The organism is Kordiimonas laminariae, from assembly GCF_023008165.1.
In the GTDB taxonomy this organism is placed as follows: Bacteria; Pseudomonadota; Alphaproteobacteria; order Sphingomonadales; family Kordiimonadaceae; genus Kordiimonas; species Kordiimonas laminariae.
On the sequence record NZ_JAKQZA010000005.1, the window covers coordinates 1 to 57671 of the forward strand.

The following is a 57671-nucleotide window of genomic DNA, read 5'->3' on the forward strand; positions in this document are numbered from 1 at the left end:
TTTTTCCCTGTTGCTTTGATCGCAGCATCAAGGCCGTGGCGATTAGATTTAACGCCACTCACACCATGATCTTTATAGATCGCTTCACAGCCAGCAGCAGTGAGTGCATCTAGTTGGAGATCAAGGCTTTGATCCTCGGTAGAAACGCGGGCATATCCTATCTTCATATATGAAGGATAGGGCTTTAGAGGATTGATTTAAAAGGGAAAAGAGACTCTTGATACGTGTAAGTCGTGCAAAAAGGCTCCATTATGCACGGGGGCTGAATTTGCACGCATCGACTCGATACATACGACTGTATGTTTAGCAAGTCGTTGGATTTCCTACCTACGTTTAAAAGCTGAATCTGTCAATTTATAGTTATGAAAAACGGGAGAAATGGAGGGTTTTAACTCGAAGGAATTATTCATCATGAAATATCTATTTATGATGTTCTTATTATTAGGGTTAGCCGCCTGTGATAGCTATCCCGAACCAATCACCCCAGACACATTAAAAGCAGCAATTGAAGAGAAGGAATTTGATTCAGATACGCCTGTCATTCAATTGGATGACGTTGAGGTTTTGGCATTTGACAATGAAGGTTCAGATGCGGAACCAGAATATAAAGTGCGGTTGAAGCTTCACGTCTCTACCATCGAAGGCATCGCCAAAACCATCTATGAAGTTAGTGACAGTAATCCGGCAAACTTACCCAAGCAGAATGTTATTGCGGTTCTTTACCCCAAAGGCACAAAGGGTGAGAAAGAAGCCGTCATGACGGTTAAGAAAAACAAAGATGGCTCTTGGTACTATGGCACCCATAGAGCGAAGATTAGTGACGCCCTGAAGCATTACTATGACCATAACGGCACACGTATTTCGTGGGATGGTTATAAGAATGCCCTGATCCTTGATACACCGGAAGAACTAGCCTTCCGCAAGAAGGCAGATGCGGCATATGCGAAGGCTGGAAAGAAGTTCGGGTTTTCAGGTGAAACCATTGAAGAAGTAGTCGCCGAGAAAAAACAAGAATACGGTCTATAACTAACCCCACAAATTCAGGCGGCTATAAAGCCGCCCTTTTTTCATCGTCCCCTGCTCTTTGATTTCGTTTTTTCTTTTGGGCTTCCAAGTTCTTTTGTTTGGGACAGTTTGTTAAGCTTGGCTTTAAGCTTTTCCAAAGCACGGTTTTCCCTAGCTCTTGTATCTGCCTTACCTGTTTCCTTATGCTTCTTATAATATTTGGAAACTTTAGCTGATTGCTCAGGGCCATTTTTCTCCTGCTGGAATAGCTGCGGATATGTAACGCGTTCGAGTTTTAATTGATCTTGTTCACGTCCAGCTTCTTTAGCTACCTCCATAGGCAAGCGATCAAAGTTATCTCGCATCCAAGGTGCATTGCTTGGTTGTGACGTAGTGATCTCATACGTAAGGCCAGATTTATCCGCCGCAGACCAGTGTAGAGGCGTCATCCCCTTTTCGTCCTGCTTCTCAAGCAAGCTTGGGTCTTTTTGCACAGAGGCATAGAGGCCAACGCCGTCACCATTCTTAATCAGATCAAATACAGCACCATCATGAGTCTGCCCTTTTGCGGCCTCTCGCTCTTTTTCCTTGGCTGGCAATTTATCGAAATACACCTTTAATGCTTCAAAGCGTTCTTGTGCCTGATCACTCATTGCTCAAGCTCCCGCATGGTGATCGCTTGGGTCATTACATCCCTTAAAATGATTAAGGTCTTTTGATCCTGCTTAATAGCAACGCCTCTTACCGGATGTTCAATATCAAGGGTAAAGTCATTTAGAGGTTTATGGCTACCTTCCTGAGAGATTGAGGCATATGCAAACTCCTTCCCTTCCTCGGTGGTTATATCAATCACCATGTCGCCGATTTTATGCTGACCTGAATTTGGGGCTGACTGAGCGCCCCCATAGCGAACGAAGGCAGCACCAAATATATCATCCTCGGCATACTGACCGGTGATGTCTTGATGACCGTATTTCTTATTCAGATATAAATGGAGGCACGCCCAAAACTCATAGCGTGGGTTGTAGAGCTTCTTGAGCATATTATCCATTGTCTGGTGACGCAGCTTTGACAGCCAGTCTTCTGACACACCTGTTTTCTCGATATAGCGTGCAACAAGTTTCATGTAGGTAGGAAGCTTAACGCCAGCGGCTTTCCAATCCTCAAGCATTAACTGTCTGATACGTTCCTGTTGTGCTGGGGAATAATGGCTATCAAGCCCATGCGCTGCCACATCAAATGCCATACTTATGTACCCCTAACAAAATCACTCAGTTTGTAAACTTCCGTAAACTTTACAGGACTTAACAGGCAGTCCTTAGACTTCTCCATAGTTCACATGACAAGTTTTCAATCAGCGAAAATACAATCGCAAGCAAAAAATATCTCTATTGAGATGTAATTTTTTTCAAGTGTGGGCGAATACATGCCCTCGCAAACTATAAAAAGAAAGTAGAAGACATGAATGAACATGCCCCAATCCCAGACCCACTACCCGCTGACTCTCCTGAACTCGAAAAGTATCGCCACCATCTGGACGAGTTTGATCTGACCGAAGAGCAAAAACAGGAATTGCTCGTCACACTCTGGCAGATCATGACCCAATTTGTTGACTTAGGTTTTGGCAGAGATGCAACCACTCTCGCCCTTAAAGCTATCTGTGGAGAAGACTTTGAACCAGCCCCATTAGATGACGAGTATGACTTATACTTGAAGGATAAATTAACAACAGAAAGCGAGGACAAATAATGCCCCAACAACCAGCTGTAATCTACTGCCGTGTGTCGAATGTAAAACAGACCACACGCGGCAATGGTCTTTCTTCTCAGGAAACGCGTTGTCGTGAATATGCGAAGTATAAAGGCCATAAAGTCGTTAAGGTATTTAACGACGACACGTCAGGTTCCCTGACTGCACGAACAGGTATGCAAGCCATGCTTAATTATCTGAGTGCCAATAGAAAAGGTAGTGGTCACATCGTTATCATTGACGATATCTCTCGTCTTGCTCGTGGCTTAGATGCTCACTTGCAGTTACGAGCTGATATTGCAAATGCAGGCGGTGTGCTTGAAAGCCCTTCTATTGAGTTTGGTGAAGACTCAGACTCTATTCTTGTAGAGAACCTTCTTGCCTCTGTATCGCAACACCAGCGACAGAAGAACGGCGAGCAAACCAAGAACCGTATGCGTGCGCGTGCGATGAATGGTTATTGGGTGTTTATGCCCCCAATAGGCTATCGCTATGAGAAAGTAGCGGGTCATGGCAAGTTGCTTGTAAGAGACGAACCTTACGCCACTATTCTAGCTGAAGCTTTGAATGGATTTGCATCAGGACGCTTTGAAACAAAAGCCGAAGCGAAGCGTTTCCTGGAAAAGCAACCTTATTTCAGTAAAGGGATCGCACGTCATCAACGGATATACGAGCTTCTTAATCGTCCTATCTATGCAGGCTATATTGAAATCCCTGATTGGGATGTCTCTTTGAGAAAGGGTCATCATGAGCCTCTGATTAAATTCCAAACATATCAAAAGATACAGGAACGCCTGAAGAAAGGTGCCAAAGCACCTGCAGTCGCGGATATCAGAGAAGACTTCCCTTTACGTGGTTTCATTACCTGTGGTGATTGCGGTCATCCTTTAACCGCTTGTTGGTCTAAAGGTAGAAATAAGAGCTACCCTTACTATCTTTGCTTTATTAAAGGCTGTGAAAGCTACCGAAAATCTATCCGTAAAGAGCTAATTGAGAAAGAGTTCGAAACGCTTTTAGGCAAGTTGCAGCCATCAGAATCTCTAGCGGCGCTCGCAGCAGATATGTTTCGTGATTTATGGGACATGTCAGTGTCAAAAGCCACGCAACTCAAGGCCTGTGTGAAGAGAGACTTGAATTCTATCGACAAACAAATCGATGAGTTGATGGACCTCCTCGCAGATTCGGATAGCAAAACTGTCGTCAAAGCATATGAACGTAAAATCCAAAGACTTGAAAATACCAAGTTTGAGTTGCGTGAACAGCTTGCAGATATGCACAAACCCAAGCATACCTTCGAGCAAATGTTCGAACACGCTATGACCTACCTCTCAAACCCGCAGAAAATATGGAATTCCCCCAAATTGGTGGACAAAAGAACGGTCCTAAGACTGACGTTTGCAGACAAATTAGCGTTCAAGCGCGGTGAAGGTTTTCGAACACCAGCGTACGCCTTGCCATTCAAGGCTTTGAGGGAGATTTGTGGGGAAAATTTTGAGATGGCGCACCCAAGAGGATTCGAACCTCTGGCCTCTGCCTTCGGAGGGCAGCGCTCTATCCAGCTGAGCTATGGGTGCGCATCAGTTGGTGGCGCGGACACTACACGGCAATGAAGCCACCTTCAAGTTTCTTTTCGCATGATATGCAATCCATACCTTTTAATGCTCAAAGGGAACATCGCCCGCAACCTGCTTCTTCTTCACGGCAAGCTCAAGGAAGCGTGAATCACCCCGCCAAATGCGAGAATTTTACCACCACAGCAGTTTATACGAATCACCCTTGTGGTTAAAAGGCCGTTAAAGCTTATAATATTATTGCGCAAAACTGAACAATATCCATTAAATGAATCGCTTATAATGGTTTATATCAGCAAAAAATTGCTTTCCTTATTTTGGTAACCTTTTGGTTACGAATTCCCCGTAAAACCGCCCGCAAATCCCCCAGGTTTTGATTGAAATTTATAGGAAACGTGATGACAAACCTTATTAAAGTACTAGTTCTGGCAACATTCTGCGCACTAGCAAGTACGACAGCTGTATTCGCTGTTGAAGATATGACAGCATGGAAGAAAGCTGTTGCGAAAAAAGTAGCTAAAAATCAGCGCTACCCACGTTCTGCTCTTGCTCGCGAAATTGAAGGTAAAGCAAAAATCCGCCTGACAGTTGCTGCTGACGGCGCAATTAAAGCGCATGAAGTAATCGAAGAAACTGGTGCTGCTGTTCTTGACCGCGAAATCCCGAAACTGGTTAAGCGCCTGAACCCACTGCCATCACTTCCTGCTGGCCAAGAAGAACTTTCTTTCGTTCTTCCACTAGACTGGCGTCTAGACTAATCCCCGCATTTTCCCCCAGAGAATGTGCAAAAAGCCCGGCTTCCTCCCTGCCGGGCTTTTCTTTTTCTGAAATCGAATGCTAGTTAGGCTACCCGGTCAGATACCGTTCGGCTGAAAGGGATAAGCGTGGTCTCATAACTGCCTTCAGCCAGTTCAGGATAATCCGGCGTATAGTGAAGGCCCCGGCTTTCCTTGCGCATCTGCGCTGAACGCACAATAAGATCAGCCACTGTCACCAAGTTCCTCAACTCAAGAAGATCAGCGGTTACCCTAAAGTTGCCGTAATATTCCTGAATTTCAGCAGCCAGAAGATCAACCCGGCGTTTAGCCCGGGCAAGGCGTTTATCTGTACGCACAATGCCCACATAATCCCACATAAAACGGCGCAGCTCTTTCCAGTTATGGCTTACCACTACTTCTTCGTCAGAATCCGTTACCTGGCTTTCATCCCACGGCCGCACAATGGCTGGTGCCTGAAGATCTGCCGCATTTTCAAGAATATCATCGGCGGCAGCATTTCCCATCACAAGGCATTCAAGCAGGCTGTTGGAAGCCATCCGGTTTGCCCCGTGAAGGCCTGTGTGTGCGCATTCACCAATGGCATAAAGCTGGCCCAAATCTGTGCGCGAATTCATATCAATATGAATACCACCGCAGGTATAGTGCGCAGCAGGCACCACCGGGATCAGGTCAGACGTGATGTCAATCCCAAGCGATTGACAGTAGCGGTAAATATTCGGGAAATGCGAGATCACGAAATCCGCATCCTTATGGGTGATATCAAGCCACACATTATCGACACCGGTGCGTTTCATTTCGCTATCGATAGCGCGGGCTACAATATCCCTTGGTGCTAGTTCAGCCCTCTCATCATACTTGGGCATAAAACGTTCACCGTCTTTCCCCCTAAGCACTGCACCCTCACCACGCATAGCCTCGGTAATCAGGAAGGTTTTTGCGTCTGGATGATAAAGGCACGTTGGGTGGAACTGGTTAAACTCCATGTTGGTTACGCGGCAGCCTGCACGCCACGCCATGGCAATACCGTCCCCTGTGCTGGCATCAGGATTACTGCTGTAGAGATACACCCTTGATGCACCGCCTGTGGCGAGAATAGTGGAGCGCGCAGAAAAGGTTTCCACGCCACCTGTTTTCAAATTAAGCACATAAAGCCCGTGGGCCTGGTCCGTGTAACCACCCTGCTTTTCCAAGTGACGGTTAGTGATCACATCCACCGCTACATGATATTCATAAATATCAATATTCGGGTGTGCTAGAACCTGCTCATTCAGGGTTTTCTGAACGGCTTTTCCGGTCGCATCTGCTGCATGGATAATCCGCCGGTGGCTATGCCCCCCTTCTCGAGTGAGGTGGTAATCATAGCCGTCTTCATGGGCTTGATTGGCACGGTCAAACTCCACGCCCAGATCAATAAGGCCTTCGATGGCCTCCCGGCCACGTTCCACCACAAAACGCACCGCCTCTTCATTACAGAGCCCGGCGCCCGCAACCAGCGTGTCATCAATATGGCTTTGGATACTGTCAGTAGCTTCAAGAACCGCGGCAATACCGCCCTGTGCCCAGCGGGTTGAACCACCTGACATGGGGCCCTTGGATAGCACAGCCACTTTCATATGCGGCGCAAGCTTAAGCGCTGCGGTCAAACCCGCCGCACCAGTGCCCGCGATCACAACATCATAGATGTGCTTCATGCCGCTTTGCCTTCTTTCTTGCTGGTAAGCTGAAGGAAAATATCTTCAAGGTCGGTCTCGTTAGTTGAGATATCATTGATCGTCAGCCCAGCTTTTTGAACTGCAGCCAGCACAGCACCAACGTTTGCATCGCTTTGGTTAATCTGAACAGCAAGTTCATGTTCACCGCGCAGATGGCTATTGAAATCAGCAAGTTCTATTGGGATTGCACCCAATGTTTCACCAACTTTGATCACCACTTCTTTCTCATCAATCCGCTTCAGAAGCTGCTCGGTTGATTCAGAACATACCACTTCACCGTGGTTGATGATGGCGATGGTATCACAAAGCTCTTCCGCTTCTTCAAGATAGTGAGTAGTCAGCACAATAGTTGTACCACGGGAGTGCAGTTCGCGTACATAATCCCAGAGCTGCTGCCTAAGTTCAATATCAACACCCGCTGTTGGTTCATCAAGCACCAGAACAGGCGGGTTATGTACAAGTGCCTTAGCAACCAAAAGGCGACGTTTCATACCGCCAGAAAGAGAGCGGGAATAAGCGTCTGCCTTATCATAAAGATGCACTGCCTTCAGCAGTTCCTCAGTGCGGCGGTCCTCGCTCGGTACGCCGTACATACCGGCTTGCACTTCAAGCATTTCACGCGGAGTAAAAAACGCATCAAACATCAATTCCTGCGGCACGATACCAATGTTCGCACGCGCATTTCGTGGGTTTTCATCAATATCAAAACCCCAGATTTTGGCATCACCCGCTGTTTTATTCACAAGGCCTGCAAGGATATTAATCGTGGTTGATTTACCGGCACCGTTCGGCCCCAACAGCCCAAACATGGACCCTTGCGGAATTTCAAGATCAATCCCTTTGAGCGCAACTTTATCTTCAGCACCGCCACGGCCTTTATAAACTTTCTTCAAGCCTTTGATTTCAATTGCATTTCCGCTCACACCAAAATCCTTTACAAACTTAACCCAGCAGCATGGTATAAAATTCACTGCCATATGCACCACACCGCTTGTACGCCGCAGTAGCTTTGATATATAGAATAGTTCCCGTCTAACCGAGTAAAAATCCTAGAGAGATTAAACCCATGACGCTTGAAGCACCAGAAACTAAAATTGTTGACACAAAAAAGGTAGCCTGCGATGGCGACGGCGGCGCCCTTGGTCATCCACGCGTTTATCTAACCATGGACGAAAACGGCCAGGTAGAATGCCCATATTGTGATCGCCGCTATATTTTGCAAGGCGGCCCTTCTGATAAGTAAACCACTTAGCAGAACTATCCACACATAATTATTTCAGGGGAAGCTGATGACTGCAGAGAGCGGCAAAGAGCATTTATATTTGATCGATGGCTCCGGCTATATTTTTCGCGCCTATCACGCCATGGCTTATGCTCGAAAGCCACTAACTCGCAGCGACGGTACCCCTGTGGGTGCGGTATACGGCTTTTCCAATATGATCATGAAACTGCTTCAGGATCTGGAAGATAACGAAAAGCCAACGCACCTCGCTGTGATTTTTGATGCGGCCCGCAAAACATTCCGTTCTGAAATTTACCCAGAATATAAAGCGCACCGCCCACCAGCACCTGAAGATCTGGTACCTCAGTTCCCGCTGATCCGCGAAGCAACTGAAGCCTTTGGCTTACCCGCTATTGAGATGGAAGGCTATGAGGCCGATGATCTGATCGCAACCTATGCCGCTGAAGCACGCGCAAAAGGCTGGCAGGTAACCATCGTAAGCTCAGACAAAGATTTGATGCAGCTTCTAGATGACCGCACCGATATGTTTGACACCATGAAAAGCAAGCGCACTGCCGCAGACGGTGTGGTTGAAAAATTCGGTGTTGGCCCGGAACGCGTTGTGGATGTGCAGTCGCTCGCGGGTGATAGCGTGGATAATGTACCAGGCGTGCCTGGTATCGGTATCAAAACCGCTGCGCTTCTCATTAACGAATACGGCGATCTGGATACACTTCTTGAACGCGCCGAAGAGATCAAACAGAAGAAACGCCGCGAAAACCTGATTGAATTCGCAGATATGGCGCGCGTCAGCCGCCAGCTTGTTACGCTTAAATCAGATGTGCCTGTGGAAAACAGCGTTGATGATTTTGGCCTTTCACAGCCTGAGCTGGACCCATTCCTGAAGTTTGTGGACGCACAGGATTTCCGCTCACTCCGTGTAAAAGCAATTGCCGCTTGGGGTGACGGCACAGAGGCCGACCCAATCGATGAAGAAGTAGAGACGGTTGAAAAAGACTATAGCTGCGTAACTGATATGGCCGAGCTTGAGAAATGGATCGAGCGCGCTTACGCGACTGGCGTTGTAGCTGTAGATACTGAAACTACAGGCCTTGATGCCGCTGAAGCTGATCTTGTGGGTATCTGCCTGTCTACGAAGCCAGGGCAAGCCTGTTATATCCCTGTGGGTCACGTAGGTGACAGCGATGATCTCCTAGCAGAACCACCACATCAACTGCCAAAAGCAGACGTAATTAAAGCACTTAAGCCGATGCTGGAAGACGCTTCTGTTCTGAAGGTTGGGCAAAACCTCAAGTATGATATGTCGATCCTCTCCCGTGTGGGCATTAATCTCCACCCAATGGATGACACCATGCTGATCAGCTACGCGCTGGATGCTGGCAAGCATAACCACGGTATGGACGAACTTTCAGGCATTCATCTGGATATTACCCCAATTCCGTTCAAGGAAATTGCAGGCACAGGCAAAAACCAGATTACTTTTGATAAAGTACCGCTGGACCGCGCAACGGATTATGCCGCTGAAGACGCTGATATCACACTTCGCCTGTATAAAATTCTGAAACCACGCCTATCGCCAGAGAAGGTGACAACGGTTTACGAAACCCTTGAACGCCCACTGGCTAAAGTACTGTCAGGTATGGAGCTTGAAGGCATCAAGGTAGACGTAGGTACGCTGAAAAAACTTTCCAATGATTTTGCTATGGGCATCGAGCGTCTGGATAAAGAAATTCAGGACATGGCAGGTCGCCCGTTTAACGTTGCATCACCGAAGCAGCTAGGTGAAATTCTCTTTGATGACCTTGGTCTGAAAGGCGGCAAAAAATCCGCGAAAACAGGCGCATGGCAAACTAATGTAGATGTGCTTGAAAAACTGGCAGCGGAAGGCCACGAACTACCTAAGAAGGTAATGGAGTTCCGCCAGTTCTCCAAGCTGAAGAGCACCTATACTGATGCACTCCAGCAGCAAGTAAACCCGCATACAGGCCGCGTGCACACCAGCTACCATATGGCGTCTACTACAACGGGCCGTTTGTCATCAAATGACCCGAACCTTCAGAATATTCCGATCCGTACGGAAGAAGGCCGTAAAATCCGCCGTGCCTTTGTGCCAGAAGAAGGTAACATTCTGATCGCGGCAGACTATAGCCAGATTGAACTGCGTATCCTTGCTCATATCGCTGAAATTGAAGCACTGCAGAAAGCGTTTGCAGAAGGCACTGATATTCACGCTATGACAGCAAGTGAAGTATTTGGTGTGCCTGTTGAAGGCATGGACCCGATTGTTCGCCGTCAGGCTAAAGCCATCAACTTCGGTATCATCTACGGTATTTCGGCTTTCGGCCTTGCTCGCCAATTAGATATTAGCCGCTCGGATGCTGCGAAATATATTGATGCCTATTTCGAAAAATTCCCGGGCATCCGCAAATATATGGATGATACGGTAGAGTTCGGTAAAGAGCACGGCTATGTGGAAACGCTATTTGGCCGCAAGTGCCACACACCATCCCTACAGGACAAAAACCCAATGAAGCGCGGCTTTGGAGAACGTGCAGCCATCAACGCCCCAATTCAGGGTACGGCCGCTGATGTGATCCGCCGGGCGATGATCCGCATGCCAGATGCACTTAAGGACGCTGGCCTAACGGATGTTCGCATGCTCCTTCAGGTGCATGATGAACTGGTGTTTGAAGCACCTGAAGGCAAAGTGGAAGCGGCGATCCCTGTTATCCGTGATGTGATGGAAAACGCCTGCAAACCAGTGCTTGATTTGAGCGTACCCCTAATTGTGGATTGCGGTACAGGCCATAACTGGGAAGAAGCGCACTAGCCCCAACCTTTATCACTGTGCGGGCAATCTCTTCGCTTGGTTGCCCCACACCTTCATAACTAGCTCTCCAGCTTCATTTTTGCTGAAAGAAAACTCCATACCCATTTGTGCGAAGAGATAGGTTTCCCCTTTTTCATGCCCTTCAATAAAGAACTGTGTTGGAGACAAGTTACCTGAGCTCTCGACAAGAAAGCCTTCACCTTCTGTGGTAACATTAAAACGTATCTCACGTCCTTGAAACTCAAAGGCATATGAACCTGTAAACCTAACTTTTTCTTCCTTGGTTGCTGGTCTCCAGTCTTTCACTTCAGATTGGTAAATGGGCCAATCATACGTGTTTGCCGCCGCACTCAGGATTTCCTCTATAATCTTCATGCCGTTATCACTGTTAGTCATCACAACAGCACCTTTACCTTCGAGAAGGGTAATCATATAAGCCCGGAAACCAACATTTGATCCACCGTGTTTGAAGCCGATGATCTCATCACCTTCCATCTCCAAACTGAAGCCCAAGCCGTACCCACCCTTGATATGTGTCAGCATTTCTTTGGCAGACTTCTGAGTTATCAAAGCCCCTTCCACACCATTCCATGCTTTCATCATTTCCAGCGAAAAAGCGGCGATATCATTGGGTGTTGTCCAGAGGCTGGCAGCCGCGCTTTCAGGGTGTACTACATACCCATCTTTAACAATCTCACCATTTGGCAAATGCCCGGATGCCAGCAATGCTTTCTTATTTTCAGGGACAATAAAATCAAAGAAGCTCTCATTCATGCCCGCAGGTTTTACCGTGAGTTTATTGACAATCTCAGGGAACCAAACACCTGCCCTGTCCTCAAGCGCGAGCTGCATTACGGTGTAACCACCACCAGAATAGCGCCAATTGGTACCCGGTTCGAAATCCACTATTACAGCGCCTGTATTTGCTGTTCCTGCCCCTGCTACAACATCCTTGGTGGATGGATATTCAGCCCCAAGCGGATACCCCGGGAAACCATGCACTGTCGTACCAGCCGTATGGCTTAGAAGGTGCTTTAATGTAACTGGCGTTTTCTCTGTTAACTTATTTTCCGGCAACTGCCAGCTTTTGAGGTAATCATTGATAGGTGTATCTAAGCGAAGTTCACCTTTATCCACCATCTGCATAACGGCAAAAGCGGAAACAGGTTTTGAGATAGAAGCTGCTTGAAAGAGTGTGTGCTCCGTGGCCTGTTTCCCTGATGCTGTATCACTCACGCCCCAAGCGTGAGACCAAGCGATTTTCCCATCATCAATGATGGCAACAGAAACAGCGGGTACACCGTGCACATGCATTCGCTCAAGCATATTAAATGTTTGTGTTCTACCCTTCAGTTGAAAGGTTGGTGCGAGAGCATTTTCAAATTTTTGAACCTCTTGTTCGTCCGCTACTGCTACTTCAGTAAAACCAAGTGCCAAAACTGATGCCAATATCTTAAACACAGTATCCCCCTGTTGTTTGCTTAGAGGACTATCTCAAGACCTTTAAGCTATGTATATGTGACATAGAGGTGCTGCGACAAAAAAACCGCTTCACAGGAAGCGGCTTTTCAAGAACTCAAAGAATTGGAAAACCCTTAGCCTTCAAAAACATTATAGAGCACAAAGAAGAGGCCAGCCGAGAGCATACCTGCCACTGGCACGGTAATTATCCATGCTGCTGCAATTGTCAGCATTTCACGGCGGCGCACAAGCTTGCGTTTTTCGCGCGCACGGCGTTCTTTCTTCGTTGGACGCCCTTTGGCATCGGAACCTTTATTAGTTAGATATTCGCGGAGGAAACCTACACCGAATACACCACCTACAGCGATGTGTGTAGATGATACCGGAAGCCCAAGCCAGCTTGCCGCAATCACAGTAATAGCGGCTGCCAGCGCTACACAGAAGGCGCGCATCTGGTTCAGTTTAGTGATTTTTTCACCAACCGTGCGGATCAACTTCGGACCAAAAAGCATCAGGCCAATAGAAATACCAATAGCACCGATAATCATCACCCACAGTGGAATAGAAACCTGATCCGTCCCTGAACTATCTGCTGCAACACTTACGATAGCTGCCAGCGGACCAACCGCGTTGGCCACATCATTCGCACCGTGTGCGAATGAAAGAAGCGCTGCAGAGAAAATAAGCGGAATTGTAAACAGGCTTGCTACTGATTTACGGCGATTTTCAAGCACCAAGGAACGGCGCGCAACCAGTGGTTTGGTTGCAAGCCATGTTGCAAAAGCCACAAGCGCTGTAATTGCCCACATGGACACAACATCAGGTTTCCAGACCTTAGCCAAACCTTTTGTAGCAAGATAAAGAGTGAAAGCTGCTGACATGATAGCAACAAGTACGGGCACCCACCGCCGAGAAGCCGCGAGCATATCATCCTGCCAAAGGATATTCCGCTTAATAAAATAGAGGAACCCAGCAGCGATAACACCGCCCAAGAGAGGTGAAATAACCCAGCTGGCTGCAATGGCTGCCAGCTTACCCCATGCCACGCTTGAAGCACCAGCAGCTGCAATACCAGCCCCTACTACACCGCCTACAATTGAATGAGTGGTAGATACAGGCGCGCCAACATATGTCGCGAGATTAAGCCACAATGCAGCCGCCAACAGTGCTGACATCATAGCCCAGATAAAAACCATCTGATCGCTGATACCTGAAGGATCAATGATACCTTTGCGGATTGTGGAAACCACATCACCACCCGCAAGAAGAGCACCAGAGGCTTCAAAAACAGCTGCAATGATAAGCGCACCCACCATTGTAAGCGCTTTGGAACCAACAGCCGGGCCAATATTATTGGCAACATCGTTAGCGCCGATATTCATCGCCATATAGCCGCCAATAACAGCAGCCACGATTACAAATACACTTGTGCCTTCAAGGCCATGTACTAAAGATGCATAGAGGAATACACCCAGCAAAAATAACATTGCAAAACCAAGGTTAGCGATTGGTCGCCCGTGTTCACTTACCCCAGTTTGGAAGCCCTGTACCTTTTTAAGGTCAGAATCAACCTTGTGATTATTCATCAATAAACCCTTAGATAAACCAAGCTTTGGTACTCAAAAACAAAACTGTAACAGGCTATAGCCCATGCTTTTCCCTATTGGGAATCTTTATTATGAAATTTTTATTACACAGAACTGATAGCTGATTTTACCCCAAGTGCAAGCGAATTTCGCATAAAAAAAAGGGCGACCAAACAGGCCGCCCTTCCGCAGATTTCTTAGAGTTTTTTAGAACTCGTAAGCCAGTGTTAGACCATAAGTTCTTGGTGCACTTGGATAACCATTGATCGTACCCGGCTGAATAACACCTGGGAACGCTGTGAAGAAATATTCATCATTGAATAGGTTACGACCCCAAATCTGAAGGCTTACACCATTTTCAAGAGTGATTCCCGCACTTGCATTGAAGGTATTAACTTCACGAGTGATTGTTGGGAAGCGATCACCAACAGGCTCATCACTTTCATAAAGCCAATCTGCACGTACATAACCGTACATTCCGTTATCGAATTCAAAGTTATATGTAGCAGATGTGCTTGCGCTGAATTCGTGAATACCTAGCGGACGTGTGCCTGATAGGTCTGTTGGACCATTCGGGCCAAGGCCACCTACGAAATCATCATATAGCGGATCTAGGTAAATACCTGAGAAACCAACAACAAAATCGTCTGTTAGGTAGTAAGAGAACTCAAGTTCAACACCTTTGGTAGACTGCTTACCAGCATTTACAAGGTTAAAGCCTGTACCAGTAAAGGCGTTCGACTGGAAACCTTTGATAGTCTGGTCGAAGAGCGCAAGGTTCAAGTGACCGCGCGCGAAACGTGCTTTCAGACCGAGTTCGTAAACCGTTGATTCCTCTGGGCCCGCAAAGCGTGTACCAAAGTTCTGGTTAACCTGAGTAAGACCAGCGGCTTCAAGTGCTGCCTGATCCCCAGGGAATGGACGACTATCACGTGACAAGTTCCAAGACGAAGCCTTAAAGCCTGTTGCAACACTTGCATACACATTCACAGCATCACTTACTTGATAAGCCACACGTGCTGTCCAGGTAAATTTATCATCGCTTGTTCTGCCGTCTTCCACAGAGTTCGGGAAGGCAACAAATTGCGGCTGGAATTGCAGCGCCTGTAGGCCTGTGATTGACTCGTTTACACCAGCCTGAATAGCTGCACTTGTGCCAGGAGCCGCAGCTTCAATAGCGGCAATATTCTCTGGTGTTGGTGCAAGGCCTGTCGCTCCCTGGAATGCCTGTCCGAAGAAGGCTTGAGGAATAAGACCATTGTTCACAGTGAACAGATCAATTGCAGAGAATGCATCCCCGTTCACAGTGCTACCCGTTACAGTCTTTTTATCTTTGGTGTAGTTCACACCACCTGTCAGAGTTACCCGGTCAGTAATATGATAATCAACTGTGGCAAAGATAGAGTATGCAGTGTTGTCCTGCGTGAAAGTTTCACGCGTTGTAGTATCTGCATTAAAGAACGAACCTGGCGTTGAACCGGAAAGTGCTTCCAGTGTTGCAAGCGTACCCGGCGCACCAGTTAGAAGGTCTACGTAGGCGCGTGTGTCTGTACCATACTCAAGCCCTTGAATCTGTGTGATATCTTCCTGGAAGAAGAAACCACCAACCATCCAGTCGAGTACATTATCACCTGTAGATGTCAGGCGAATTTCTTGAGTGAATGTATCGATATCAGCGTCATTGTTCGCGCTATCAATAATATTCGCACCCGTATAATCCGCCTCAGCATCGTTAAAGCTCTTGTTCGAGCGGTAAGCTGTGATGGATGTTAGAGTGAAGGTGTCAAAGTCAACATCACCCTGAAGGGAGATTCCGCCATCTTTCACTTCGTTAATAGAAGGCTGGTTGAACGGCGCTGTATATGAGAATGGATCTGTATCATCATTCAGAGCACCGCCAAGCGCTTGAACAGCTGCAGCTGTCGGGCCATTTTGAATAGTGGTAACTGTACAGCAGCTCTCGTCAATCTTGCTGTAATCAGCAATCAAACGGAAGCTTACATTTTCACTTGGCTCAAAGAGTACCTGGCCACGAATATTCCAACGATCACGGTCGTTTAGATCATCAATGCCGTCTACAAGGCTTTCTGTGTATCCATCGCGCTTGTTAATACCGCCTGACAGGCTAACAGCAACGGTATCAGACAACCCGCCCGTGATATAACCACGTGCAACAACCTGATCATAATTACCATACTGAAGCTCTACACGACCTTCTGTTTCGTATGATGGAGCCGCAGAAACTACGCTGATTACACCCGCAGAAGCGTTTTTACCAAAGAGTGTACTTTGCGGACCACTTAGTACCTCAACACGCTCAAGACGTGGAAGGTCACCAATTTGGGCCGCTGAACGAGAACGGTAAACACCGTCAATGAACACACCTACTGATGGTTCGATACCAGCGTTGTTCGCACCATTACCAAAACCACGAATTACGAAGTTTGTCGATGCTGAGTTTTGAAGCGTTGTAACACGCAATGAAGGTACAACGGTTTGTAGATCATTGATATCTAAAAGACGTGCTTTTTCAAAGGTTTCTGCTGTTGTTACAGAAACTGCAATCGGTGTTTCCTGTAGCGTTTGAGTACGCTTGGATGATGTTACAAGAATTTCTTCGAGCTCAAATTCGTCATCTTGTGCAACGACTGCTGTAGTGGTGGCCATACTCGCGCACAACGCGACAGATGCCAAAAGGCGGGAACGCGTCCCTTGCCCGCGTGATAGTTTCATGAAGTCCTCCCATATATATCCCTAGTCTCGAAAACCCGACATCCTCATATGCTCTGGCAACACGTATCAAGGTTCAAAACTTTCAAAGACCTAAGTAAAATGATCATATGGCAAATGGCTCAGGTCAAGGGGATTCTTTAGCCAAACTGCTGTTTTTTCAAAGAAAAATAGAAATTAGTGCTCAAAAAGACAAAGGGCGACCGAGGTCGCCCTTTTGATTCCGTAACGTAAAGTAGCAACATTAGAATGTTGTGCTAATTTTCGCATAAACCGAACGTTGACGTGGATCATGTGTACGGCTTTCGAAGCCACCATTTGTTGCCACGCGAGGTACATCTTTATCAAACACGTTCCGAGCACCAATCTGGAGCGATGTTCCATCAAGGTTTTCGAAAATACCGCCAAGGTTCAAGCTATATTGAACATCTACAGTTGTGTAGCTTGGGATATCACCATTCTCTACCCCACCAATAACCTGATCATCATCTAGACCAGAGATATGACGAACATAGAAACGCGCATCATGGGTATCGTTGGTAAACGCGATACCTGTGTTAAAGCGTGTTTTTGGTGTTGGGCTACCGAAGTTAGAGAAGTTCCGGTTACCTACGCCATCAATGTTACCAGCTTGTGGATCAGTGATATCATAGCTGAACAAGTATGTACCGTCGAAGAATGGCTGAATAACGCCGTCACCAACTTCTATATCATACTTTACAGATACATCGAGGCCATCTGTTTTAACGCTTGATGCATTCACATAATCTACAAATACCATCAGGATCGGACCGCCATCAAAGGCACGAACCACACGGTCACCTGTTGGATCAGCATTCACTACAGACTGGAAGTTTTCCTGAATGATCACATCAGAGAAATCGTAGTTGAAATAATCGATATCAACACTCAAACCATCAATTGGCTGCCAAGAAAGACCGAAGTTCCATGCCTTACTTTGCTCCGGATCAAGAGCACGACCACCTTGAGGATCTGTACCACGAACCGCCGCAAAGAATGTTCCACCGGTAAGTGGATCACTGATCTGGTTAAGGCTCGTAGCCTGGCCTTGAATCTGGAATTGGCTAGGCGCACGGAAACTTGTGGAATAACTACCACGAAGTGTCAGGCTATCTGTTGGACGTGCAAGTAAGGATACTTTTGGATCAAATGTTGATCCAATATTCCCACCATAATCCTCAAAACGAGCTGCAACAGATAGGTCAATCTTATCAGTGATTGGCGCTAAAGCCTCTGCAAAGAATGCATAAATGCTACGGCTGTCTTCAAAATCTGGTGCGCCGATAACAAACGCAAACGCATCAGCATTTGCAAGCGGATCTAGATCACGACCAAAAGTTTCATCACGGTACTGGAAACCAACCGCAAGGCCAATATCACCCGCAGGAAGCGAACCCACTGTACCTGAAAGAACAGCATCAATTGTCCATAGCTCTGAATTACTCTCAATAGTTTGAGTAGCAATCAGATGATCAAGCAGTGCTGGATCATTAGGCGATGTAGTAAATGATGTCGCAAACGGGTTAAAGTATTGACAGTTACCTTCACCAGGTGTGCCAGTTGCAGCATCACAGTTCGGGCCTCCAAGACCTTGCAGAGCAAGACGAACACGATCAGTTACAGTATCTTCTGTATTGTTCGTATGATCGTTCTTGGCATAGGTTGCTGCAAGGTTATAGCTCCAGTTATCATTAATTGGGCCATCAATTGCACCGCTCACACGGTATGTTTCAGATGTAAAGCTGCTTGGCGATACATCACCACCTACACCGCTCACACGTCCAAAGAATGTAACCTGTTCACCAAATACGTTGTTTGGGTGATCCGCAGGCACCTGAGCAGCACCTAACTGAAGGAATGGGAACGATGGTGAGTTACCGCGGCTTGCTTCATTGTCTGCATAAGCAACTTCAGCACGGAATGTATGCCCACCTTCAAATTCGTGTTTCACCACACCGTACAGTTGAATACGCTCTTCTTCAGGCACGAGCGTGAAGAAATCACCGAAATCAAAACGACATGTACCCGGCTGAAGACCATTAGGTAGAGTTGTAGCTGCCGCAGGAATACCACCTACTTCGCCACAACCTGTTGGGTCGATAATTGGTGCCCTAGCAAGAGCAGCCAACTGGGCAGCCAACGTTGCGTTGCCGGCAGCTGCAGCTGCAGCAGATTGCTGTGCCAGGCCGGCAGCAACAGACGGCACAAAGAACGAGCCCGGGTTACCCAGCGCTGAGCTATCATCCTCAGGGCGGCTCAGACGGCGCTCTGCAGTCGTTAGCTCTGTACGGTCAAGATAGCTAGCGGCAATCATGAAGTTCGTGTTACCTGAACTCCAACCAAATTTACCTTCAACCTGAAGATCGCTCTGACTTCCTTCACCTGTCAGTGTTGCACCGCGTGCACTTAGTGAAAGACCTTCAAAGTTATCATCCGTGATAAAGTTAACAACGCCAGCAACAGCATCTGTACCATAAATCGCAGCGGCACCGTCTTTCACGATCTCAATACGCTGCACAGCAATCTGCGGCACAAGTGAACTTGTATCCACAAATGTTACACCGTCATTCGTAAGCGCGCCTGTGTTAACCTGACGGCGACCATTCAAAAGAACAAGTGTAGACGCCACACCAAGACCGCGCAGGTTAAAGTTTGACGTACCCGTGGTGTTATTCTGCGTAAACGCATCTGGATTGTTCTGAGAACCAGCGTTGATTGTTAGCGTCTGAACAAGATCCGCTACTGTACTAGCGCCGATGTTATTCAAATTATCTGCGCCGATCACCGCGATTGGTGATGGGCTATTGAACTGTGATTTACCTTTTAAATAAGTACCGGTAACAACAACTTCTTCGATTTCATAGGACTCATCGTCTTGAGCCACTACTTGGCTAGTTGCAAGCATGCTCAGACAGCCTGCCGCCAAGGCGGTAGCATTCCTAAAGCGAGTAAGAAGCATATATCCCCTCCTGATTAGACTAATATTTATTATTCCTTCCCAACCATTAATGGTTAGTTCGATCGCCCCTTTGGTCAAGGGCTTGAACCACTATTTTTTGTAGTCAGGGCAGTTTGTTATTTGTTTGTAGCTGTATTTATTTACTTATTGGGCTCAATAAGAGCCTGTTTAAGATAGACCTTCACAACATCTTTCCCCACGCGGTAATCTGCATAAGGAGTTAAAGATCGCTGAACCAGATCAGGATCAATCGGACGATTGATATCAAATCGAACACGAGAAAGTTCTGATAAAACCAGATTAAAATCGGCACGAATCTGCGGCACACGCTGTTTCACATACTCAATTTTTGAAGCATCCTGCACTTCAAGAACAGCCTGCACAGTCACCTTACCGATAAGCCTACCTTTTTTCTGCATAGTGAAGGTAAAAGGCATGAGTTCAACCTTGTGCTTACCTTCTTCCGGCGCATCCTGCACAGTCAACGCAAAAAGAGCTGGCGAAAATTCCGCAGCCAGCAAAAGGATCATCACTATTGAAGCAAATCTCAACATAGGTTTCTTTCAAAATCATCTGTCAGATCAATAGCATGACCCAACTACAACCAAATAGGAAGTGATAAATTATCTTATTTTGCGACAACTGTTGCATTTAGAGACATAATTTTGATGCATTTTTCAACAAAATGATACAATTTTAATAATGTAGGCATCTCGATTTATCTAACTATTTGTTTTTAAACAATTTATTTAAAAACAAATTCTGGCACACCGCTTGAATATGTTTAGATACCTCTCGAGCAGGGGTGCGGGAATGGGTAATTTATTTACTCGACCCCCAATCGTGCACCTATTCCCGCGTACCCCGCTCAAGCAGAAAAAAGCCCGCTCAAAGAGCGGGCTTTTTCATTTATGAGGCCATCAACCTATTTAGCAATAAGTCGTGCCTCACCCAATTTGCACCTATTCAGACGCAAATTTTATAAGGCTGATTTCTTTACAAAGTGTTACTAAGCGAACAAACTTAGAGAAGATCCTGCAGGGGAACCTGCCTGCAAACGAGCAAGACCAGACTGTAAATTAGCCAGCTGATTCTGAGTTGCCTGGGATACCGTACCCCCGCTAGCACCAGGCCTATTCAACAAATCTCGGAACTGGTTGAATTCAAGGGACCGGAACGCGCGCTGGGTTGTGCCGATTGCACTATCAAGCAAATTCAAAACATAATTCGCTGTCGCTCTGTCTCGGATATGCAGCGCACCTTCAAGGCCCAAACCAAAAACACCACCCAGATCTGTCTCAGGATCAAACGGACGATCATCATCGTCATTCAGATCGAAAATTTCATCCCGCGGCAGCAAGCGTCCTGGTTCCAATCCTAAATGGCCAAGCAAGTCCTCACCTTCAGCGCCAGCGATCAAATCAACAGATACACCGTCACTCAACGCTTCAATCTGCAAGCGATCCCCTTCAAGGCTGGAGCTTACATTCACTTCAACCTGACCAAAACCAGCGATCCGAATTTTGCGGGCAATATCATCTAGTGTATCACCCTCATCCAAATCAATTTCCCGGCGCCGACCGCCATCAAAGGAAATAAAGAAGTGATCGCCTTCCGTGGCTGATGTCTGAGTTTCAATATCCAGAGTTTCATCGATACTGATGTCACCAACAGGCAAACCCAGCGTTTCAAGTACGCTATCGCCCTGTGCGGTAAATGCTAAGCCACCTACGTTAGTACGCGCCAAGCCCTCACCAAACTGTTCAATATCACTTACTGTTCCTGAAGCACCATCCAACCTTGCTACAAAAGCATCTGTTGCCCCACGGTCATCCTCACCCGCAAATTCTGCATTTGTAGAACCAGCTACATAAACATTACCATTATTTACCACCACATCGGCGATGGTATCTGTGCCTGTCGTTGAAAGGTAAGTAGTAAAGTTAGCAGATAAATTCGTACTACCACTTAGTGTAGCACCGCTTACAAAACCATCAAAACCGGTAGATTGCGCGCCATTGACCGTTGCGGCCCCAGATGCATTCAAACTACCACCATTTGTAGTGCCTGCCAGATAAACTTCACCGTTGGTATTATCGATCGTCAAGCTCTCGATAGAGCCGCCCAAACCAAGGTTACCAAAATTCACACTATCTGTTTGACTGGAAAGGTTGCTGCCATCAATCCGGTACACAACCGCGTTCGCGCCCTCTTCCACCGCCAGCACCACATTATCGTTTGCATCCACAGCGATGCCCTTCACAACATCGTTGCCTGATGTACCAAAAACATGGCTATCCTGAAGCGCGCCCGTGGTGCCGTTTAGTTTCAACACCAACGCATCTTCGCCACCTGCGAATGTTGATCCAACACCAATTGGCGACCGCGTAAATCCACCTACAAAAATATCGCCATTAGAATCAACAGCAACGGTTTGGCCACTTGTTTCAGCAAATGTATCAAGCTGATACCGGAAAACTTCATCACCATTTTCATTGAACTTGGCAACAAAGGCATCACCTTCTTCGCTATCAATTACATCGCCTTGCGCAAGTTCACCATTTGTCTGACCAGTGATAATGACATTATCATTGGCATCAACAGTAATATCAAAAACATCAGCGCTGTCTGCTGCACCAAGAAGGCGGGAGAATAGCTCGCTCCCTTCGCTATCAAAGCGGGTAAGATAAACATCCTGAGTGCCTGATGTATTAATCTGGTGTCCAAACGACCCTTGAGTTGTGCCTACAACAAAAATACCGCCATCGCTTGTTGTTGCAACTCGATTACCAAACGTGTTGGCATTTTCAACAAACTCGCTGTCTACATTCGTGATAGACGCAGAGTTATCTGAAGTGTTGTCATCATCATTTGACGTACTATTAGTGGTAACATCAGCAAGCGCATCAGCCCTGAATTGATCACGCAGTGCGGCGATATCTTCATCCACATCATCCTCTTCTGCATCAGCTGTAAGCTCGTTAAGCTCAGTTGCAGCTAAGTCAATACCAGCAAATGTGAAAGAATCATCTCTAACAAGAGTGCCCGACAAACCATTCACTTGGGTGACCCGGGCAGTTGTCGCAAAGCTGTCATCAATTTGAGAAACTGAGGATGCAACATACAATGTAGGCTCTGCACTGGCAGCTGACAGAGTTACCGCTTCCGTAATCGTACCATCTACCTGAAGCCCGAAGCGACCATTTGAATCTTCACTTACACTAAAGCGGGTTTGGTGCTTGATAAACTCTTCGCCCTCATCGTTCGTATCTGTAAGTGCTTCAATTTGCGTATTGATATGAGCCGCGATATTCTCAAGTGTCAGATCACCAGAGATGCCAGACAAATCAACAGTGATATTATCCGTTTCACCAGCTTTACTGATAGTAACTGTAAAGACCTCGGTACCAGTTAGCCCGGATACAACGTCCGTACGGTTTCCAACAACACCAGAACCCTCGGTTACAGTACCATTCCTACCTGTACGGATTGCCGTTTCCACATCATCGGTTTTTTCACCAAGGAATAAATCCAACCTATCAGTCTGTGTCTCCAGAAGATAATTCTGAACTTCAGCAAACCCTTGCTGGAACTGCTCATCAATACGTTCCAGAGATGCTTCACTTGTACGGTCATCCGCCGCAAATTCAGCAAGCGTTCTAAGATCTGTAAGCGCCTGGAACAAAACAAACGTTGCCTGTCGATCGATATCATTCTCTACTGATTCGATAAACCTAGAATCTGTATCAATAAATGTTGTCTTCGCCCGTACCTCGCGCACCCTTTCATTCAAGGTGGTGTCTTCAGTTTCTTCTGCACCACCGAAGCCAGGCGGCAGGATAAAGGCGTCCTCTGATGTGCCGCGATTAAAAGCCGCACGATCAGCTGGAGATAAGTTTTGAAGACCAAGACGAGTAAGGTCAGCGTTGAAGGATGCCTGAAGAAGAGACTCACTAACACCAATTACAGGCGTAGAAAATGTGCTCTGTGCGCCACCAGCGCCGAACAATGAGCCAAAACTCGCATTTCCAAACAGTGCCATCTATCAGCTTCTCTCAGTCAACATATCCACTCAAAACCCGGAAATAAATTCCTAGTCGGCAAACTTTACCGCCCTTCATTCGCAAACCATCGAAAACGACTCGCTTTTAAAGGCAAAAATTGCCGCTCAATTGCATTCGAGCATTAAATTCACTACATCAGTTGCAAGGTCCGTGCTAATTAAGGCCAATTGACAGTAAAGGATAAAAAATCATGACAGCAATCTTCTGGCTGATTAACACAGTGCTTGATCTATATGCATTATGCTTGCTGGTCTATGTGATCATAAGCTGGCTCGTAGCCTTCAACATTATTAACAGCTACCAACCTCTGGTACAGACCATTAATGGCTTCTTGGGCCGACTAATTGAGCCTGCTGTTCGACATATTCGAAGATACGTTCCGCCATTCAACGGGTTGGACCTATCAGTTATTATACTGTTTTTAGGTATCCGTTTCGTTCAGATTTTGATCAACACCTCAATCGCACCAATGTTCTATTAACCTGTGCCGTTACAGCTCAAAGCTGAAGGCGTTGTTCTTCATATCAAACTTACACCTAAGGCATCAAAAGATGCCTTAATCCGTCTTGAAAATGATGCAGACGGCAAGCGCTACATCAAAGCATCTGTCACCGCTGTCCCTGAAAAAGGGAAAGCCAATGCGTCACTCGTAAGGCTGCTATCGAAAAAACTCGGGTTGCCCAAAACCTCTATAAGCCTTATAGCGGGGGACCAAGCCCGGCAAAAGACGGTTTTGATTACAGGCGACGGTGACGCCCTTAAAAATATAATCACCGAAAAACTTATGGTGCTGGGCCTGAAAATTTAAACACCACTACTCTTATGCCCGGAGCTGAACGCCCATGACCGCCCACCTGATAGACGGAAAAGCCTTTTCCGCAAAAGTGCGATCAAATGTTGCTGAAGATGTCAGCAAACTCAAAGATAATCATAACATTAAACCTGGCCTTGCCGTTGTTATTGTTGGGAATGACCCTGCAAGCGAGATTTATGTAAAAAACAAAGTGAAACAAACAGCTGAAGTTGGGATGAACAGCTTTCACTTTGAAATGCCAGAAGAAACCAGTCAGGAAGAACTGGTGGCAAAAGTAAAAGAACTAAACGCCGATCCTGCTGTAAACGGTATTCTTGTGCAGCTGCCCCTTCCAAAGCACATGGATGAAGCTGCCATCATTGAAACCATCGCACCTGAAAAAGATGTGGATGGTTTCCATGTTGTAAACTCAGGCCTTCTGGCAACTGGCGGCAAAGGCATGGTGCCTTGCACACCACTTGGCTGCATTTTGATGCTGAAAGATACACTTGGTGATCTTTCCGGCAAAAAGGCTATTGTTGTTGGCCGCTCAAACATCGTTGGAAAGCCAATGGCCCAGCTCCTTCTCAATGAAAGCTGCACTGTTACCATTGCACACAGCCGCACAAAAAACCTCGAAGATGAAGTTCGAGCTGCGGATATTGTGGTAGCTGCAGTTGGTAGAGCGGAAATGGTAAAAGGCAACTGGATCAAAGAAGGCGCCACAGTCATTGACGTAGGTATCAACCGTATCCCTGCACCAGAGCGCGGCGAAGGCAAAACCCGTGTTGTAGGAGATGTTGAGTTCGCATCCGCCGCTGAACGAGCGCATGCTATCACCCCTGTACCGGGTGGTGTTGGCCCAATGACAATCGCCTGCCTTCTTAAGAATACGGTAACTGCTACTTGCTATCAAAACGGGATTGAAATTTAGCCAGCCGTAACGGTATGGTGCCAAACGAAAGTTAACCCTAAAGGAAACATGATATGTATGAAGCGTTTATAGCAGCCTTCATCGCCCTGTTTGTGATTATTGATCCTATCGGTATTGCCCCGGTTTTTGCGGGGCTTACCCAAGGTACGCCTAAATCACATAAACGTAGCATGGCCATTAAGGGCTCAATCGTTGGCACCTTGATTCTGGTTTTCTTTGCCCTTGTTGGTGAAGCTTTTCTTGGCGCGCTAGGCATTTCAATGGATGCACTCCGTGTTGCGGGTGGTGTGATGCTCTTTATCATCGCGATTGAGATGGTTTTTGAAAAACGTACCGAACGTAAACAGGATGCCGCTGAACGGATTGATGAGCACTTTGAAGATATTTCCGTATTCCCTATCGGCCTACCACTTCTAGCTGGTCCGGGCTCTATCGCTACCATTATGCTTCTTATTGCCAATCATAATGGTGATTACGTGGGGCAAGCAGGTGTTCTCGCAGCTCTTGGTCTTGTGATGCTGATTACGCTTTTGACCTTCCTTGTGGCAGGCAAGGTTATGGATTTCCTTGGCCCAACCGTGAATGCCGTTCTTACCCGTCTATTAGGTGTTATTCTGGCGGCACTAGCATTCCAGTATATTCTGGATGGGCTTAAAGCCACCTTCCTGGGTGGTTAAGGTTAAGTAACAATCATGGTAGCGGCGTTGACACAAGCGCCGCTATCAACCACCCTGCTCCAAATCCTTTCAGGGAGGAACAGGGATGAAAAAATTATTTGTATCAGCTGCAGCCTTTGCTGTACTCGCAGCTTGCAGCGACACCGCCGAAACCCCAACACCATATGAAATCAATGAAGCTGAGCTAGCGAGCCACATCAAGACGCTGGCATCCGATGAATTCGGCGGCCGTGCTCCAGCAACCAAGGGCGAAGAGCTAACGGTTGCTTACCTTACTAAAGAATTCAAAGAAGCGGGCCTTTCGCCTGCGAACGGCGGCAAATACACACAAGATGTACCCCTTATTTCCGTTGAAACGTTAGGTGCACCAAGCTTCACCATCAGCGGTGAAAACGGCACAGAAACATTCGCCTACCGGGATGATATGGTTGTATGGACCCGCCGTGCACAAACGGAAACCTCACTTGCCGACAGTGAATTGGTATTTGTAGGCTACGGCATCAATGCACCTGAACGTGGCTGGAATGATTATGAAGGCATTGATGTAACGGGCAAAACCGTTGTGATGATGATCAACGACCCAGGCTTTGCCACTCAGAATGATGCGCTCTTTAATGGTAATGCCATGACCTATTATGGTCGCTGGGACTATAAGTTTGATGAAGCTGCCCGCCAAGGCGCTGCTGGCGCCATTATGATCCACGAAACCAAGCCTGCGGCTTACCCGTGGAACACAGTTGATGCCAGCTGGACAGGCCCTCAGTTTGATACCATCCGCCCTGATGGCGGCGCGAGCCTTAGCCAGGCAGAAAGCTGGATTACAACTGATGCTGCTGACCGCCTGTTCAAGCTTGCAGAGCTCGATCGTGCTGCCCTTCAAAAAGCTGCTGAAACACCAGGCTTCAAAGCTGTGCCAATGAATTTGAAAGCCGCTACAAGCTTCGAAAGCAAGGTAGGGAATGTAAATTCCCAGAACGTCGCCGGTGTTGTTAAAGGCTCCAAATATCCAGATGAATATTTCATCTATATGGCTCACTGGGATCATATTGGTACTGATCCATCCATCGAAGGCGACGGCATTTATAATGGTGCACTTGATAACGCCACTGGCACTGGTGGCCTTATTGAACTCGCGCGCGCTTTCGCGAGCGGCGAACAGCCTGAGCGCTCGGTAATGTTCATTGCTGTAACCGCAGAGGAACAAGGCCTTCTCGGTTCCGCTTACTATGCTGCCAATCCGCTCGTGCCGCTCGCAGATACCGTTGGTGGTATCAATATGGATGGCCTTAATAATTTTGGACCAACCAATGACGTAACAGTAACGGGGTACGGTAATAGTGAGCTTGATAACTATCTGCGCCAAATTGCAGAAACACAGGGTCGCGTTTTAGCGCCTGATGCTTACCCTGAAAAAGGTGGCTTCTACCGCTCTGATCATTTTGAGCTTTCTAAAGAAGGCGTGCCGATGCTCTACCCGAACTCGGGCAATGACCATAAAGAAAAAGGCAAAAAATATGTGGCCGAAATCCGCAAGGAGTATCTCCGTGTTGGCTACCATAAACCGGGCGATGAATATAGCGATGACTGGGACCTGTCTGGCGCCGTGGAAGACCTAAAGCTTTATGAGCTAACTGGCCGATTGATCCTGAATTCACGTGATTGGCCGAAATGGTCTGAAGGCAGCGAGTTCAAAGCCAAGCGAGACGCTCAGCGTAAAGGCAAATAAAGAATCTCAAGGCGGGAGTTCAGGCTCTCGCCTTTTTTCCTACTTTGTGGTTGAAGATCAAACCACACTTCCCAAATAAATGCTGTCGGCGTGTTAATCATACGAGTGGTAGAGACTTATGATGAAACACACCTTTTTGCGTTTATACCTATTTATCCCCTTGGTAATTTTACCCTATTCAACACCTGCCTTTTCGTCAGATACAGGAATTTGCATGATGCCATCCCCAAAAGAAATTGTTCGGGATTTTGTTCTCAATATCAGGTCAGGCAAGAAACTGGAAACTGTCCATCACTATATGGCCCCGAAGGTACTCGCCCATCAGATTTGGGCAGAAGGCGGTGCAACAGTGGAACGCACTCCAGCACAGTACCGGGAACATATTGAAGAATTCCAGCAGGCGTTTGGAGACTTCACCGTCACTATCGAAGATATTATTGCAGATGAAGACCGGGTTTATGTTCGCTGGCGCCAGGATGGCTTCCACAAAGAAGCCCATTCAGGTGAAGCCGTGACTGGCAAGCCTCTTACCGAAGTAACAAGCACCGTATACAGAATTGAAGGCGGGAAAATTGTGGAATACTGGCTACAGACAGACCGTAAAGGCATGGAAGTTCAGGTAACCGCTACTGCTGAATAACAACTTCAGTCATTCTTGATAACAACATCTATATCAAAGCTGCTGCTATATTCTGCTTGGTAGCGCAGGAAAGCTGGCAGCCAGATATCATCAAACACTTCCACAGGACGCGGATCACCTACTTCCTCTTTGCGCTTTACAAAACGCGCTCGGGCGGTGGTGGGGGAAGTATCAATTTCAAACCGCAGATCAAACAAATGGTTTAGCTGCGGTTTGAAGAGGAAAACACCTTCTACGATTACGAGCCCATTGCTTTTCGCTTCTGCTATCACTGCAGCAACTGCCTCATACTCTATGCTTTCTCGGTAGTAAGTTTCGAAGTGCTTTTCTGTAAAAACGCCTCGCATGTAAGTATCATAAATTCGTTTCTGAACTACGCGATTGTTGAAGTCATCGATATGAAGAAGTAAGGGATCAAGCCCTTCTGCTTTAAGGCTTTCAAGCAGCTCTTTCGCAAAAGTAGTTTTTCCTGCACCATCTAACCCACTAATGCCCACAGCGGTATGCTTGCCCAGTGATTTAATCAGCTTATTGTACCGGTCGATTTTCATCAAACTGGCACCATTCCCTGCTCTCTCAAGAAAGCAAGGATAAGGAAAATGGTAAGGAAAGAACAAGCGGTAGAAATCAAAACAGCGGTCGCCGCACGACGGGCTCCCACCTGCTGCTGCGCACCAAAACTATAGACAATCATCCCTGTAGGCATAGCGGCCATAATAGTCGCCACCGCCACCATGATATCAGGCATCTCCAGCACAAAATTGGTGATAGAGAACACCGCAAGCGGTAGCATAACCAGTTTGAACACCACAGCCGCGACCGAGTGGAGCATGTCCCCCGCAATCTTCACACGGGAAAGCGCAAGCCCACCTGCAAACAACCCAACAGGCGCTGCGGACTGGGCAGGAAGCTCAAACAAACGCTCAAGCCAATAAGGAAACGGCAACCCAAGAGCTGACCACAGAAGGCTGAAAAAGAGCGAAAGAATAATAGGGTTTTGCCTAATGCTTGCAAACGTACGCTGCATCATACCAGCGCCCCCGGCCATATTCTTTGCACGTTCCACAAGGATAGTTGTCACTGGAATAAGAGTGAAGCTGTGAAAGCTCATCAGCATCAGGAGAAAGCGCAAGCCTTCTTCACCGTAGGCACCTTCCACAATGGGAATACCAATAAAGCCCACATTCCCGAACACCGTTGCAAAAGCAAAAACACCCTGTTCAGCGAGTGTTAGTTTAAACATCCAGCGCGAGAGATATACCGCAGCTATATAGATGGCATAAACGGAAAGATAATAGCTACCGATATAGGTAATTTGCTCAAGCCCCGGCAACTCGCGTGGTGCAATAGCGCTGAACAGAAGCGCCGGAATCGCAATGTTCCACACGTAAGCGATTAATACTGTGGAAGATCCTTCAGGGAAAAGCTTGGTGCGCCCAAAACCATAGCCAAGCACCATAAGTAAAAATACTGGTGCGACAATGGTGATGATTTCAAGCACGTGCGCTTTCCCCTTTCGACTTGTTAGCTAGTCCTAACGCTGAGACTTTCAATCGTAACTTGGTGGTTCCTGAATGTTACCACGCTGCTTGAGAAGCTGTAGACGAAGAGCGTTCAGCTTGATAAAGCCTTCCGCATCGCGCTGGTCATACACACTGTCTTCCTCAAAGGTTACATGCTCCATAGAATAGAGGCTGTATGGGCTCTTACGGCCAACTACATGCACACCACCCTTGAAGAGCATAAGACGCACAGTACCCGCGACAAATTCCTGAGATTTATCAATAAGCGCCTGCATCATCTCCCGCTCTGGTGAGAACCAGAAGCCGTTATAGAGAAGCTTTGCATACTTCGGCATGATTTCATCCTTCAGATGCATCGCGCCGCTATCAAGCGTGATTTGCTCGATACCCCGGTGTGCGGCAAGCAGAATTGTACCACCCGGTGTTTCGTAGATACCGCGAGATTTCATACCCACAAAACGGTTCTCAAGAAGATCAAGACGACCAATACCGTGCTTTTTACCAAGCTCATTCAGCTTGGTTAGAAGTTCAGCTGGTGAAAGCGCCACACCATTAATGGCAACTGGATCACCTTTTTCAAACTCCACTTCGATATACTCTGGCTCATCCGGCGCTGTTACCGGATTATCTGTACGGACGTAGACATACTCTTCCGCAGCCGTCCATGGGTCTTCAAGCGCCTTTCCTTCTGATGATGTGTGCAGAAGGTTCGCGTCCACACTGAATGGACTTTCACCACGCTTATCTTTTGGCACTGGGATTTGGTGCTTTTCAGCAAAATCAATAAGCGCAGTACGGCTGTTCAGCTCCCACTCACGCCAAGGTGCAATCACCTTGATGTTTGGGTTAAGTGCATAATAGCCAAGCTCAAACCGAACCTGATCGTTTCCTTTGCCTGTTGCGCCGTGGCAAACTGCATCCGCACCTACTTCTTTGGCAATTTCAATCTGCCGTTTGGAAATAAGCGGGCGAGCAATTGATGTACCGAGAAGATACTGGCCTTCATAAACCGTGTTTGCACGGAACATCGGGAATACATAATCACGCACAAATTCTTCGCGCAGGTCTTCAATGAAGATATCTTTGATGCCGAGCATTTCCGCTTTTCGTCGTGCGGGCTCAAGCTCTTCACCCTGGCCTAAATCAGCGGTAAACGTAACAACTTCACAGCCGTATGTTACCTGTAGCCATTTAAGGATGATGCTTGTGTCCAAACCGCCTGAGTAGGCGAGCACAACTTTTTTAATTTGCTCCGACATTTAATTAACTCCAAGAAATGATGACATAATGTCAATGAATGCGCGGAGTATAGGCACAGGATCGCTCGCGTCAAACAAGAGCTTTTATAAAGTTTCAATTAGCTTTAGTTTTCTAAAACAATATTTGCTCAAAAAACCTCTTGCCCCTCACGCAGCGTCAGCAATTAACCACACCAATAGTGGAAAGAAAGGATAATTGATGGTTTCCATTGGAGATGTGGCTAAACAATCTGGCGTAACAGTCAGAGCACTCAGACATTATGAAGATAAAGGGCTTTTAGCGCCTCAGAGATCCGAGTCTGGACAGCGAGTGTACCGTTACAGAGATATTTTGAGACTGCAACAAATCCAGCTGTTAAAGCGAACTGGTTTTTCGCTTGAACAAATCGCTGGTCTACTGCGGTCACAAGAAATCCCTGCCACTGACCTGCTCCGTATGCAGAAAACTGTTCTGGAAGAAAAACAAAAAGAAATAACCATTTCGCTTCAGGCTGTTGAAGATACGCTTACGCAACTTGAAGCCAGAGAAACATCCGACCTTTCCACGCTTTGTAATATGATCAAACTTGGAGAGAACGCCATGAGCGAAGAGAAATGGCAAAAAGTGTGGGATAAATTCTATTCCCCGGAGGACAATGTAAAATGGGCAAAGGCAAAAGCCGCTATCCCTGATGATGTCATAACGGCTAACGAACGGGCTTGGCCGGACCTTTTGGCCCGTACTGAAAAACTTGTAGGCACCGACCCTGCAAGCCCAGAAGCACAAGCCATTGTCAAAGAATGGAATGCCATGACACAGGCGATTTATGACGTAGACCCAAGCCTGATGGGAAAAGCAGCCCAAATGTATGACAATATGGACGATTGGCCCAAGGATGGTCCTGAAAAACCATTTTCAAACGAGGTATGGGCATTTGTAAAAGCTGCTGAAAAAGCCGCTCAATCCTGAGTAGCCGATTTCAGTTTCTGCCCATGATCTACTGTGAGTGGACTGAGGTAATGCTTACCAGTAAGGCCTCTCTTCCGCATCGCAATACCTGTAAGACACTCTCGCAGAATGCGGTCAGAGTTTTGCGCGGTGGTATAGCCCGGATCTGCAACTGGGTTTACCTCTACAAGCTCGAACCCAACAACCTGTTTTTCAGCGCATAACCTACGAACAATCGGAAAAGCTTCCCGGGTGGTAAGGCCGCCCGGTTCTGGCGTACCAGTACCCGGCATATAGGCTGGATCAAGAACATCTACATCAAAGGAAATAAATATGTACTCGGGACCTTCAAGCGCTTCTTCAAGCACTCTATCCATCACGGCTTTCCAGCCTTTTTCTTCCACTTCTGCCATGGTGTGATACCGAAGGCCGTGTTCACGCATCCATTCAAACCCTTCTTTGCCGGGCCAATAACCACGCAAACCCACCTGAATGAAATTTTCACCAGGTACAATTTCTTCACTGAACAGACGGTGTACCGGTTGGCCGTGGCTAAGAAGGTGTGAACCTGTTGGCTGAGCATCAAAGTGCGCATCAAAATGCACCACACCTACTTTACCAGCACCGTATACATCCACCACACCAGCTACATCTGGGTACATTAAAGAATGGTCGCCACCTACGATGATTGGAATTGTGCCAGCGGCCGCCACCTCCCGCACCATTTCGCGAATATGGCCAACGCTGCGTTCTGTGCTCAAACCATCAACGGCAATATCGCCGTAATCTACAACAGTAAGTTCGTTAAAAGGAGAAACCATCGTGTGCATATGCTCGGGCACATCCGGGCCATTACCCTTGTAAATAGCGCCAGTTCGCACGGCCCTTGGGCCATACGCAGCGCCCCTGATACCAGATCCCATATCAAGCGGAGCCCCCATAATAGCGACCTCCACATCACCTGCCACCAAATCCTGCGGTGTGATAGCAACCGGCAGGTTAAAGAAAGTTGGAATACCTGATTTAGGACCGGAGTACATATAGCGGCTGAGATCAATTGGCCCGGGCTCTCGGGCTCCTCTTAACGCCGCAGGTTTGCGTACTTTCCAGCTGTTGAAACCACTATATGTTGGATCAAGCGGTACTGTCGCACTATCTGTTTCAGGATTAAATTTCGAAAGTTCATGCACTTTTACCATCGCAGCTACATAAGCCGCGATAGCTTCCGCATCCTTCTTTTCAAGACGGGTAAAAAGGATATCGTGCCGGCCCGCAAACCCAAGTGCTTTAGTGCTGCGGAGAAATTCTACATGTTCTACAGGCAAATGCGCGACCTTGGCAGCCAAACTTTCGGGCAAATCCACAAGTTCTTTTTCTTTGTCCTCAGCAAGCACCGCAGTACTTGCAAGCAACAAGGCAGCAACAGATACATGTCTCAATAGAGCAGAAAACACAAACACCTCCCCATAGGTGCGGACGGCATGGCACTCAAAACAGAAAGCCTGACCGCAGATAATTCTGTGATCAGGCTATTCAGTTCTTAAAGTTTTGTCACTCAACAAAAGAGGGTTAAGTTAACCCTGTAGATGAATGAGCTGCGCTCTGTGGCTTCGCTGCCTCATTAGCGGCAGCCTGTTCGCGGAGCATTTCAGCTTTTGATTTCTTTTCAGATGCCGATTTAAGCTGACCACAAGCTGCCATAATATCCCGGCCGCGTGGTGTACGGATAGGAGCAGAAATGCCGCTTTCAAACACGATGTTTGAAAAACGCTCGATCTGCTTCCAGTCACTACATTCATACTCTGTACCCGGCCATGGGTTGAACGGGATGAGGTTTACTTTCGCAGGGAGCTTATATTTCCGCATCAGTCGCACAAGTTCACGTGCATCTTCATCGCTGTCGTTCACGCCTTTAAGCATTGCATATTCAAACGTGATACGGCGCGCATTATGGGCACCCGGATAGTTGGCACATGCTGAAAGCACTGCATCCAGGTTATACTTTTTGTTAATCGGCATAATATCTGTGCGCACGTCATCACGAACAGCATGCAGAGACACAGCCAGGTTCACACCAATTTCTTCACCGCAGCGTTCCATATGCGGCACAACACCTGATGTAGAAAGCGTAATACGGCGACGAGAAAGCTGGATACCTTCTTCATCCATGATGATTTCAAGCGATTTCTTCACATTATCAAAGTTGTAAAGTGGCTCGCCCATGCCCATCATTACAATATTTGTAACCATGCGGCCTTCAGTTGGGTTTTCCCATTCACCGAGATCATCACGGGCAATCATCATCTGCGCCACGATTTCGCCCGCTGTCAGGTTCCGCACAAGGCGCATAGTGCCTGTATGACAGAACTTACAGTTCAGCGTACAGCCCACTTGTGATGAAACACAAAGTGTGCCGCGGCCTTCTTCTGGAATATATACCGCTTCGGCCTCATTGCCGTCTGCAAAACGGATAAGATACTTGCGTGTGCCGTCATTCGAATATTGCGCTTCCACAATTTCAGGACGCTCAATCACAAACCCAGTTTTCAGAAGAGCACGCATATCTTTTGAAATAGTGGTCATCACATCAAAATCGGTTGCGCCGCGGTGATAAACCCAGTGCCAAAGCTGGGTTGTACGCATACGGAGCTGCTTTTCCGGCACGCCAAAATCACGAAGAGCATCCTTAAGCTCATCACGGCTCAGGCCTAAGAGGTTGATTTTTCCGTCTGTGAAATCTGCGCCAATGCGCGGCTGAACAATCGGCTCATGGCCGTTTGGTGTAACTTGCATTTTGTTTTCCCTGCCTTTTGCAGCTCTGTTCAAGGGATAGCTGCTCCAGGTCGCTTCGGGCTTGCGGGCGTTTCACCCACAAGCGGTTAATTTTGGCGCCTTCCTATGCCTTGGCGCTCTAAAAGTAAAGGAAAAAGCCTATTTAGCCTTATCACCTTTGAATGTAGGTGCTTTCCCAAACACCCCAAAGAGAGGATGCAGCCACCCAAGTGGTCTGATGATTAATTCATACAGAAGCACACATCCGCCACTTGTAATCACAAGAAGTGACAGAAATTCCATTGTTGCACCAAGGGCAAAGCCAGAAAGCCAAACGCCCGCCACCACAATAATGGTTTGGTGAAGGATATAATAAGGGAACACCGCTTTGGTGAAATAAGAAAGCGCGCTGCTTGGTTTATTGAGATAATCCTGGGCAGCACCAAAGATCACCATAATGACCGCCCAAGCATATACCACACGGCCGATTCGAGCGACCTGAAGCGGGATTTCCTGCGTTTCAATAAAGCTCCAGTTATTCCATGTAAGCGTAAGCACTGCTCCTAAAACAACAACGGCGATTGCTGCCTTTCTCCATCCGGTTTTCAAGAGCATCCAGAACTGCTCATTTTTCGCCAGGAGAATACCAATCAGGAAGTAAGTGCCGTACCGCGCATGCGCACCCCAGTCTCCAAACAGATTATGTTTTTCCGGGTAGTACATATCCACAGTAAAGCGGTAGAGAACAAAAATAAGAGCCGGGAGTATAAATATACGGCCACCGCCAAACCAGCGCGAGAACCACGGCTTTTCCAGCTGCCCTGAAAGCCATGTAATAGGTCGGAACACCCCCCCTGCGAGCGCGCAATAAATCAGTAAGTAAGCCACATACCAAAGATGGTTCCATGTGGGAATATGCACGCTGAAATCATCAGTACCAATCAGGTAGGTGATATAGAAGTCCCAAAACCCGGGCTGTATTTCCCCTGACGCAAGAAGCTCATAGTAAGATTGCGGGGCCACGATCACATGCATACCGAAGAAAAGCGGGATAAAGAGCTTGGCAAACCGAACGAAACCCGCCTTCCAAAGGGTTGCTTGTTTATCGTAGTAATAGCGAATCGCGATTCCTGAAATAAAGAACAACAAAGAAAGCCGCCATGGGTTCAAAAGCCGCATGGCTGGCTCAGAAAACTCACCAGCGTAAGGGCTTTTTACGTGCCAGCCCCACGTTACATAATACATGCCTATATGATAAAATATCAGGAGGCCGAATGCGATTACCCGCACCCAATCAAGATCATATCGTCTCGTGTTCATTTTTCGTATCTATCCTCATATGCCGTGAACAAAAACATGAGGAGTGTATGAACCGGTCCCCTAAATAACTCAGCTCCCGTGACATCAAGAACATGGCCTGTGGGATAAACGGTAAAACAGATAAAATCGGTTGGGCTAAAAGGTTTCACCCTTGGGATAAGCGGTAAAGGCATTGTTTTACATAGAGTTGCAGGCTGCGTCCGATTCACATAACATGCCCCCATGGAACAGAGAGAAAACAATCCAAGCTTCAAAGAACAATTGCAACGTGACTGGCAAGCATTTGCGGTAATCGCTGCTATTATCTCGGTTTTCATATGGATGAATACAGGGTCTTTGATCACAGAAACCGAACGTAGTGGCGCGGGAACCCATTGGGGCAAGCACCTTATTGGCGAAGCATCCAGCGGGATGGTTTCGATTATTCTATCTGTTTTTGCTGTTCGGGTTTTTCAGCTTTACCCTTTTAACCGTGATCAATTTCTAAGGTCCGCGTCCATCTATCTGGGCATGGCAATCGCCTTTTCTTTTTTACATGTAAGTATGATGGTAGGACTGAGGAAGGTTTTCTGGTTGATTCTTTTCGAGTCGAACTATCAATTTTTCGGTGATGTGATGAGGGATAGCTTCTACGAGTTCCGCAAAGACGCTGTCACTTTCTCTATGTTCTATCTGGTTTATAGTTTTTTCAGACAGTCAGCAGAGAAAAAAGAAGCACCCAGCATCACCCTTAAATGCGGCAGTACAACGGTACATCTAAAGCCGCAAGAATTTCTGTTCGCTAAAAGTGCAGGGAATTATGCTGAACTGGAAACATCCCATAGCCAACAACTGGTCAGGGCAACACTCAAGGAACTAGAAGAAGAACTACAAAAGGCTGGCTGTGATGCGGTTCGTATTCACAGATCATACATTGTGAACAGACAGGCCATATCAGAAACCAGCCCTATTGCTGGTGGTGATATAGCGCTCAAACTAAAAAGCGGTCACCAGCTACGCGCCAGTCGCCGCTATAAATCTTCTTTATCCGCAACTGCTTAGCGGCAAGCCTGTGTGATTGCATTATAAGCGGCGGTAAACCCGGAAAGGCTATAATTATCCGTGGTGTTTGTGCCGCGTTGGCTGGTTGCTTTCACCACCAGGCGGTTCCCGCGCTTCATGGAAGCCACGGCACCTCTGTCATCCTTCGGGTCATAGGCCCATGCACTGTTACCTTCCGTAAAGAAGCTAAGCCCGCGACGACCATCAACACTGAAGGAAGCATCACTACCCTGACGTACAGGATAACCAAACACCAAGTTTACTTCATCCTTCACACCGTATTCCGGGCGGTGAGAAACCATGATGTATATTTCACCGCGGCGAACATTCCTTTTACTGGCTCGGGATGATTTAGGTGTACTTATCATATGGCAAGTGCGCTTGGCGCCAGTACCGTATACAAAGGCTTCCCAATCCCTGAAAGAACCAAGGTGCCTGCGGCTATCTTGCGAAAATGATGGTGTTGAAAATGCAAAGGCAGCGATAAGTGCACTGCTGATTAAAGCCCCAAATTTCATCAATCCAACCTATATATTTTTAACAACTATACGTCTTGCTTTAACTTGCGCTCTGCCCGTCTGGACCGTACGCCGCCATGCACATGCTCTGGCTTTGGTTCCGGTTTTCGCCCTGTCATAAGTGGTCTATCAGGGTAGCCGCCAAGAACTCTATGCCTATCATACATAACGATTGCACCAGCAGTAGCAACATTAAGTGAGAATTTTGTCGGGATTTTGATCAAGCTGTTGCAGCGCGCCTTCATTTCTTCACTAAGGGAAGAGCGTTCACCACCAAGCACATAAACCGCCTGAGTAGGGTGTTTAAAGCTCGGCAAATCAACCGCGTCATCATCAATTTCAACACCTACAAGCTGGCAGCCTTGCGGAATTTCTACCTCAGCCACAGATTCGTAATTGAAGAATGGGATGTTGTTCGCAGTTTTACTGGTATCTACATAATCCTTGGTTACATACTCACCAGTATGAGCAACAATTTTTGGGTTCACAGCAAACGCGAAAGACGCGCCAAAAGCATGCGCTGTGCGGATAAGGTTCCCCATATTGCCGCGCTTTGATGCATTATCGATCCCGATCCCAAAATAACCACGCATTCTATGCTTCTCTCTTCACTTGCGCTCCTTTGCGCGCATCCGGGTGAAGCGCTGCAACAAGGCACGTTAAAACAATGATGGCAGAAGCTATAATCAGGGACGCTTCAAGATTCCACTCAAAAGCTAGGCCCATCACCATATTTGCAATCGGCAACAGCCCCACCGCCATAAACATAAAGATACTCATCACCCGGCCCAACAGTTTCTCTGGTGTACGTTTCTGGAGCCATGTGGTGAAATGCACCCACACCCAACTGTCTCCAGCGCCCGCGAGGAAAAATACAAACATGGCCCACTGATAAGGTTCATAAAGCACGACAAGCGCAAGCGTTGAGCCTGACATGATGAAGATAAGGAACATAGCGCGGAGCAAATTCTCAGGCTTTGGCCCCCTCATCATCCCACCAACCATGGAACCAATGAAAGCCCCGCCGCCGTAGGCCGCGATCTGAAGCCCATAAACATAGCTCCATTCTACAAAGCGTTCCTTGGCAAGGGCGGGAAGCCCAACAAATATTGGTGCCTGAAAGAAGAACTGCAACACAGCAATACCGATAAAACCAAGCCGCACAGCTGGTTGGTTCCATACCCAAACGAGCGCTTCTTTCACTTCCTGCAGCATGGATGTTTTTTCTTCACCGTCCGCTTCATCCTTCTTGCGTGTTTTCACAAAAAGAAGCGTGCAGAAAGAAACAGCAAATGTAAGGCCATCTATAAAGAAAGCACGAGCAAAACCCATCCGGTTATCATCATATCCTGCAACAAAACCGTCGCCTGAATGACTCATGGTATTAATTTCACCAGCGATAATAATACCGCCGATCACAGGCCCGAACACCACCGCCAGATACATACCCATCTGAACCAGTGCATTACCCCCCTGAAGTTCATCAGGCTTAACAAGGCTTGGCAGGATAGACGTGGTCGCTGGATAAAAGAAGGCATCGGCAATACCAAAGGCAAGTGCTACAGCAAATACCAGTTCAATAGATGCCAGATCAGCATAAATCAGCCATGCCAGGAACATGATGAAGATAAAGCGCAAAACATTGGTTACCAGCATCACAGCACGTGGGCTGTAACGGTCCACCACCGCGCCACCAAACAATAACAGAATCGCGCGCGGAAGCCCCTGTACGGCAAGCACCGCACCTACAAGCGCTGGGCTATCTGTCATGGCAAGCACCAACATCGGGAAAGCAAGCACGCTGATATGATCCCCCACCACGGAGATAAATTCCCCGAACCAGAAGGTCATGAAATTGCGGTCTTTGAAGAGCTGTTTCATAAATTTATGCCTGTAATCCCAATAAGTGCCGTGCTAGAGCTTGCTCATATAGTATTTTTACGAGGTTGATGGCTCATATGTCCGATAACACTGCAACAACAGAAACATCAGAAGCAAAACAAAGCTCCTGGGTCAAGCTTCTGGTGGAGTTCGGGCCCTTGATGGTGTTCTTCATCAGCTACAAATATGGTAAAAATATCATAGATCTGCTCACGGGTTTTGGTTTTGATATTGAACCGAGCGACACGAATTCACTGTTTGTTGCTACAGCGGTTTTCATGCTCTCCATGACGGCAGCCATGCTGTTTGGCTACTTTAAAATGGGCCATATCAGCGCTATGCAAAAGTTCACCTTCGTGATTGTTATGGTGATGGGTGGGCTGACCCTCTATCTACAGAATGAAATCTTTGTAAAAATGAAACCCAGCCTGATTTACGGTGTCTTCTCCATAATCTTACTGTTTGGTTTATGGCGAGATAAGCTTTACCTGAAAGCTGTGATGCAGATGGCCTTTGAGCTGGAGGATCATGTATGGCGCAAACTTACAAAGGCCTATATTCTGTTTTTCATCAGTTTAATTGTGGCTAACGAATTGATCTGGCGCAACTTCGATAATGATACATGGGTGAATTTCAAAACCTTTGGCCTTACCGGCGCGCTCTTCATCTTTATTATTGGCCAGAGCCTGTTCCTCGTGAAATATCTGCCTCAGGATGAAGAATAGGCCTAAATCCAGCCTATCTAGTTTTTAGCTATGTGCTCAAGCTCACGTTTCGCAATGCTCAGAACCGTTTCTCTTGAATGACCAATTTTAATGTAGGTTCTCAGCCCCATATAGATGGCAACTATTCTATCTGCTTCTTCTCTGGCGTGTTCGGCAGAAATTTCTCTTACGGAAGCCCGTAGAACATCGGCAATAGCGTTACCAAGATTCCCGAAAGAATTTCTCACAAAATCAGCAACTTCCTCGTCCCTTGATGCATGCTCGATAGCGGCATCACATAACAAACACCCGCGATACGCAGCCGTGAAGTTTTTTTCTGCGGTCACATAATCAAGAAGTGCACCAAGGCTTTCAGAGAAAGAGGTGTGTTTTGTCACTGCCGCTATGGCTTCACCCATATGTACTTCTGAATAGTGCTGCAGAACCGCCATATACAGACGGTGCTTATTCTCAAACGTATTATAGAGACTGCCACGTTTAATACCGGTTGCATTCTCTAAGTCATCTGTAGACGTGCCGTCATAGCCATTCTCCCAAAACACATACATAGCTTTTGAAAGAATATCTTCTTTATTAAACGCCAGTGGTCTACCCATTTTTACCGTGCACTCAGTTTATTGATGAAGAGAGGCCACTATCAGATTTTACCTTCCGAAGTGCAACCTTGATAATTATTGAACCTTCATACCAAAATATATATAGTGCCTCTTGAAGCAGGAAATAACCACTGTGGAAAAGGCCGTCCATACAGCCATCTTTCCGCTGTTAAACCGATGTAAAATTTAAAGTCTGCTGCACAAAAGCCCTTGCAGCACCGAAAGGTACCTAGAATGACAAACCTCGAGAAAAAAACTGTAAAAACATGGTTCAATATGAAAGCTTTCGTTCTTGCAGGACTAAGCTTGTGTGCGGTAACAATAGGTGCTGCCGCTTATGTGGGACACGGAGATAACTCTGAAACTTATATAGGCGAAGCAACATACGAAAAGCTTATCTCTGCCAAGGGTGATATCCGGGTTCCTAAGAACTTCCGTACAGATTATGTGATGCTCGGCAGTTGGTCTGTAGCGGGAGACGCTGATACGGGCGGCGAGGTTGGGCTACATATCGTTTACTCAACCCGTGAAGCCGTTGACGCATACAGGAAAACTGGCGAGTTCCCGGACGGTACTATCATTGTAAAAGAATTATTCAGTGGGCACACCGAATTCCTGACAACAGGCGAAGCAACACGCGCTGATAAATTGGCCGGTTATTTTGTGATGATTAAAGACGGAAAAGGCCGTTTTGCTGAAAACCCACTATGGGGCGAAGGTTGGGGCTGGGCATTCTTTGGTGCCGATAACACTGAAAAAACACAGTCCACAAACTATCAGGAAGACTGCATGGCTTGCCACGAGCCAGCAAGAAAAACTGATTTTATCTATACAGACGCTTATCCCGTTTTAAAGAAATAACAGTTATTCTATGCTCTGCCTTTAGGGCATCCGGTCTCTAGAGGCAGTTCTACAAATAACAGCTCTATCCCGCATAGTAAGTGTGCATATTTACTGGGCGGTATTTTATCCAGTTTTCTCTGCTTCTAGTTTTAACACCTACCTACCCAAACCATTATGGTGTCAATATATAGTTGAACTTTAAAACCTTTAGCCTTACTAGTGCCTTTTTTATTCGTATTATTACAATAGGTTTACCAGCAGCGAAGAGCTGCCGCAGCATAACCGATAGAACTAAATCCATTGAACGGGGGTCAAAATGGATCAAAAAACCGACGTTGTCGTCGTTGCTTTCTGCGATGAGTTACGCCTACTAAAACTGCAAGCACGTTCTTTTGCAAAATATGCCTCAGGTGAAAGCATTGGCAATATCTATATTATTTTGCATGACAACAAAGTGCAGGAATTTACACGCTATTTCAAAAAACACATATTGCCTGAGTATGGACATCTCAGGGGTAAGATAAGACTAACCCCCTATACGAGTGTTTTAGGACATCGTCTTGACACACCGAATTGGTGGACACAACAATCCATTAAAATTCTCGCATCTTCACTTGTCGAAACAGCACACTATCTAATACTGGATTGTAAAAACCATTTAATCCGCCCTCTGGAACGCTCAAAGCTCTACACAGCCGACAATAAGATGTTGATGCCACTAGGGCATTATCATAAAGATTTTGATGATAAGCTTCAAAACGCCTTCAAATATTTTGGTGGTGAAGGCACCCCTGTTTTAGACAAGGCATTACCTACGATTACGCCATTTCTGATTAAGAAAAACATCGCCCAAAATATTATCAATCATATAGAAACCAAAGAGAAAAAACCTTTCCACGAGGTCTTTATTGAACAGAAATTCACTGAGTTTTTTCTATATTTTGGCTATCTACTTGCCCGGTATGGATCAATAGATGCGTTTTATGCTGAATCTGGTCTCATCGTTCTAGCATACTTCGATGATTGCCTTCATGATACCGACAAAGTGGATAGTTTTGACACATATATCAATATGGAAACGGTTTATTCTCTGGGCGTTCACCGGAAGATTGTTGATCAAGCTGATTCTCGTTTAAAAGGCCGTATTGCTCATCATTGGAAAACATATGGCTTGGTATCAAATGAAGAGGAAGCGGATTATTTTAGTTCAATGTACTCAAGTGCGGAAAACCCCAATAGGCTTGGATTTCTATCAAGCATCAAAGAATTTATAGCTAGAGTTTAAGCTTTTTCCCAACCTTCCGGGTTGGTGAACGGTGCAAAGTTTTCTTGTCCCTGTACTTCACGGAAATGCTTCAAAACCCAGTGCACACTGGGGAATGCCAGTTCCTCCCACGGGATTTCATCCCATGTAAACAGCGCCACGTCTTCACTTTCCATGCCCGGCTCAAACTCTGGCGAAGGTAGAGCTGCCCGGTACATCATATGTACCTGGCTGATACGGGTAACCGAATAAACAGCCAGCAAATCTTGCGGCACTATCTTGGCCCTTGCTTCTTCCCAGGCTTCACGTACAGCGCCGTCTATTGGCCTCTCGCCCATTTCAAGGAACCCGGCGGGGATGGTCCACTTACCTTTTTGCGGGTAGATAGCCCGCTTACACAAAAGGAATTTATCCTCAAACGTTACCACTGCCCCCGCAATAATCTTCGGGTTTTCATAAGCGATAAAACCACAATCCTTGCAAACCATGCGCTCATGATCATCTCCATCAGGGATGGTTCTGTGAAAGGTATCCATTTTATTGTGTGGGTCTGTCATCCCTATAACTTGGGGCTAGTATTGCCCTTCGTCCAGCAGAAACTTAAAGCCATCCATTAGCACGTGCTATCCGCGCCGCTTCAATCCGGTTTGATGCTTCCAGTTTCTGTGTCGCTGTAGAGAGATAATTCCGCACAGTACCCGGTGCGATATCTAGTATGCGAGCGATTTCCTTGCTGGATTTGCCGTCTTCAGCAAGCTTCAGCGCATGGCTTTCCCGGGTCGTAAGCGGGTTCGGTGTCCCCCAAATAGTATCCATCAATTCAGGTGAAATAACCTTGCCGCCCATGTTAATTTTACGAACAGCGTCCGCAAGCTTAGCGGATGGTGCATCTTTGAGAAGATACCCTTTCACACCCAAATCCATAGCGCGGCGCATATACCCCGCGCGCCCAAAGGTGGTTACAATAAGCACGCCAATATTCATACCTCGCTCTTTGATCTCTGCCGCGAGATCAAGACCGGTTTTCCCAGGCATTTCAATATCAGAAATCAGAATATCCGGCTTATGTTCCAGAAGCATCTCTATGGCTTCATTGCCGTCTTTAGCTTGACCGACAATTTCAAAATCATGCTCAAGTGAAAGTAGCGCCGCAAGTGCACCCAGAATTAAATCCTGATCTTCTGCAATAACAATACGGATCATGATAAACGTACCTCAGCAAGCGGTATAGCCGCTTCAATTCGGGTTCCTTCTTCCGACATAATATTCAAATAACCGCCAAGTGCTTCAATCCGCTCTCGCATACCTTTAAGCCCGTTTCCTTCTTTCTTAATCTTGCCGCAACCATCATCTTCTATGCTCAACAGAAGGTCATCACCTTGCCCGGTAATCTTAACCGTACATCTTTCAGCACCAGCATGACGCACGATATTAGTCACCGCCTCGCGAATAACCATGGCAACTGCATTTTCCAGAGAGCTTGGTAACTCAATCTGTTCATTCACAAAGTTAAGGCTGATATCAGCAGCACTCAGCGCCTGCCGGGCGGCCGCAATTTCTGACACAAGCGTATGGCTTTTCATCCCGGTAATGGTCGCTCTAACATCCGCAAGGGCTTTTCTTGCTGTGCTGTGGATATCTTCAATTTCTGATTTTGCGCGAACAGGATCGTGGTCAACAAGCTTGCCCGCAAGCTCAGACTTAACAGAGATAAGCGAGAGTGTGTGCCCGAGCACATCATGCATATCGCGGGCTATGCGTTCTCGTTCCACCTGCACGGCCATGGCCCGCACTTCTTCCTGGCTAGCTTTTAAGGCCTCGTTTTTCGCGCGGAACTGTGTGCCTGCAATACAGGCTCCACCTGTCATAGACATAAAGAAGACCGCAGGGCCAATAAAAGGAATACCATATCCCATAAACATGCCGTATCCCGCAGTGATCACCACAATAACCACCAATGTCCAGATAGCGAGCCGCCTATCTTCAATATAGCCCGCCATCGCAGCGGCATAGACAGCAAACACATTAGAAGTCAGCATAACGGGAGAGCCAATAACCGTAAGGATAATAAGAGACGCAATAAAGGGCAGAACATCCGCACCTTTTTTCCTCGTACCTACAAGATAAATCACCAGAAACGCCGGGATAAGAAACGCCGTATATATAAGCTCGGTTGAGGTCGGTGCCCTGAATACCCATGGAAAGAAATAGATGAAGAGATATCCCAGCCACGGATATGGGCTATCAAACCAGCTCTTCTTTTCTGTATCAGTGCAATTTGCCACGATAATATATCCCTAATGTTCCCAATAGTTTGGCAGCAACACTCTGCTGTGTCACTGCCAAAATACTTATCCTTTGCGGTCGCTATCCATATGCCGCCACGCGCTAAAGGCAAATGCACCAAAGAGAATACCAAAAGATAGGATAATACCGACATGAGCAATCACATTCAGCTGGCTTTCAACACCAACAATTTCCAGTGCCAAAGCGCCTAAATGATAACTGGGTAGCGCAATCGCAATCTTGGAGAAAATTGCTGGGAACACTGGTAGCGGCACCCACAAACCACCGAAGATAGACATCAAGAAAAACACCAGATTGGTAATACCAGCTGCCGCCTGTGTTTTACCGCGCAAGCCAATAGCAAGCCCCATAAAAGCAAATGGGATTGTTGTCAGGATATTAAGACCAATCAGGCTTAACCACTGAACTGGTTCAAGACTTACTCCACCCACAGTGATAGCAATAATAAACAAGCCACCAGTTACCATCATACTGAAGCTTATGGTCATCAAAAGCTTTGCAGTGAAAAACACCATCGTCGGCAGCGGCGCCGCACGTTTGATCTCAAGCCAGCCTTCATCCCGCTCATTAGCAATCGCCGCACCAAAGGCAAACAGGCTCGCTGTCATTGAACCAAAAACACCGTAGGTCGCCAAAAGGTATGCCGCTCGCTCAGGTGACGGAGTACCGATGAGAGACCCAAACACAAAATAAAACAGCATGGGGAACATCAGCGTGGGCAATGAGAACTGAGGCATTCTAAATGCTTTTAGAAACTCTGTTTTATATTCACTTACAAGAATAGTCAGGTTCGAAACTTTCATCGCCGCCGTGCTCATGCCGCTTCTCCCATATTGCCAGAGTGTTTATTTTTATTTGTGATATCAAGGAAAGCACTCTCCAGGCCTACCTGCGAAACCTTCAGGTCTTTCACCTCAAAACCTTCTTTAAAGAGATATGCCAGACACGGCTCTGCCTCACTGACAGAGATTTTGATTGTTTGCCCGGTTTCTACCACCGAATGCACCCCCGGCAGGCCTTTGATCAGATCAGCACCAGCGTTGGTTTGAAGTTCAATCACCTTTTCAGCTGATAATGCTTTAATTTCTGCCGGTGTACCGTCTGCCACCAGTTGCCCGTCAGCCATCACTACAATTCTATCCGCAAGGGCATCAGCTTCTTCAAGATAGTGTGTTGTGAGGATGACACCCTGTCCGCGTGCAACACAAGCACGTACCGCCTGCCAAAGTGTGTGACGGGTCTCAATATCAAGACCAACAGTTGGTTCATCAAGAATGACAAAATCAGCATTCCCGCACAGAGCAAGCGCAAGCTGTACCCTACGCTTTTGCCCGCCCGATAAGCCCCCATATCGCTGTTTGAGAAACGGTGTTAACTGGAGCATTTCCACCAATTCTTCGATTGGCACAGGGTTTGGGTAGTAACTGCTGAAAAGCTTGATGTGTTCTTCAGCTGTTAAAAGGTTCGGTAGTTCCGCTGACTGAAGCATCGCCCCAATTGCACGGCGCGCTTCAATAGACCCTGCTTTGTGACCAAGGATGGTAACACTACCTTCTGTGGGTTCTACAAGCCCAAGCGCTAATGAAATTGAGGTAGTTTTCCCGGCACCATTTTCACCAAGAAGGGCCGTTAGCTCGCCTTTCCGAAAGGAAATATCAAGTCCATCAACGGCTCTCTTATCGCCATATGTTTTAGTGAGGTTTTTATAGGATATCGTTTGCTCTAAAGTCGCTGTCATGACCACGGCCTCCATTGATTACCCTTTAAAGGTAAGGAAACCGCACAGCAGAAAACAGTCATGCATGTCACATCTCATGCATGACAAATGTCATGGGTATATAATTTTGCCTCTAAACGCGAATATCAATAATTTGTCCGAGCGGCTGATTGCGCTCTTGTTCCTGTTGAACAGATAACCTGCCAACAGGCGCTTCCCGAAGAGGTACGCCAGTTTCCTCTGCAACACGCTGCTGTGCTGCCTCAAGTTCTTGAGGTGTTGAAAGCTGACCTGCACGTTCACTTTGCCTTACTGGAAGGCGGCGTGATGCGGGAATATTTTCGTTAACACGGGCATTTGGTTCACGCGCAATTTCCTGCTGCGGTGTTCCTTGGTTGACATTGGCCGGATTCGGCCTGGCGTTAACGCGATTTGATTGAAGCTGTGCCTGCAACTGCCCCTGCAAGCCGGCATTCGTTGAATTAATATCGACCATGGTAAAACGGCCTAGTCATAATTTATGGAGCTATTTCATAGCTATACCGCGGGCTGACGACTTCTTCGGGCCCCGAAAGCTCAGAAAATTCTACCTGAGCAACCTCACAGTTCTATCTCTATGCGGCTATAGTTTAAAAATCGTTGCTGTTGAGCAAATTGTCAAGAAACGCCTGAATTTTAGGCTTATCTGCATCATTAACCGCTTCTAAGGCCCGATTTAACGTAGAAATCGCGGATTTTTTATCACCTTGTGATACTTGAGATCGTGCAAGCATCATCCAACCTTGCGAATCAGTAGGGTTTTCTTCCAGTTTTGCCTCAAGACGCGCCATCATGGAGCGGATAAATTCCTGCCGATCCTCAGCAGTCATCGCATTCACATTATCAATCTGGTCCTGTGATAATTTTGGAGGACGTACTCCCATATCTTGCAAATGCTTGTTTACTGTGGGCATCCAAGGTGCGTCAGCGGCTGACGATTCTGCAAGAGCAAGCCAAACAGTTTTCGCGCCTTCTTCGTCCCCTGCCTGCAAACGGGTAAGCCCTAAATAGTAATGAGCAGCCGGGTGATTAGGTTCTGCACGCAATAGGTCCTGTAACACCATTTTAGCGGCTGGTGTTATCTTGCCCTGCGCCATCGCGATATAGCTTTCGAGCATATCCACCTGATAACGGCTGTCTTCTGGCTGAAGGCGTACAATATTTTTATAGGCATTGATCGTGCGGCTATAATCCCCAACGGACCGGGCTGTTTTCGCCATCACAGACCAGCCTTCAATATCATCGGGGTTCGCATCAAGGTGCAGCTGTATTTTATCAAGCGCTTCCCGGAAGGTTGGACCACCTTCTGTTACCTCAGCATTTTGCATCGTAACAAAAACACCGGGTTTTGATTGAGCATTGGGGCTACCCAGTTGGCTGTAAACAAGCCACGCACCAATAACAACAGCACCAGCAATTGGCAGAACTGTTGATACGGATCCTGAAAATAATGTTTTACTTTCAGCTTTCCGAACCGTTTTCAAAATACGTCGTTCAATTTCAAGCTTTGCAGAAGCCGCCGATTCTTCATCAAGAATACCACGTTCTACATCAGCCGTAATTTCTTCAAGCTGCTCTTTATAGTGGGAAAGCGGATCTGCATCCCTATCTGCTGCACCAGATTTTACCGTGATAAGCAAAACAGCAACCAGCGCGATGGCAACGCAGAACAACCAAATCATTTACCATCTCCTTCACGGAGAATAGCATTGAGCTTTTCCTGTTCTTCCGATGAGAGCGGAGCTGGTCCAGCTTGCTCACGCCTTGACCGCATAACCCCATACGCCACGAGCAGAAGAAGCAAAAACGGCGAACCCCACAATAGATATGTAGATGTATTCACGGGCGGCTCTAAAAGCACCCAATCACCATAACGGTCAACAAGGTAAGCCCGCACATTATCGGGGCTATCACCAAGCGATATACGTTCACGCACAATCTGTCTCAGATCACGGGCAAGGTCAGCGTTTGAATCTTCAATAGACTGGTTCTGGCACACCAGGCAGCGGATTTCTTTCATCAGCGCCCGAGCCATTGCTTCCTTCACAGGGTCTTTAAGCGGCTTATCATCTACAGCCACCGCAAACACAGTGATCGATAGAGTTACAACAATCAATATGGAACCAAACCAACGCAGCATCACTGAAGCTCCTCTAACTGAGGCAGCAGTTGAACACGTAAACTATCACCTACGATTGGCCCCCAGTGCCGGTAACGGATCACACCTTCACCATCAATAAGGAAGGTTTCAGGCACACCGGAAACACCCCAATCAATGGCTAAACGACCATCACGGTCTACACCAGCAGCCGCATAAGGGTTGCCAAGTTCATCAAGGAAATCACGGGAAGCTTCTGGATCATCTTTATAAGCAATACCGATAACATCAACGGTGTACCCACTGGCCAGCGTTACCAGATTTTCATGTTCCGCACGGCACGGCAGGCACCAACTTGCAAAGAAATTCACAATCACAGGCTTACCCGAACGAAGGCGTGCATCAGTAAGTGCAGACTGGCCATCAAACAGATTTGGGATTTCAAATGTCGGCACAGGTTTGCCGATCATCACGCTTTTAATTTCTTTGGGGTTTCTGTCACTCATCATCACTGAGAGAAAAACACCAACAAGCACCACAACAATAAGAAGCGGGATAAATCTACCAAAGCCGTTCATTATGCTGCTCCTGCTGCGGATTTATTGCGCTTACCTTTGGGTGCGCCAATGCGCTTACGCCTGTCAGTCAACGAGAAAATACCACCCACAATCATGAAAGTTGCGCCAAGCCATAAGAAGGAAATAAACGGCTTAAAGTACAACCTTACAGACCATTTACCTTCACCCGCACTTTCACCAATTACGGCATATAAATCACCTGTCCAGATAGGGGCGATAGCAGCCTCTGTCGTATTCATCACCTGATCAGTGTAAACACGGTCTTCCGGGAAAAGCTGGTTAAATACCTGTCCATCTTCAGCGACAGTGAAATGCCCACGGATAGCGGTATAATTAGGGCCAGCAACAGGTTCCACACCATGAAGGCGAAAACTAAACCCGGCGACTTCAGCCTGCTCACCCGGTGCCATGATCAAAAGCTTTTCTGTGGTCCACGCTTCACTAACAGTGATACCAAGCAGGATCACACCAATACCAAGGTGGGCAAAGCTCATGCCCCACGTGGCACGCGGCAAAGCCTTCATGCGGGATAAAACTTTCGCAGGCTTTTTAAACAGCTGCAGGCGTTCAAAAAGCTCAAGAAATACGGATACAATCAACCAAAGAGCCAGCCCAAGACCAAAGCCCGTCATCAACAACCCACCAGCACTATCCCAGGCAACGGCCAAAAAGGCTACAAGTGCCACTATAAGGGCTGGAATCAACATCTGCCCTGCGCGGCCGATTCGCCCACGCTTCCACGCGAGAAGCGGACCAAACCCAAGTGCCACGATCAGCGGTGACATAAGAACGATAGCGGCAAATTCAAAGAAAGGTGGTCCGACTGTGATCTGTGCACCACCCGTAGCCTCAAGCATCATGGGATAAAGCGTACCCACAAGCACAACAGCTGCGAAGGTGCTGAGGAGAATATTATTCAGCACAAGCGCGCTTTCACGGCTCACCATACCGAACAAACCGCTTGGAGACAGCTTCGGCGCACGCCATGCATAAAGGCTAAGGGAACCACCCACAACAACTGCTAAAAACCCGAGTATATAAAGCCCACGTTCTGGATCATTGGCGAATGAATGAACACTGGTGATCACACCAGAGCGCACCATAAAGGTACCAAACAGGCTGAAAGAAAACGCGATGATCGCAAGAAGGATTGTCCAGCTTTTCAGCGCATCCCGTTTTTCCACTACAATTGATGAATGCAGAAGCGCTGATGCGATAAGCCACGGCATGAAAGCAGCATTTTCAACCGGGTCCCAGAACCACCAACCGCCCCAGCCAAGCTCATAGTAAGCCCACCAACTACCAAGGACGAGCCCGCCCGTAAGCAGCATCCAGGCAGATAGTGTCCAGGGCCTTACCCAACGTGCCCAAAGGGGTGTTACCTCCCCTTCAATCAGTGCAGCCACCGCAAAGGAAAAAGCAATGCTCAAGCCCACATAGCCCAGATAAAGCATAGGCGGATGAAACGCGAGGCCCGGGTCCTGTAGAAGCGGGTTAAGACCGTTACCTTCAACAGGTACTGGGTCAAGCCTCAAGAACGGGTTGCTTGTAAAGAGAATGAAGATAAGGAACCCAACGATAAGCGCACTCTGCACCGCGAGCACACGTGAACGAAACCTTAGTGGCAGCTCTTTACCCCGCCATGCAACTGCGGAGGCAAACAGTGTGAGCGTTAATACCCACAGCATAAGGCTACCTTCGTGGTTACCCCAGACGCCGGAAATTTTATAAAGCATGGGTTTAGCCGTATGTGAATTCGCTGCCACATTCAAAACAGAGAAGTCAGAGATCACATAAGCATATGTAAGTGCACCAAAAGCGATGAGCGCCATTAGAAACTGGCCATAAATCACCCGGTCCGCCAGCCCCATAAGCCGAGCATCGCTCCGCGCAATACCTACATGCGGTACTATCGCCCCTACAAGGGCAAGCATCAAGGCTACAGCAAGTGCAAAATGGCCAATTTCAGGGATCACAGTTTAATACCCCGCAGCTTTTTCAGGGTGCTCACACGCTTCTACATTCTTCGGCATCGTGCCTTTAGGTGTGTAATTTTCGTCATGCTTTGCTAGCACAGTATCTGCCATGAAGGTCCCGGTCGCATCCAAGGCACCTTCGGTTACAACACCTTGTCCTTCACGGAATAGATCAGGCAACAGGCCCTTGAACTGAACAGGGATATCTGCCGCACAGTCTGTTACTACGAATTTATACGTCAGGCCATCTTCAAGCTTTTTGAAGCTTCCATCCTGCACCAAACCACCAAGACGGAAACGCTGTCCCGCCTGAATTTTCTTCTCTAGTACACTGGAAGGCTGCAAAAACAGGCTAAGGCTATCACCGCCAAGGGCGAAAAGCACCAGAAGCACAGCCCCCACAAGCGCCGCAACAGCGGTTGAAAGCACAATTAGCCTCTGTTTTTTACGAGATTTAAGGCCCTTTGACACGTTACCGTTTCCTTCTGCGGCTTCTAAGCTCAGCCACTTTCGCATTGGATGCTTTCATACGGCGGTAGCTCAACCCTGCCAAAAGCAAGAGAGCAACAGCTGAAATACCGTATGTTGCCGCAATATAAAATGAGTAATCACCCGCCATAATGATGTACTTTCACGTTTGCGGCTTGCGCCAGTGCGGAGATTTTCCGCTCGTTAATTTCCAGTTTCATGCGCCACAGGAATACCACCACAAAATAAGCTTTATAAGCGACCGCAAGGGTTAGAAGCGGAATAAGCATATCTGTATGGATAGTTGGTCCATCAAGGCGCATCACACTTGCTGGCTGGTGAAGGGTGTTCCACCACTCCACAGAAAACTTGATAATCGGCAAGTTCACAACACCTACAAGCGCGAGAATTGACGTAGCCTTGCCGGCCTTGTCTTCATCTTCAATTCCTTGCCAAAGCGCCATATAACCGAGATAGAAAAAGAACAGCACAAGCACACTTGTCATGCGGCCATCCCACTCCCAATAAGTACCCCACATAGGCTTACCCCAAAGGGAACCTGTAATAAGTGCGAGAAGCGTAAACACAGCGCCTATTGGCGCTGCAGCTTTTCCGGAAATCAATGCGAGTGGGTGTTTCCAAACAAGGGCTACAAAACCAGAAACCGCGAGAACACCGTATACAAACATGGCCATCCAGGCCGCTGGTACATGTACATACATCATCCGCACACTGGAACCCTGCTGGTAATCTTCCGGGCTTGCGAACAGCGCATAATAAAGCCCAACCACCAGCGTGATAACGGTGATAGCAATCGCCCACGGCAAAATCTTATCTGCCAGGCGGTTAAACTGTGCTGGATTTGCGAATCTATGCATGGCCCTTACCTAAAGAGAAACGCTGGTTTCAGCAAGTGCGACTTGGTGTCTCAGCGTTCTGTATTTCCTTACTCCAGTGATAACCTAAGTGCTGCTGCTGTTGCAAATGGGGATACCACAATTCCCACAAGTGTTACTGCCCCGAGAAGCGCCAGATGGGGTGTTGGGTCTGCGCTTAATATAACTGCATCCACAGCACCTACCCCAAAAATCAGCGTCGGGATATAAAGCGGCAATACGAGAAGTGACATCAAAACCCCACCACGCCTCACGGAAACCGTAAGTGCCGCACCAATCGCCCCAAACAAACTAAGCGCTGGCGTACCGATAAGGAGCGAAACAACCAAAAACAAATAGCCTTCATTCGGTAACTGCATCAACATAGCCAGAAGCGGTGCCATCACCACAAGCGGCAGCACAGTTGATATCCAGTGCGCCAGTGTTTTAGCTGCGGCAATACCCATCATACCAATGGGGGATAAAGCGAGATCATCAAGGCTGCCATCTTCGAAATCTGCCTGAAACAATCGATCAAGGCTAAGCAGGCAGGCGAGCAGTGCCACCACCCAAATCACTCCGGCCGCTATCCGTGCCAGCATTTGTGGTTCTGGCCCTACACCAAATGGGAACAAGCTTACAGCAATCAGGAAAAAGGAAAGCGCCATGGTGCCCGTGCCGCCTTGCGACCATGCAAGCTTAATATCCCGGCGTACAACAGCCCAGAAAACACCTGTGCTTTTAACTGCTGCCGTCATAACCAATATTCCTGCCCGGATGCTTTGGCTTCAAAATCCGCCATCATCAGGGTTTTACCGCCCAAATTCAGAGGATCATGAGAAGCTGCCAGAATAATACCGCCACCGTTCAAATGGTCCTGCATAACAGCTTCAAGCCTGCCTCTGTTTTCTGCATCCAACCCCACGGTTGGTTCATCCATTAACCAGATAGGGCGGTCAAGCAAACAAAACCGCAGAAGTGAACAGCGGTGCGTTTGACCGCTGGAAAAATACCGGACAGGCGTATCAATCAGATCATAAAGATCAAACCTATCTACAGCAGCTTCCAGTGTTTCGTAAGCAAGCGATCCACCTGTCATCAACTTCACGTAATTTTCGGAATTTTCTCTCAGCGTAAGAACAGGTTTAAGAGCATGCTGGTGGCCAGAATAAATCACATGCGCAGATGCGGCCACATCAGAACCCAGCATAGAATCGCCAGCAAAACTGGCCGAACCGGTGCGAGTTTCAAGCAAACCTGCAAGCAACCGAATGAGCGTGGATTTTCCGCTACCGTTCGCGCCTTTCAGATGCAAATATTCACCAGCCTTTACTTCAAAAGAAAGGCCTTCAAACACCATACGCCCACCCCGCCAGCAGGATAAGTTATCCCCACGGTAAACATGTGTTTCATCACTATTATTTTGCACTCTGCTCATGGCTGCACGCTACAGAATAGCGGGCTGGGGAACAAGCGCATTATTGTCGCGGGTTAAATGAAGATCATACAGCCTCTTTTCGGCCGCGGCTAAACCCACTATATAATAAGCTTATCTGGTGACGGGAGCTTTATGAATTTAGAGGCATGGATATGGCCTGACGGGGTGCTGATAGCGGCAGTTGTGCTTATTGCGCAAATTCTTGCCAGCATCCAGATTATGCGCACCAAAGAGGAAGTAAGGTCAGCAGTATCGTGGCTAGGCCTTGTTTGGCTTGCTCCTATCTTTGGGCTTTTGATGTATCTTCTTTTCGGCATCAACCGCATTCAGCGGAGAGCTCGGCTATCCCGGGAAAAACGCGGCCTACGCCCCCGTTCAGGTGAACTTGTTGACCCGGGTGGCCCTCAGATTATCGACGGTATACCAGATGCACCGAACCGCTGGCGCGCGCATGACAGGCTTTCTGGTCGTGTAAGCGCGCAGCAGCTAGCGCTCGGCAACAAAATCACTCCGCTTGAAGGTGGCCGCCAGGCTTATGACGCGATGATAAAAGCGATTGACGGTGCTGAACATACAGTTGCGCTCACCACCTATATTTTTCAGGCTGATCAGGCAGGCAGACGTTTTGTAGCGGCTCTTGCCCGCGCAAAAGATAGAGGCGTGGAAGTACGAGTGCTGGTGGATGCTGTTGGCAATCTTTACGGTTTCAAACCTGTTTCCAACCTTCTCAGGCGGCTCAAAGTTCCGGTTACTTCTTTCAACCCAGCGCGTTTCTCCTGGCGGCTTGCTTTCTTTAATCTGCGCACGCACCGGAAACTGCTGATCATTGACGGAAAACTAGGTTTTGCGGGTGGAATGAATATCAGAAAGCATCACCTTGAACGGAGTGACGGCACCCCGCGCGTGCGCGATACACATTTCGCGCTTGAAGGCCCCATTGTCACCCAGATGATGGATGCCTTCGCAGATGACTGGGCTTTCTCAAGCGGCGAAGAATTACCGGAGGAAAAATGGCTGCCTCCAATCGCACCGATTGAAGATGGTAGCCCGGCACGAGCCATCGCTGATGGCCCCGATGAACGCCGCCAGAAAACAGCGATGATTGTTGAAAGCGCACTGGCTTCAGCGCGTAAACATGTGCAGATTATCACGCCTTATTTTCTGCCGGAACAGGCACTTATTGAAGCTCTGAAACAAGCATCCTTGCGTGGCGTGCAGGTCGACATTCTTGTGCCAGAGAAAAGCAACCTTCCCATGTTCGGTATGGCCGCTATGTCTGGTGTACGGCAACTGGTGCAGGCGGGCTGTAACCTCTATATGTCCAAACCACCATTTGATCATTCGAAGTTAATGGTTGTGGATAAGCGCTGGTCTCTGTTCGGCTCTTCAAACTGGGATGCGCGTTCTCTGAAATTGAATTTTGAATTCAACGTAGAAATTTATGATGAAGCCTTCAATTCACAGCTTCGCAGCTGGGTTTCAGAACGCTTCACGTCAGCAAAACTGATGAATCTGGAAGCCTTAAACAAACGCCCAAGATACAAGCGTATCCTGGGCCGTATTCTTTGGCTCGCAAGCCCTTATCTCTAGATGTTCGATTTGACCTACATACCCCTCATTTTAGTTTTGATATTCGAGGCTATGGCCTACTGCTTTATCCTGAGGGGTTACTACATCTTGCTATTAAAAGTTCACCAATATTTTAAAGGTGTCATAAAGGCGATTTTTGCCCTGTTACTTTGGCTAGTGCTTTGTGCAGTTCTACTAGGTACACCGTTGTTTATAATATCTCAGCTAAGCTTCTTATATGATAAGGAACCACTATTTAACTTACTGATTATAAGCTGGTTTTTACTCTTCCCAAGCGCTTACTTCACCGGAAAACCTTATAAAAGGGCTTTGAAAGAAGCCGGATACTTTACCCGATAATTATTCCTCTTTGGCTTCAGGAAGATAAGCAGGCATCCGTTCTTCAATTTCCCCCTTCAAACCTTTTTCCAGCTTCAGAAGGAATAGCACTTCTGCAATCAGGAAAGATGGGGCCATAAATATTTGTAGGATATTATCAAAAAGCGCTGGTTTCCGGCCTTCATAAATATGCCCGGTAAACTGAATAGCCCAACCGCCCACAAAAAATACGCCAAAGATTTTCAGCACGATTTCCATGTTGGTTTGGCCGACGATATTGGCGAAATACAGTAAACCACCATAAATAAAGGTTGCGATCGTACCCACAAGTGGCGCTGACAATATATAAAACAGCAATAGGCCTGCCATCAAAATAGTCGCCAGATTAAGGGGGCCAGATTCAAACTGCATCAGCTCAATCGGTGACAACAGCACCATAATGGAAAACACAATCATCGGCACGCCAAGGTGGTGGGTTAATTGGTTTCTGTAATCCCTGTGATAAGCAGAATACATAGCCATCTGCTCATAAAACCAGTTACGCATTTCTCTCTCCCTCAAGAAACCTAATTGTGGACTGGCTGGTTTGATAAATCAAATATTTTCCATATTTAGCGACCGCTCTATCTTAGGGTTTAAAGGCATAAAAGCAGATGGAGGGAACAGTGGCTTATAATACGCTTGATATAACAACAGACGAAAACATCATGATCATCCGGCTGAACCGGCCCGATAACATGAATGCCTTCACTGTTGAAATGGGCGAGGAAGTCATCAATGCCCTCGATGCCGCTGATGCAGATGATAATATCCGCGCTGTCATTTTCACTGGTAACGGCAGAGCCTTCTGCGCCGGGATGGATCTCTCCACCGATGGCAATGTTTTCGGCCTTGATGAAAGCGTAGATGCAACTTCCCCTGAGATGATTAAAAACCGTGATAGCGGCGGTGTGATGGTGCTGCGTATGTACCGGATGAAAAAACCACTTATCGCCGCCATCAATGGTGCGTCCGTTGGTGTTGGCACAACGCTACAGCTGCCCATGGATGTGAGGATTGCATCCACCTACGCCAAGTTTGGGTTTGTTTTCTCCCAGCGCGGTATCACTCTTGAAAG

55 protein-coding genes, 1 tRNA gene and 1 pseudogene (1 of these 57 running past the window's edge) are annotated in these 57671 nt (G+C 47.3%); 19 read left to right on the forward strand and 38 right to left on the reverse strand.

The window, feature by feature from the left end:
• A partial coding sequence (locus tag MF542_RS10820; RefSeq protein WP_247015955.1) for a recombinase family protein occupies window positions 1-167 on the reverse strand: 167 nt, incomplete at its 3' end.
• Window positions 168-411: 244 nt separating this feature from the next.
• On the opposite strand from MF542_RS10820, the gene MF542_RS10825 reads away from it, so the two are divergent.
• Window positions 412-1026, forward strand: coding sequence for a hypothetical protein (locus tag MF542_RS10825; protein WP_247019106.1), 615 nt, complete (start codon window positions 412-414; stop codon window positions 1024-1026).
• Between the two features lie 41 nt (window positions 1027-1067).
• On the opposite strand, the gene MF542_RS10830 is transcribed toward MF542_RS10825, so the two are convergent.
• Window positions 1068-1658: a hypothetical protein gene (locus MF542_RS10830; RefSeq protein ID WP_247019108.1), complete on the reverse strand. Its 591-nt coding sequence runs from the start codon at window positions 1656-1658 to the stop codon at window positions 1068-1070.
• Window positions 1655-2251 carry a hypothetical protein gene (locus tag MF542_RS10835; protein WP_247019111.1) on the reverse strand — a complete coding sequence of 199 codons (597 nt, stop codon included), beginning with the start codon at window positions 2249-2251 and terminating at the stop codon, window positions 1655-1657. Before MF542_RS10835 ends, MF542_RS10830 begins: the two co-directional genes overlap by 4 nt.
• A gap of 215 nt (window positions 2252-2466) precedes the next feature.
• Between MF542_RS10835 and MF542_RS10840 the strand changes: the two genes are divergently transcribed.
• Window positions 2467-2754 carry a hypothetical protein gene (locus MF542_RS10840; protein ID WP_247019113.1) on the forward strand — a complete coding sequence of 96 codons (288 nt, stop codon included), beginning with the start codon at window positions 2467-2469 and terminating at the stop codon, window positions 2752-2754.
• Window positions 2754-3749, forward strand: a pseudogene (locus tag MF542_RS17805) (recombinase family protein); the annotation flags it as partial. The gene MF542_RS10840 and the pseudogene MF542_RS17805, both read left to right, overlap by 1 nt.
• A gap of 502 nt (window positions 3750-4251) precedes the next feature.
• Here the strand turns inward: MF542_RS17805 and MF542_RS10845 are convergent.
• Window positions 4252-4328 (reverse strand) — tRNA-Arg (locus tag MF542_RS10845).
• A gap of 395 nt (window positions 4329-4723) precedes the next feature.
• On the opposite strand from MF542_RS10845, the gene MF542_RS10850 reads away from it, so the two are divergent.
• Window positions 4724-5083 carry an energy transducer TonB gene (locus MF542_RS10850; protein ID WP_247019114.1) on the forward strand — a complete coding sequence of 120 codons (360 nt, stop codon included), beginning with the start codon at window positions 4724-4726 and terminating at the stop codon, window positions 5081-5083.
• Between the two features lie 83 nt (window positions 5084-5166).
• On the opposite strand, the gene nadB is transcribed toward MF542_RS10850, so the two are convergent.
• Both nadB and MF542_RS10860 read right to left on the reverse strand, forming a co-directional pair.
• Window positions 5167-6795, reverse strand: a complete 1629-nt coding sequence (gene nadB / locus MF542_RS10855) for an L-aspartate oxidase (protein WP_247019116.1) — start codon at window positions 6793-6795, stop codon at window positions 5167-5169.
• Entirely contained in the window at window positions 6792-7739 is a 948-nt protein-coding gene (locus MF542_RS10860; RefSeq protein ID WP_247019119.1) for an ABC transporter ATP-binding protein, read from the reverse strand. Before MF542_RS10860 ends, nadB begins: the two co-directional genes overlap by 4 nt.
• 143 nt (window positions 7740-7882) lie before the next feature.
• On the opposite strand from MF542_RS10860, the gene MF542_RS10865 reads away from it, so the two are divergent.
• Window positions 7883-8059, forward strand: coding sequence for a zinc-finger domain-containing protein (locus MF542_RS10865; protein ID WP_247019121.1), 177 nt, complete (start codon window positions 7883-7885; stop codon window positions 8057-8059).
• 46 nt (window positions 8060-8105) lie between these two features.
• Window positions 8106-10889, forward strand: coding sequence for a DNA polymerase I (gene polA / locus MF542_RS10870; RefSeq protein WP_247019123.1), 2784 nt, complete (start codon window positions 8106-8108; stop codon window positions 10887-10889).
• A 12-nt stretch (window positions 10890-10901) separates the two neighbouring features.
• On the opposite strand, the gene MF542_RS10875 is transcribed toward polA, so the two are convergent.
• The 6 genes from MF542_RS10875 to MF542_RS10900 form a co-directional block, all read right to left on the reverse strand.
• Entirely contained in the window at window positions 10902-12350 is a 1449-nt protein-coding gene (locus MF542_RS10875; RefSeq protein ID WP_247019125.1) for a serine hydrolase domain-containing protein, read from the reverse strand.
• A 134-nt stretch (window positions 12351-12484) separates the two neighbouring features.
• Window positions 12485-13936, reverse strand: coding sequence for an inorganic phosphate transporter (locus MF542_RS10880; protein WP_247019127.1), 1452 nt, complete (start codon window positions 13934-13936; stop codon window positions 12485-12487).
• Window positions 13937-14143: 207 nt separating this feature from the next.
• Window positions 14144-16669 carry a TonB-dependent receptor gene (locus tag MF542_RS10885; RefSeq protein ID WP_247019129.1) on the reverse strand — a complete coding sequence of 842 codons (2526 nt, stop codon included), beginning with the start codon at window positions 16667-16669 and terminating at the stop codon, window positions 14144-14146.
• Window positions 16670-16910: 241 nt separating this feature from the next.
• Window positions 16911-19646, reverse strand: a complete 2736-nt coding sequence (locus MF542_RS10890; RefSeq protein ID WP_247019133.1) for a TonB-dependent receptor domain-containing protein — start codon at window positions 19644-19646, stop codon at window positions 16911-16913.
• A 140-nt stretch (window positions 19647-19786) separates the two neighbouring features.
• A complete protein-coding gene (locus MF542_RS10895) occupies window positions 19787-20200 on the reverse strand; it encodes a hypothetical protein (RefSeq protein WP_247019134.1) in 414 nt (137 codons plus the stop codon).
• A 455-nt stretch (window positions 20201-20655) separates the two neighbouring features.
• Window positions 20656-23688, reverse strand: a complete 3033-nt coding sequence (locus MF542_RS10900) for a beta strand repeat-containing protein (protein WP_247019137.1) — start codon at window positions 23686-23688, stop codon at window positions 20656-20658.
• 212 nt (window positions 23689-23900) lie between these two features.
• On the opposite strand from MF542_RS10900, the gene MF542_RS10905 reads away from it, so the two are divergent.
• From MF542_RS10905 to MF542_RS10930, 6 genes are all read left to right on the forward strand, one after another.
• The gene (locus MF542_RS10905; RefSeq protein ID WP_247019138.1) at window positions 23901-24191 is read left to right on the forward strand and encodes a YggT family protein; all 291 of its coding nucleotides are present in this window, start codon (window positions 23901-23903) and stop codon (window positions 24189-24191) included.
• A 3-nt stretch (window positions 24192-24194) separates the two neighbouring features.
• Window positions 24195-24518 (forward strand): ACR/YggU family protein, encoded by a 324-nt coding sequence (locus MF542_RS10910; protein ID WP_247019140.1) that lies wholly within the window; start codon window positions 24195-24197, stop codon window positions 24516-24518.
• A 34-nt stretch (window positions 24519-24552) separates the two neighbouring features.
• Window positions 24553-25437: a bifunctional methylenetetrahydrofolate dehydrogenase/methenyltetrahydrofolate cyclohydrolase FolD gene (gene folD, locus MF542_RS10915; protein ID WP_247019142.1), complete on the forward strand. Its 885-nt coding sequence runs from the start codon at window positions 24553-24555 to the stop codon at window positions 25435-25437.
• Between the two features lie 53 nt (window positions 25438-25490).
• Complete coding sequence (locus MF542_RS10920) at window positions 25491-26114, forward strand: MarC family protein (protein WP_247019144.1); 624 nt, start codon at window positions 25491-25493, stop codon at window positions 26112-26114.
• 85 nt (window positions 26115-26199) lie between these two features.
• A complete protein-coding gene (locus MF542_RS10925; RefSeq protein WP_247019146.1) occupies window positions 26200-27840 on the forward strand; it encodes a M28 family metallopeptidase in 1641 nt (546 codons plus the stop codon).
• A gap of 214 nt (window positions 27841-28054) precedes the next feature.
• Window positions 28055-28480, forward strand: coding sequence for an ester cyclase (locus MF542_RS10930; protein ID WP_247019148.1), 426 nt, complete (start codon window positions 28055-28057; stop codon window positions 28478-28480).
• A gap of 5 nt (window positions 28481-28485) precedes the next feature.
• Here the strand turns inward: MF542_RS10930 and MF542_RS10935 are convergent, their stop codons facing one another.
• The 3 genes from MF542_RS10935 to MF542_RS10945 are packed head-to-tail and all read right to left on the reverse strand — an operon-like array spanning window position 28486 to window position 31262.
• Entirely contained in the window at window positions 28486-29031 is a 546-nt protein-coding gene (locus tag MF542_RS10935) for a nucleoside/nucleotide kinase family protein (RefSeq protein WP_247019150.1), read from the reverse strand.
• Window positions 29031-29981: an AEC family transporter gene (locus MF542_RS17810; RefSeq protein ID WP_247019152.1), complete on the reverse strand. Its 951-nt coding sequence runs from the start codon at window positions 29979-29981 to the stop codon at window positions 29031-29033. Before MF542_RS17810 ends, MF542_RS10935 begins: the two co-directional genes overlap by 1 nt.
• 48 nt (window positions 29982-30029) lie before the next feature.
• A complete protein-coding gene (locus MF542_RS10945; protein ID WP_247019158.1) occupies window positions 30030-31262 on the reverse strand; it encodes an argininosuccinate synthase in 1233 nt (410 codons plus the stop codon).
• Between the two features lie 199 nt (window positions 31263-31461).
• Here MF542_RS10945 and MF542_RS10950 point away from each other — a divergent pair, with 199 nt between their 5' ends.
• Window positions 31462-32211, forward strand: coding sequence for a MerR family transcriptional regulator (locus tag MF542_RS10950; RefSeq protein ID WP_247019160.1), 750 nt, complete (start codon window positions 31462-31464; stop codon window positions 32209-32211).
• Here the strand turns inward: MF542_RS10950 and MF542_RS17815 are convergent.
• The 3 genes from MF542_RS17815 to MF542_RS10965 all read right to left on the reverse strand — a co-directional run bounded on the left by MF542_RS17815 (window position 32202) and on the right by MF542_RS10965 (window position 36282).
• A complete protein-coding gene (locus tag MF542_RS17815) occupies window positions 32202-33644 on the reverse strand; it encodes an agmatinase family protein (protein ID WP_247019162.1) in 1443 nt (480 codons plus the stop codon). The genes MF542_RS10950 and MF542_RS17815 overlap by 10 nt on opposite strands.
• A 115-nt stretch (window positions 33645-33759) precedes the next feature.
• Window positions 33760-34983, reverse strand: a complete 1224-nt coding sequence (gene rlmN, locus MF542_RS10960; RefSeq protein ID WP_247019164.1) for a dual-specificity RNA methyltransferase RlmN — start codon at window positions 34981-34983, stop codon at window positions 33760-33762.
• A 138-nt stretch (window positions 34984-35121) separates the two neighbouring features.
• A complete protein-coding gene (locus MF542_RS10965) occupies window positions 35122-36282 on the reverse strand; it encodes an acyltransferase family protein (RefSeq protein WP_247019166.1) in 1161 nt (386 codons plus the stop codon).
• A gap of 222 nt (window positions 36283-36504) precedes the next feature.
• Here MF542_RS10965 and MF542_RS10970 point away from each other — a divergent pair, with 222 nt between their 5' ends.
• Entirely contained in the window at window positions 36505-37323 is an 819-nt protein-coding gene (locus tag MF542_RS10970) for a LytTR family DNA-binding domain-containing protein (protein ID WP_247019168.1), read from the forward strand.
• On the opposite strand, the gene MF542_RS10975 is transcribed toward MF542_RS10970, so the two are convergent.
• Genes MF542_RS10975 through MF542_RS10985 form a run of 3 tightly spaced genes read right to left on the reverse strand, consistent with a single transcriptional unit; the run spans window position 37320 to window position 39722 of the window.
• Entirely contained in the window at window positions 37320-37841 is a 522-nt protein-coding gene (locus MF542_RS10975; protein ID WP_247019170.1) for an invasion associated locus B family protein, read from the reverse strand. The genes MF542_RS10970 and MF542_RS10975 overlap by 4 nt on opposite strands.
• Before the next feature lie 26 nt (window positions 37842-37867).
• Window positions 37868-38434, reverse strand: a complete 567-nt coding sequence (locus tag MF542_RS10980; protein WP_247019178.1) for an RNA methyltransferase — start codon at window positions 38432-38434, stop codon at window positions 37868-37870.
• A 1-nt stretch (window position 38435) separates the two neighbouring features.
• Entirely contained in the window at window positions 38436-39722 is a 1287-nt protein-coding gene (locus MF542_RS10985) for an MFS transporter (RefSeq protein WP_247019180.1), read from the reverse strand.
• A gap of 77 nt (window positions 39723-39799) precedes the next feature.
• On the opposite strand from MF542_RS10985, the gene MF542_RS10990 reads away from it, so the two are divergent.
• Window positions 39800-40447, forward strand: coding sequence for an inner membrane-spanning protein YciB (locus MF542_RS10990; protein ID WP_247019182.1), 648 nt, complete (start codon window positions 39800-39802; stop codon window positions 40445-40447).
• A gap of 17 nt (window positions 40448-40464) precedes the next feature.
• Here MF542_RS10990 and MF542_RS10995 read toward each other — a convergent pair whose 3' ends face one another.
• Window positions 40465-41043 (reverse strand): TetR/AcrR family transcriptional regulator, encoded by a 579-nt coding sequence (locus MF542_RS10995; protein ID WP_247019184.1) that lies wholly within the window; start codon window positions 41041-41043, stop codon window positions 40465-40467.
• 234 nt (window positions 41044-41277) lie between these two features.
• Here MF542_RS10995 and MF542_RS11000 point away from each other — a divergent pair, with 234 nt between their 5' ends.
• Window positions 41278-41904 carry a cytochrome P460 family protein gene (locus MF542_RS11000; protein ID WP_247019186.1) on the forward strand — a complete coding sequence of 209 codons (627 nt, stop codon included), beginning with the start codon at window positions 41278-41280 and terminating at the stop codon, window positions 41902-41904.
• Window positions 41905-42202: 298 nt separating this feature from the next.
• A complete protein-coding gene (locus MF542_RS11005; protein WP_247019188.1) occupies window positions 42203-43171 on the forward strand; it encodes a DUF6492 family protein in 969 nt (322 codons plus the stop codon).
• Here the strand turns inward: MF542_RS11005 and MF542_RS11010 are convergent.
• The 15 genes from MF542_RS11010 to ccmA form a co-directional block, all read right to left on the reverse strand.
• On the reverse strand, window positions 43168-43707 hold the full coding sequence (locus tag MF542_RS11010) for an NUDIX hydrolase (protein ID WP_247019190.1): 540 nt from the start codon (window positions 43705-43707) through the stop codon (window positions 43168-43170). The two genes, MF542_RS11005 and MF542_RS11010, sit on opposite strands and share 4 nt — an antisense overlap.
• A gap of 43 nt (window positions 43708-43750) precedes the next feature.
• A complete protein-coding gene (locus MF542_RS11015) occupies window positions 43751-44353 on the reverse strand; it encodes a response regulator transcription factor (RefSeq protein WP_247019192.1) in 603 nt (200 codons plus the stop codon).
• Complete coding sequence (locus MF542_RS17820; protein ID WP_247019194.1) at window positions 44350-45435, reverse strand: sensor histidine kinase; 1086 nt, start codon at window positions 45433-45435, stop codon at window positions 44350-44352. The genes MF542_RS11015 and MF542_RS17820 overlap by 4 nt, the downstream gene beginning before the upstream one ends.
• 66 nt (window positions 45436-45501) lie before the next feature.
• Window positions 45502-46275 (reverse strand): ABC transporter permease, encoded by a 774-nt coding sequence (locus tag MF542_RS11025; protein WP_247019196.1) that lies wholly within the window; start codon window positions 46273-46275, stop codon window positions 45502-45504.
• Window positions 46272-47195 (reverse strand): ABC transporter ATP-binding protein, encoded by a 924-nt coding sequence (locus MF542_RS11030; RefSeq protein WP_247019198.1) that lies wholly within the window; start codon window positions 47193-47195, stop codon window positions 46272-46274. Before MF542_RS11030 ends, MF542_RS11025 begins: the two co-directional genes overlap by 4 nt.
• A gap of 112 nt (window positions 47196-47307) precedes the next feature.
• Window positions 47308-47670, reverse strand: a complete 363-nt coding sequence (locus MF542_RS11035; RefSeq protein WP_247019200.1) for a hypothetical protein — start codon at window positions 47668-47670, stop codon at window positions 47308-47310.
• Window positions 47671-47803: 133 nt separating this feature from the next.
• Window positions 47804-48895: a c-type cytochrome biogenesis protein CcmI gene (gene ccmI / locus MF542_RS11040; protein ID WP_247019202.1), complete on the reverse strand. Its 1092-nt coding sequence runs from the start codon at window positions 48893-48895 to the stop codon at window positions 47804-47806.
• On the reverse strand, window positions 48892-49353 hold the full coding sequence (locus MF542_RS11045) for a cytochrome c-type biogenesis protein (RefSeq protein ID WP_247019205.1): 462 nt from the start codon (window positions 49351-49353) through the stop codon (window positions 48892-48894). Before MF542_RS11045 ends, ccmI begins: the two co-directional genes overlap by 4 nt.
• A complete protein-coding gene (locus MF542_RS11050) occupies window positions 49353-49889 on the reverse strand; it encodes a DsbE family thiol:disulfide interchange protein (protein ID WP_247019206.1) in 537 nt (178 codons plus the stop codon). The genes MF542_RS11045 and MF542_RS11050 overlap by 1 nt, the downstream gene beginning before the upstream one ends.
• Window positions 49889-51865: a heme lyase CcmF/NrfE family subunit gene (locus tag MF542_RS11055; protein ID WP_247019208.1), complete on the reverse strand. Its 1977-nt coding sequence runs from the start codon at window positions 51863-51865 to the stop codon at window positions 49889-49891. The genes MF542_RS11050 and MF542_RS11055 overlap by 1 nt, the downstream gene beginning before the upstream one ends.
• Before the next feature lie 3 nt (window positions 51866-51868).
• A complete protein-coding gene (gene ccmE / locus MF542_RS11060) occupies window positions 51869-52336 on the reverse strand; it encodes a cytochrome c maturation protein CcmE (protein ID WP_247019210.1) in 468 nt (155 codons plus the stop codon).
• 1 nt (window position 52337) lies between these two features.
• Complete coding sequence (gene ccmD, locus MF542_RS11065) at window positions 52338-52484, reverse strand: heme exporter protein CcmD (RefSeq protein ID WP_247019212.1); 147 nt, start codon at window positions 52482-52484, stop codon at window positions 52338-52340.
• On the reverse strand, window positions 52474-53211 hold the full coding sequence (locus tag MF542_RS11070; protein WP_247019214.1) for a heme ABC transporter permease: 738 nt from the start codon (window positions 53209-53211) through the stop codon (window positions 52474-52476). Before MF542_RS11070 ends, ccmD begins: the two co-directional genes overlap by 11 nt.
• A 68-nt stretch (window positions 53212-53279) precedes the next feature.
• The gene (ccmB, locus tag MF542_RS11075) at window positions 53280-53966 is read right to left on the reverse strand and encodes a heme exporter protein CcmB (protein ID WP_247019216.1); all 687 of its coding nucleotides are present in this window, start codon (window positions 53964-53966) and stop codon (window positions 53280-53282) included.
• Entirely contained in the window at window positions 53963-54646 is a 684-nt protein-coding gene (gene ccmA, locus MF542_RS11080; RefSeq protein WP_247019218.1) for a heme ABC exporter ATP-binding protein CcmA, read from the reverse strand. The genes ccmB and ccmA overlap by 4 nt, the downstream gene beginning before the upstream one ends.
• Before the next feature lie 132 nt (window positions 54647-54778).
• On the opposite strand from ccmA, the gene cls reads away from it, so the two are divergent.
• Window positions 54779-56236, forward strand: coding sequence for a cardiolipin synthase (gene cls, locus MF542_RS11085; RefSeq protein ID WP_247019226.1), 1458 nt, complete (start codon window positions 54779-54781; stop codon window positions 56234-56236).
• A 339-nt stretch (window positions 56237-56575) separates the two neighbouring features.
• Here the strand turns inward: cls and MF542_RS11090 are convergent, their stop codons facing one another.
• A complete protein-coding gene (locus MF542_RS11090) occupies window positions 56576-57100 on the reverse strand; it encodes an Mpo1 family 2-hydroxy fatty acid dioxygenase (protein ID WP_247019228.1) in 525 nt (174 codons plus the stop codon).
• Window positions 57101-57219: 119 nt separating this feature from the next.
• Between MF542_RS11090 and MF542_RS11095 the strand changes: the two genes are divergently transcribed.
• On the forward strand, window positions 57220-57671 hold the 5' portion of the coding sequence (locus tag MF542_RS11095; RefSeq protein ID WP_247019231.1) for a crotonase/enoyl-CoA hydratase family protein. It continues 412 nt past the right edge of the window; the window shows 452 of its 864 coding nt (coding positions 1-452); it begins with the start codon at window positions 57220-57222; the stop codon falls past the right edge of the window.

Excerpts from the sequence above, each read along its gene's own strand:
- folD (WP_247019142.1), top strand. The coding sequence starts at position 24,553 with ATGACCGCCCACCTGATAGACGGAAAAGCCTTTTCCGCAAAAGTGCGA.
- MF542_RS10935 (WP_247019150.1), bottom strand. The coding sequence starts at position 29,031 with ATGAAAATCGACCGGTACAATAAGCTGATTAAATCACTGGGCAAGCAT.
- MF542_RS10920 (WP_247019144.1), top strand. The coding sequence starts at position 25,491 with ATGTATGAAGCGTTTATAGCAGCCTTCATCGCCCTGTTTGTGATTATT.
- MF542_RS10980 (WP_247019178.1), bottom strand. The coding sequence starts at position 38,434 with ATGCGTGGTTATTTTGGGATCGGGATCGATAATGCATCAAAGCGCGGC.
- MF542_RS10830 (WP_247019108.1), bottom strand. The coding sequence starts at position 1,658 with ATGAGTGATCAGGCACAAGAACGCTTTGAAGCATTAAAGGTGTATTTC.
- rlmN (WP_247019164.1), bottom strand. The coding sequence starts at position 34,983 with ATGCAAGTTACACCAAACGGCCATGAGCCGATTGTTCAGCCGCGCATT.
- MF542_RS11000 (WP_247019186.1), top strand. The coding sequence starts at position 41,278 with ATGACAAACCTCGAGAAAAAAACTGTAAAAACATGGTTCAATATGAAA.
- MF542_RS10890 (WP_247019133.1), bottom strand. The coding sequence starts at position 19,646 with ATGCTTCTTACTCGCTTTAGGAATGCTACCGCCTTGGCGGCAGGCTGT.
- MF542_RS11005 (WP_247019188.1), top strand. The coding sequence starts at position 42,203 with ATGGATCAAAAAACCGACGTTGTCGTCGTTGCTTTCTGCGATGAGTTA.
- MF542_RS11090 (WP_247019228.1), bottom strand. The coding sequence starts at position 57,100 with ATGCGTAACTGGTTTTATGAGCAGATGGCTATGTATTCTGCTTATCAC.
- cls (WP_247019226.1), top strand. The coding sequence starts at position 54,779 with ATGAATTTAGAGGCATGGATATGGCCTGACGGGGTGCTGATAGCGGCA.
- MF542_RS11050 (WP_247019206.1), bottom strand. The coding sequence starts at position 49,889 with ATGAACGGCTTTGGTAGATTTATCCCGCTTCTTATTGTTGTGGTGCTT.
- MF542_RS10895 (WP_247019134.1), bottom strand. The coding sequence starts at position 20,200 with ATGTTGAGATTTGCTTCAATAGTGATGATCCTTTTGCTGGCTGCGGAA.
- MF542_RS10850 (WP_247019114.1), top strand. The coding sequence starts at position 4,724 with ATGACAAACCTTATTAAAGTACTAGTTCTGGCAACATTCTGCGCACTA.
- MF542_RS10965 (WP_247019166.1), bottom strand. The coding sequence starts at position 36,282 with ATGAACACGAGACGATATGATCTTGATTGGGTGCGGGTAATCGCATTC.
- MF542_RS10825 (WP_247019106.1), top strand. The coding sequence starts at position 412 with ATGAAATATCTATTTATGATGTTCTTATTATTAGGGTTAGCCGCCTGT.
- ccmB (WP_247019216.1), bottom strand. The coding sequence starts at position 53,966 with ATGACGGCAGCAGTTAAAAGCACAGGTGTTTTCTGGGCTGTTGTACGC.
- ccmD (WP_247019212.1), bottom strand. The coding sequence starts at position 52,484 with ATGGCGGGTGATTACTCATTTTATATTGCGGCAACATACGGTATTTCA.
- MF542_RS10900 (WP_247019137.1), bottom strand. The coding sequence starts at position 23,688 with ATGGCACTGTTTGGAAATGCGAGTTTTGGCTCATTGTTCGGCGCTGGT.
- MF542_RS10990 (WP_247019182.1), top strand. The coding sequence starts at position 39,800 with ATGTCCGATAACACTGCAACAACAGAAACATCAGAAGCAAAACAAAGC.
- MF542_RS10930 (WP_247019148.1), top strand. The coding sequence starts at position 28,055 with ATGATGCCATCCCCAAAAGAAATTGTTCGGGATTTTGTTCTCAATATC.
- MF542_RS10905 (WP_247019138.1), top strand. The coding sequence starts at position 23,901 with ATGACAGCAATCTTCTGGCTGATTAACACAGTGCTTGATCTATATGCA.
- MF542_RS11035 (WP_247019200.1), bottom strand. The coding sequence starts at position 47,670 with ATGGTCGATATTAATTCAACGAATGCCGGCTTGCAGGGGCAGTTGCAG.
- MF542_RS10970 (WP_247019168.1), top strand. The coding sequence starts at position 36,505 with ATGGAACAGAGAGAAAACAATCCAAGCTTCAAAGAACAATTGCAACGT.
- MF542_RS10985 (WP_247019180.1), bottom strand. The coding sequence starts at position 39,722 with ATGAAACAGCTCTTCAAAGACCGCAATTTCATGACCTTCTGGTTCGGG.
- MF542_RS10995 (WP_247019184.1), bottom strand. The coding sequence starts at position 41,043 with ATGGGTAGACCACTGGCGTTTAATAAAGAAGATATTCTTTCAAAAGCT.
- polA (WP_247019123.1), top strand. The coding sequence starts at position 8,106 with ATGACTGCAGAGAGCGGCAAAGAGCATTTATATTTGATCGATGGCTCC.
- MF542_RS10885 (WP_247019129.1), bottom strand. The coding sequence starts at position 16,669 with ATGAAACTATCACGCGGGCAAGGGACGCGTTCCCGCCTTTTGGCATCT.
- MF542_RS11030 (WP_247019198.1), bottom strand. The coding sequence starts at position 47,195 with ATGACAGCGACTTTAGAGCAAACGATATCCTATAAAAACCTCACTAAA.
- MF542_RS10835 (WP_247019111.1), bottom strand. The coding sequence starts at position 2,251 with ATGGCATTTGATGTGGCAGCGCATGGGCTTGATAGCCATTATTCCCCA.
- MF542_RS11010 (WP_247019190.1), bottom strand. The coding sequence starts at position 43,707 with ATGACAGACCCACACAATAAAATGGATACCTTTCACAGAACCATCCCT.
- MF542_RS10950 (WP_247019160.1), top strand. The coding sequence starts at position 31,462 with ATGGTTTCCATTGGAGATGTGGCTAAACAATCTGGCGTAACAGTCAGA.
- ccmA (WP_247019218.1), bottom strand. The coding sequence starts at position 54,646 with ATGAGCAGAGTGCAAAATAATAGTGATGAAACACATGTTTACCGTGGG.
- MF542_RS10865 (WP_247019121.1), top strand. The coding sequence starts at position 7,883 with ATGACGCTTGAAGCACCAGAAACTAAAATTGTTGACACAAAAAAGGTA.
- MF542_RS10880 (WP_247019127.1), bottom strand. The coding sequence starts at position 13,936 with ATGAATAATCACAAGGTTGATTCTGACCTTAAAAAGGTACAGGGCTTC.
- MF542_RS10840 (WP_247019113.1), top strand. The coding sequence starts at position 2,467 with ATGAATGAACATGCCCCAATCCCAGACCCACTACCCGCTGACTCTCCT.
- nadB (WP_247019116.1), bottom strand. The coding sequence starts at position 6,795 with ATGAAGCACATCTATGATGTTGTGATCGCGGGCACTGGTGCGGCGGGT.
- ccmI (WP_247019202.1), bottom strand. The coding sequence starts at position 48,895 with ATGATTTGGTTGTTCTGCGTTGCCATCGCGCTGGTTGCTGTTTTGCTT.
- MF542_RS10945 (WP_247019158.1), bottom strand. The coding sequence starts at position 31,262 with ATGTCGGAGCAAATTAAAAAAGTTGTGCTCGCCTACTCAGGCGGTTTG.
- MF542_RS11045 (WP_247019205.1), bottom strand. The coding sequence starts at position 49,353 with ATGCTGCGTTGGTTTGGTTCCATATTGATTGTTGTAACTCTATCGATC.
- MF542_RS11025 (WP_247019196.1), bottom strand. The coding sequence starts at position 46,275 with ATGAGCACGGCGGCGATGAAAGTTTCGAACCTGACTATTCTTGTAAGT.
- MF542_RS11070 (WP_247019214.1), bottom strand. The coding sequence starts at position 53,211 with ATGCATAGATTCGCAAATCCAGCACAGTTTAACCGCCTGGCAGATAAG.
- MF542_RS11015 (WP_247019192.1), bottom strand. The coding sequence starts at position 44,353 with ATGATCCGTATTGTTATTGCAGAAGATCAGGATTTAATTCTGGGTGCA.
- MF542_RS10975 (WP_247019170.1), bottom strand. The coding sequence starts at position 37,841 with ATGAAATTTGGGGCTTTAATCAGCAGTGCACTTATCGCTGCCTTTGCA.
- MF542_RS10925 (WP_247019146.1), top strand. The coding sequence starts at position 26,200 with ATGAAAAAATTATTTGTATCAGCTGCAGCCTTTGCTGTACTCGCAGCT.